The sequence below is a fragment of the Phytohabitans maris genome, from assembly GCF_031085175.1.
GTDB classification, from domain to species: Bacteria; Actinomycetota; Actinomycetes; order Mycobacteriales; family Micromonosporaceae; genus Phytohabitans; species Phytohabitans maris.
This window is the reverse complement of sequence record NZ_JAVHUY010000049.1, coordinates 1-56,149: the sequence shown is the minus strand read 5'-3', so window position 1 is coordinate 56,149 and position 56,149 is coordinate 1. Positions and strand designations below refer to the sequence as shown.

General features: G+C 71.0%; 56 protein-coding genes and 4 pseudogenes (1 of these 60 cut by a window edge). 37 read left to right on the top strand and 23 right to left on the bottom strand.

Annotated elements, in window-relative coordinates; genetic code table 11:
* The 7 genes from RB614_RS36400 to RB614_RS36370 form a co-directional block, all read left to right on the top strand.
* Positions 1-424, top strand: the final stretch of a protein-coding gene (locus tag RB614_RS36400; protein WP_308717248.1) for a hydantoinase/oxoprolinase family protein. 1,628 nt of this gene lie to the left of the window's left edge; the window shows 424 of its 2,052 coding nt (coding positions 1,629-2,052); the start codon falls outside the window, past its left edge; the stop codon is at positions 422-424.
* 18 nt (positions 425-442) lie between these two features.
* Positions 443-2,623, top strand: a complete 2,181-nt coding sequence (locus RB614_RS36395) for a hydantoinase B/oxoprolinase family protein (RefSeq protein WP_308717247.1) — start codon at positions 443-445, stop codon at positions 2,621-2,623.
* Complete coding sequence (locus RB614_RS36390) at positions 2,620-3,876, top strand: CaiB/BaiF CoA transferase family protein (RefSeq protein WP_308717246.1); 1,257 nt, start codon at positions 2,620-2,622, stop codon at positions 3,874-3,876. The genes RB614_RS36395 and RB614_RS36390 overlap by 4 nt, the downstream gene beginning before the upstream one ends.
* A complete protein-coding gene (locus RB614_RS36385; RefSeq protein ID WP_308717245.1) occupies positions 3,877-4,671 on the top strand; it encodes an enoyl-CoA hydratase/isomerase family protein in 795 nt (264 codons plus the stop codon). It begins immediately after the preceding gene.
* Entirely contained in the window at positions 4,668-5,612 is a 945-nt protein-coding gene (locus RB614_RS36380; protein ID WP_308717244.1) for a hydroxymethylglutaryl-CoA lyase, read from the top strand. The genes RB614_RS36385 and RB614_RS36380 overlap by 4 nt, the downstream gene beginning before the upstream one ends.
* Before the next feature lie 173 nt (positions 5,613-5,785).
* Positions 5,786-6,028 carry a hypothetical protein gene (locus RB614_RS36375; RefSeq protein WP_308717243.1) on the top strand — a complete coding sequence of 81 codons (243 nt, stop codon included), beginning with the start codon at positions 5,786-5,788 and terminating at the stop codon, positions 6,026-6,028.
* Positions 6,029-6,356: 328 nt separating this feature from the next.
* A complete protein-coding gene (locus RB614_RS36370; protein ID WP_308717242.1) occupies positions 6,357-6,578 on the top strand; it encodes a recombinase family protein in 222 nt (73 codons plus the stop codon).
* 132 nt (positions 6,579-6,710) lie between these two features.
* On the opposite strand, the gene RB614_RS36365 is transcribed toward RB614_RS36370, so the two are convergent.
* Complete coding sequence (locus tag RB614_RS36365; RefSeq protein ID WP_308717241.1) at positions 6,711-7,313, bottom strand: TetR/AcrR family transcriptional regulator; 603 nt, start codon at positions 7,311-7,313, stop codon at positions 6,711-6,713.
* 127 nt (positions 7,314-7,440) lie between these two features.
* On the opposite strand from RB614_RS36365, the gene RB614_RS36360 reads away from it, so the two are divergent.
* Complete coding sequence (locus RB614_RS36360; RefSeq protein WP_308717240.1) at positions 7,441-8,217, top strand: SDR family NAD(P)-dependent oxidoreductase; 777 nt, start codon at positions 7,441-7,443, stop codon at positions 8,215-8,217.
* 58 nt (positions 8,218-8,275) lie between these two features.
* On the opposite strand, the gene RB614_RS36355 is transcribed toward RB614_RS36360, so the two are convergent.
* Together RB614_RS36355 and RB614_RS36350 are read right to left on the bottom strand one after the other, a co-directional pair.
* The gene (locus RB614_RS36355) at positions 8,276-8,491 is read right to left on the bottom strand and encodes a hypothetical protein (protein ID WP_308717239.1); all 216 of its coding nucleotides are present in this window, start codon (positions 8,489-8,491) and stop codon (positions 8,276-8,278) included.
* 88 nt (positions 8,492-8,579) lie between these two features.
* Positions 8,580-9,155 (bottom strand): MarR family winged helix-turn-helix transcriptional regulator, encoded by a 576-nt coding sequence (locus RB614_RS36350; RefSeq protein WP_308717238.1) that lies wholly within the window; start codon positions 9,153-9,155, stop codon positions 8,580-8,582.
* Positions 9,156-9,290: 135 nt separating this feature from the next.
* Here RB614_RS36350 and RB614_RS36345 point away from each other — a divergent pair, with 135 nt between their 5' ends.
* Together RB614_RS36345 and RB614_RS36340 are read left to right on the top strand one after the other, a co-directional pair.
* Positions 9,291-10,223, top strand: coding sequence for an NADP-dependent oxidoreductase (locus RB614_RS36345; protein WP_308717237.1), 933 nt, complete (start codon positions 9,291-9,293; stop codon positions 10,221-10,223).
* Between the two features lie 101 nt (positions 10,224-10,324).
* Positions 10,325-10,453 (top strand): hypothetical protein, encoded by a 129-nt coding sequence (locus tag RB614_RS36340; RefSeq protein ID WP_308717236.1) that lies wholly within the window; start codon positions 10,325-10,327, stop codon positions 10,451-10,453.
* Between the two features lie 4 nt (positions 10,454-10,457).
* Here RB614_RS36340 and RB614_RS36335 read toward each other — a convergent pair whose 3' ends face one another.
* The 12 genes from RB614_RS36335 to RB614_RS36280 all read right to left on the bottom strand — a co-directional run bounded on the left by RB614_RS36335 (position 10,458) and on the right by RB614_RS36280 (position 23,266).
* Complete coding sequence (locus tag RB614_RS36335) at positions 10,458-10,910, bottom strand: hypothetical protein (RefSeq protein WP_308717235.1); 453 nt, start codon at positions 10,908-10,910, stop codon at positions 10,458-10,460.
* A gap of 245 nt (positions 10,911-11,155) precedes the next feature.
* Positions 11,156-12,253, bottom strand: coding sequence for an FAD-dependent monooxygenase (locus RB614_RS36330; RefSeq protein ID WP_308717234.1), 1,098 nt, complete (start codon positions 12,251-12,253; stop codon positions 11,156-11,158).
* 209 nt (positions 12,254-12,462) lie between these two features.
* Positions 12,463-13,083: a DUF1989 domain-containing protein gene (locus RB614_RS36325; RefSeq protein WP_308717233.1), complete on the bottom strand. Its 621-nt coding sequence runs from the start codon at positions 13,081-13,083 to the stop codon at positions 12,463-12,465.
* Positions 13,080-14,636, bottom strand: coding sequence for a hydantoinase B/oxoprolinase family protein (locus tag RB614_RS36320; protein ID WP_308717232.1), 1,557 nt, complete (start codon positions 14,634-14,636; stop codon positions 13,080-13,082). Before RB614_RS36320 ends, RB614_RS36325 begins: the two co-directional genes overlap by 4 nt.
* 8 nt (positions 14,637-14,644) lie before the next feature.
* Positions 14,645-15,547 (bottom strand): U32 family peptidase, encoded by a 903-nt coding sequence (locus RB614_RS36315; protein WP_308717231.1) that lies wholly within the window; start codon positions 15,545-15,547, stop codon positions 14,645-14,647.
* Positions 15,544-17,607, bottom strand: a complete 2,064-nt coding sequence (locus RB614_RS36310) for a hydantoinase/oxoprolinase family protein (protein WP_308717230.1) — start codon at positions 17,605-17,607, stop codon at positions 15,544-15,546. Before RB614_RS36310 ends, RB614_RS36315 begins: the two co-directional genes overlap by 4 nt.
* Before the next feature lie 57 nt (positions 17,608-17,664).
* Positions 17,665-18,645, bottom strand: a complete 981-nt coding sequence (locus RB614_RS36305; RefSeq protein ID WP_308717229.1) for a hypothetical protein — start codon at positions 18,643-18,645, stop codon at positions 17,665-17,667.
* Positions 18,642-19,466 (bottom strand): hypothetical protein, encoded by an 825-nt coding sequence (locus RB614_RS36300; protein WP_308717228.1) that lies wholly within the window; start codon positions 19,464-19,466, stop codon positions 18,642-18,644. The genes RB614_RS36305 and RB614_RS36300 overlap by 4 nt, the downstream gene beginning before the upstream one ends.
* The gene (locus tag RB614_RS36295) at positions 19,459-20,745 is read right to left on the bottom strand and encodes a winged helix-turn-helix domain-containing protein (RefSeq protein ID WP_308717227.1); all 1,287 of its coding nucleotides are present in this window, start codon (positions 20,743-20,745) and stop codon (positions 19,459-19,461) included. The genes RB614_RS36300 and RB614_RS36295 overlap by 8 nt, the downstream gene beginning before the upstream one ends.
* A gap of 3 nt (positions 20,746-20,748) precedes the next feature.
* Positions 20,749-21,519, bottom strand: a complete 771-nt coding sequence (locus RB614_RS36290) for an amino acid ABC transporter ATP-binding protein (protein ID WP_308717226.1) — start codon at positions 21,517-21,519, stop codon at positions 20,749-20,751.
* The gene (locus RB614_RS36285; RefSeq protein WP_308717225.1) at positions 21,498-22,418 is read right to left on the bottom strand and encodes an amino acid ABC transporter permease; all 921 of its coding nucleotides are present in this window, start codon (positions 22,416-22,418) and stop codon (positions 21,498-21,500) included. Before RB614_RS36285 ends, RB614_RS36290 begins: the two co-directional genes overlap by 22 nt.
* On the bottom strand, positions 22,418-23,266 hold the full coding sequence (locus tag RB614_RS36280) for an ABC transporter substrate-binding protein (protein WP_308717224.1): 849 nt from the start codon (positions 23,264-23,266) through the stop codon (positions 22,418-22,420). Before RB614_RS36280 ends, RB614_RS36285 begins: the two co-directional genes overlap by 1 nt.
* A gap of 210 nt (positions 23,267-23,476) precedes the next feature.
* On the opposite strand from RB614_RS36280, the gene RB614_RS36275 reads away from it, so the two are divergent.
* The 13 genes from RB614_RS36275 (at position 23,477) to RB614_RS36215 (ending at position 36,416) form a co-directional block, all read left to right on the top strand.
* Positions 23,477-24,616 carry a pyridoxal phosphate-dependent aminotransferase gene (locus RB614_RS36275; RefSeq protein ID WP_308717223.1) on the top strand — a complete coding sequence of 380 codons (1,140 nt, stop codon included), beginning with the start codon at positions 23,477-23,479 and terminating at the stop codon, positions 24,614-24,616.
* 501 nt (positions 24,617-25,117) lie between these two features.
* Complete coding sequence (locus RB614_RS36270; protein WP_308717222.1) at positions 25,118-26,662, top strand: anchored repeat ABC transporter, substrate-binding protein; 1,545 nt, start codon at positions 25,118-25,120, stop codon at positions 26,660-26,662.
* Complete coding sequence (locus RB614_RS36265; protein WP_428983177.1) at positions 26,659-27,561, top strand: choice-of-anchor M domain-containing protein; 903 nt, start codon at positions 26,659-26,661, stop codon at positions 27,559-27,561. The genes RB614_RS36270 and RB614_RS36265 overlap by 4 nt, the downstream gene beginning before the upstream one ends.
* Complete coding sequence (locus tag RB614_RS36260) at positions 27,558-28,322, top strand: anchored repeat-type ABC transporter ATP-binding subunit (RefSeq protein WP_308717220.1); 765 nt, start codon at positions 27,558-27,560, stop codon at positions 28,320-28,322. Before RB614_RS36265 ends, RB614_RS36260 begins: the two co-directional genes overlap by 4 nt.
* Positions 28,322-29,170: an anchored repeat-type ABC transporter permease subunit gene (locus RB614_RS36255; protein WP_308717219.1), complete on the top strand. Its 849-nt coding sequence runs from the start codon at positions 28,322-28,324 to the stop codon at positions 29,168-29,170. Before RB614_RS36260 ends, RB614_RS36255 begins: the two co-directional genes overlap by 1 nt.
* Before the next feature lie 63 nt (positions 29,171-29,233).
* Positions 29,234-29,734 carry a winged helix-turn-helix domain-containing protein gene (locus RB614_RS36250; RefSeq protein WP_308717218.1) on the top strand — a complete coding sequence of 167 codons (501 nt, stop codon included), beginning with the start codon at positions 29,234-29,236 and terminating at the stop codon, positions 29,732-29,734.
* 132 nt (positions 29,735-29,866) lie between these two features.
* Positions 29,867-31,306, top strand: coding sequence for a choice-of-anchor M domain-containing protein (locus tag RB614_RS36245; RefSeq protein ID WP_308717217.1), 1,440 nt, complete (start codon positions 29,867-29,869; stop codon positions 31,304-31,306).
* 20 nt (positions 31,307-31,326) lie between these two features.
* On the top strand, positions 31,327-32,412 hold the full coding sequence (locus RB614_RS36240; protein ID WP_308717260.1) for a WxL protein peptidoglycan domain-containing protein: 1,086 nt from the start codon (positions 31,327-31,329) through the stop codon (positions 32,410-32,412).
* A gap of 5 nt (positions 32,413-32,417) precedes the next feature.
* On the top strand, positions 32,418-33,953 hold the full coding sequence (locus RB614_RS36235) for a TIGR03773 family transporter-associated surface protein (protein WP_308717216.1): 1,536 nt from the start codon (positions 32,418-32,420) through the stop codon (positions 33,951-33,953).
* 106 nt (positions 33,954-34,059) lie between these two features.
* Positions 34,060-34,713 (top strand): choice-of-anchor M domain-containing protein, encoded by a 654-nt coding sequence (locus RB614_RS36230; RefSeq protein ID WP_308717215.1) that lies wholly within the window; start codon positions 34,060-34,062, stop codon positions 34,711-34,713.
* Between the two features lie 11 nt (positions 34,714-34,724).
* The gene (locus tag RB614_RS36225; protein WP_308717214.1) at positions 34,725-35,372 is read left to right on the top strand and encodes a choice-of-anchor M domain-containing protein; all 648 of its coding nucleotides are present in this window, start codon (positions 34,725-34,727) and stop codon (positions 35,370-35,372) included.
* A 59-nt stretch (positions 35,373-35,431) separates the two neighbouring features.
* Complete coding sequence (locus RB614_RS36220; RefSeq protein WP_428983176.1) at positions 35,432-35,905, top strand: Fur family transcriptional regulator; 474 nt, start codon at positions 35,432-35,434, stop codon at positions 35,903-35,905.
* A 97-nt stretch (positions 35,906-36,002) separates the two neighbouring features.
* Positions 36,003-36,416: a Fur family transcriptional regulator gene (locus RB614_RS36215; RefSeq protein ID WP_308717259.1), complete on the top strand. Its 414-nt coding sequence runs from the start codon at positions 36,003-36,005 to the stop codon at positions 36,414-36,416.
* 29 nt (positions 36,417-36,445) lie between these two features.
* On the opposite strand, the gene RB614_RS36210 is transcribed toward RB614_RS36215, so the two are convergent.
* Entirely contained in the window at positions 36,446-37,687 is a 1,242-nt protein-coding gene (locus RB614_RS36210) for a CobW family GTP-binding protein (protein WP_308717212.1), read from the bottom strand.
* A 117-nt stretch (positions 37,688-37,804) separates the two neighbouring features.
* Here RB614_RS36210 and RB614_RS36205 point away from each other — a divergent pair, with 117 nt between their 5' ends.
* Positions 37,805-38,938 carry a hypothetical protein gene (locus tag RB614_RS36205; RefSeq protein WP_308717211.1) on the top strand — a complete coding sequence of 378 codons (1,134 nt, stop codon included), beginning with the start codon at positions 37,805-37,807 and terminating at the stop codon, positions 38,936-38,938.
* Here RB614_RS36205 and RB614_RS36200 read toward each other — a convergent pair.
* Positions 38,921-39,706: a class I SAM-dependent methyltransferase gene (locus tag RB614_RS36200; protein WP_308717210.1), complete on the bottom strand. Its 786-nt coding sequence runs from the start codon at positions 39,704-39,706 to the stop codon at positions 38,921-38,923. The two genes, RB614_RS36205 and RB614_RS36200, sit on opposite strands and share 18 nt — an antisense overlap.
* 313 nt (positions 39,707-40,019) lie before the next feature.
* On the opposite strand from RB614_RS36200, the gene RB614_RS36195 reads away from it, so the two are divergent.
* The 4 genes from RB614_RS36195 (at position 40,020) to RB614_RS36180 (ending at position 44,973) form a co-directional block, all read left to right on the top strand.
* A complete protein-coding gene (locus tag RB614_RS36195) occupies positions 40,020-40,853 on the top strand; it encodes a class I SAM-dependent methyltransferase (protein WP_428983181.1) in 834 nt (277 codons plus the stop codon).
* Positions 40,854-41,197: 344 nt separating this feature from the next.
* The gene (locus tag RB614_RS36190; RefSeq protein ID WP_308717208.1) at positions 41,198-41,440 is read left to right on the top strand and encodes a DUF3040 domain-containing protein; all 243 of its coding nucleotides are present in this window, start codon (positions 41,198-41,200) and stop codon (positions 41,438-41,440) included.
* A gap of 91 nt (positions 41,441-41,531) precedes the next feature.
* A complete protein-coding gene (locus tag RB614_RS36185; RefSeq protein ID WP_308717207.1) occupies positions 41,532-44,594 on the top strand; it encodes a choice-of-anchor M domain-containing protein in 3,063 nt (1,020 codons plus the stop codon).
* Between the two features lie 175 nt (positions 44,595-44,769).
* The gene (locus tag RB614_RS36180; protein WP_308717206.1) at positions 44,770-44,973 is read left to right on the top strand and encodes a hypothetical protein; all 204 of its coding nucleotides are present in this window, start codon (positions 44,770-44,772) and stop codon (positions 44,971-44,973) included.
* A 16-nt stretch (positions 44,974-44,989) separates the two neighbouring features.
* Here RB614_RS36180 and RB614_RS36175 read toward each other — a convergent pair whose 3' ends face one another.
* Positions 44,990-45,247 (bottom strand): type B 50S ribosomal protein L31, encoded by a 258-nt coding sequence (locus RB614_RS36175; RefSeq protein ID WP_308717205.1) that lies wholly within the window; start codon positions 45,245-45,247, stop codon positions 44,990-44,992.
* Between the two features lie 121 nt (positions 45,248-45,368).
* On the opposite strand from RB614_RS36175, the gene rpmB reads away from it, so the two are divergent.
* The 7 genes and pseudogenes from rpmB (at position 45,369) to RB614_RS36140 (ending at position 47,858) form a co-directional block, all read left to right on the top strand.
* The gene (rpmB, locus tag RB614_RS36170) at positions 45,369-45,602 is read left to right on the top strand and encodes a 50S ribosomal protein L28 (RefSeq protein ID WP_308717204.1); all 234 of its coding nucleotides are present in this window, start codon (positions 45,369-45,371) and stop codon (positions 45,600-45,602) included.
* Positions 45,602-45,769, top strand: a complete 168-nt coding sequence (gene rpmG, locus RB614_RS36165) for a 50S ribosomal protein L33 (protein WP_308717203.1) — start codon at positions 45,602-45,604, stop codon at positions 45,767-45,769. The genes rpmB and rpmG overlap by 1 nt, the downstream gene beginning before the upstream one ends.
* Positions 45,769-46,074, top strand: a complete 306-nt coding sequence (gene rpsN / locus RB614_RS36160; protein WP_308717202.1) for a 30S ribosomal protein S14 — start codon at positions 45,769-45,771, stop codon at positions 46,072-46,074. The genes rpmG and rpsN overlap by 1 nt, the downstream gene beginning before the upstream one ends.
* Positions 46,075-46,124: 50 nt before the next feature.
* Complete coding sequence (gene rpmF, locus RB614_RS36155) at positions 46,125-46,304, top strand: 50S ribosomal protein L32 (protein ID WP_308717201.1); 180 nt, start codon at positions 46,125-46,127, stop codon at positions 46,302-46,304.
* Positions 46,301-46,801, top strand: a pseudogene (locus tag RB614_RS36150) (GTP-binding protein); the annotation flags it as partial. The gene rpmF and the pseudogene RB614_RS36150, both read left to right, overlap by 4 nt.
* Before the next feature lie 71 nt (positions 46,802-46,872).
* Positions 46,873-47,085: a hypothetical protein gene (locus RB614_RS36145; protein ID WP_308717200.1), complete on the top strand. Its 213-nt coding sequence runs from the start codon at positions 46,873-46,875 to the stop codon at positions 47,083-47,085.
* 53 nt (positions 47,086-47,138) lie between these two features.
* On the top strand, positions 47,139-47,858 hold the full coding sequence (locus RB614_RS36140) for a class I SAM-dependent methyltransferase (protein ID WP_308717199.1): 720 nt from the start codon (positions 47,139-47,141) through the stop codon (positions 47,856-47,858).
* A gap of 43 nt (positions 47,859-47,901) precedes the next feature.
* On the opposite strand, the pseudogene RB614_RS44465 reads toward RB614_RS36140, so the two are convergent.
* Positions 47,902-48,119: pseudogene (locus tag RB614_RS44465) on the bottom strand (cobalt ABC transporter); the annotation flags it as partial.
* Positions 48,120-48,395: 276 nt separating this feature from the next.
* On the opposite strand from RB614_RS44465, the gene RB614_RS36135 reads away from it, so the two are divergent.
* Positions 48,396-50,234: an ABC transporter ATP-binding protein gene (locus tag RB614_RS36135; protein ID WP_308717198.1), complete on the top strand. Its 1,839-nt coding sequence runs from the start codon at positions 48,396-48,398 to the stop codon at positions 50,232-50,234.
* Positions 50,231-51,973, top strand: a complete 1,743-nt coding sequence (locus RB614_RS36130) for an ABC transporter ATP-binding protein (protein WP_308717197.1) — start codon at positions 50,231-50,233, stop codon at positions 51,971-51,973. The genes RB614_RS36135 and RB614_RS36130 overlap by 4 nt, the downstream gene beginning before the upstream one ends.
* 169 nt (positions 51,974-52,142) lie before the next feature.
* On the opposite strand, the gene RB614_RS36125 is transcribed toward RB614_RS36130, so the two are convergent.
* The 4 genes and pseudogenes from RB614_RS36125 to RB614_RS44455 form a co-directional block, all read right to left on the bottom strand.
* Entirely contained in the window at positions 52,143-53,546 is a 1,404-nt protein-coding gene (locus RB614_RS36125; protein ID WP_308717196.1) for a S28 family serine protease, read from the bottom strand.
* A 436-nt stretch (positions 53,547-53,982) separates the two neighbouring features.
* A complete protein-coding gene (locus tag RB614_RS36120) occupies positions 53,983-54,168 on the bottom strand; it encodes a hypothetical protein (RefSeq protein ID WP_308717195.1) in 186 nt (61 codons plus the stop codon).
* Positions 54,169-54,396: 228 nt separating this feature from the next.
* Positions 54,397-54,933, bottom strand: a pseudogene (locus tag RB614_RS44460) (transposase); the annotation flags it as partial.
* 144 nt (positions 54,934-55,077) lie between these two features.
* A pseudogene (locus tag RB614_RS44455) lies at positions 55,078-56,073 on the bottom strand (transposase); the annotation flags it as partial.
* Positions 56,074-56,149: the final 76 nt, after the last annotated feature.

Sequence of the window (56,149 nt, the reverse complement as noted above, 5' to 3'; positions counted from 1 at the left end):
CGCCGGCCAGATCTTCGAGGTCACCACCCGGCTCTCCGGTGACAGCTTCGGCGAGGACGACAAGGACGACCTTCGGCGCCGCTTCATCGCCGACTACGAGGCGGAGTTCGGTTCCGGCACAGCCTGGACCGAGGCGGAGATCCTCCTGGTCAACAGCCGGGTTCGCGGCATCGGCCGGACCGACTCGCAGCACATCCTGGATGACGCCGACGTCGAGGAACACCGTGTCGACACCAGGCGGATCGTGGACCCGGCCACCGCGGAGCCGCTGACCGTGGAGGTACACCGTGGATTCCGCGCGGTCGGCAAGGCGAAGGGTCCCTGCCTGCTCGAAGAGCCCGACACGACCGTCTTCGTTCCCGCCCGAGCGACCGTCGAGGTGGTCGACGGCGGTCACTTCCTCATCCGCCTCGACAACGCCTGACCGCCCGAAGGAGAGATCATGGCATCGACCAGCATTCCCACCGGATACGACCCGGTGACCCTCGAGGTCGTGCGCATGCGCCTCGACTCCATCGTCGAGGAGATGGGGATCGCCATGATCCGGTCCTCCGGATCACCGGTCATCACCGAGGCCGGAGACCTCAACACCGCCCTCTTCGACGCCGAGGGCCGGATCTGGTCGTACTCCGACTACGTCCAGTTCCACATCGGTTCCGGCAGCGTGGCCGTCCAGAACCTGATCAAAGCCGTCGCGGGGGAGCCGCTGCACCCCGGCGACGCCTTCATCAGCAACGACCCGCACACCGCCGGTGCCAGCCACCCACCGGACACCAACGTCATCTCCCCGATCTTCTACGGCGACGAGCTGATCGGCTGGGCCCAGTCCCAGGCCCACCTCGTCGACGTCGGCGGCATGACGCCCGGCGGGTTCGCGCCGTCGGCACTGGACTGCTACGCCGAGGCGCTGCGCCTGCCCCCCGGTGTGAAGATCTTCGACCGGGGCCAGCCCGTGGAGTCGGTGCGCCGGCTGCTGCTCAACAACGTGCGCGTGCCGGTCCTGTACTGGAACGACGTGCGCAGCCTGGTCGCCAGCAACAACACCGGGATCAAGCGGCTGCTGGCCACGGTGGAGGAGTTCGGCCTCGACCGGTTCCGGGAGTACACCCGGCTGAGCTTCGAGCTGGCCGAGCAGGTGGTGCGCGAACGCATCCGGCGGCTGCCCGACGGCGTCTACACCGACGACGAGTGGACCGAACACAACGGGCACGACGACGACCTGTTCCGCGTCCACTGCACGATGACGAAGCGGGACGACCACATCACCCTCGACTTCCGCGGCTCCAGCCCGCAGACCGGCGGCTTCGTCAACTGCAGCTACGGCGCGCTGGTCGGCAGCATCGCCACCGCCGTCGTGCCGATCATCGCCTGGGACGTCCCCTTCAACGAAGGCGTGATGACCGCCTTCGAGGTCTTGGTCGACGACGACTCGATCGTCAACCCGTCCCCGCCGGCCCCGATCAGCAACGGCCACCTCACGACCGGAGCGCGGGTCAGCCGCCTGGTGACCAAGCTGTTCAACCAGGCGTGCCAGCACAGCGGCGACCCGCGGATGCGCCAGCGCGGCCAGGGCGTCTGGGCCGACAGCTGGACCGGCGGCATCTCGGCCGGCAACACCGACTCCGGCGACTTCTTCGTGCTGTTCAACATGGACGGTGGCGGCATCGGCGCCGGTGCCCAGCCGGAGCGGGACGGCCTCGACTGCGCCGGCATGATGACCCAGGTCAACAACGCCCTGCCGGACGTCGAGATGAACGAGATGCTCTACCCGGTGCTCTACCTCTGGAAGCGCCTCAACCTGGCCAGCCCCGGACACGGCGCGTTCCGGGGCGGGTTGGGTCTCGACTTCGCCTGGACCTTGCACGGCGCCGAAACCGTCACCCAGACGGTCTTCGCCCCGAGCGCCCAGGTGCCGCCGGACGGATTCGGCGGCGGGCTGCCCGCCGGCGGCTCCGGGCACGAGATCTGGCGGGAGACCAACGTCGCCCAACTGCTGGACCAGGCCGTCGTGCCAAGCCCCGGGGACATCAGGTCGGCAAGCCAGGAACTGCTGGCGATCAACCAGTCGGGCGTGACGGTCCGGGCCGGCGACGTCTTCGTCCAGTGGATCGCCGGCGGCGGCGGATACGGCGATCCACTCCTGCGCGACCCCGCCCGCGTCGCCGCCGACCTCGACGACGCCTACATCACCGCCGCGGTGGCCCGGGACGTCTACGGGGTGGTCATCGTCGACGGCGAGGTCGACCAGGAGCACACCGCCGCCCGCCGGGCCGAACTGCGAGCGGACCGGCTCGGCGGCGTCCAGCCGAGCGTGCCCATCCGCCCGGAAGCGATCGGCACCTCGGCGTCGGCGCCGCGCCGTGACACCGATGGGTGGTGGTACTGCCCGGCCAGCGGATCGCGCATCAGCGAGGCGGAAGACTGGCGTACCGACGCGGTCAAGCGGACGACCGGCGCAGCCGCGCGGCTGGCCGAGCTCGGCGTCCGGGTCCGCGACCGGCGCGCCGCTCCCGCCGTCCTGATCGACGAATACTATGGCCCCACCTGCGGAACCTTGCTCGAGACGCGGATCCGCGTCGCCGCCGAGCAGCCACCGCCGTCCGCAGAAGGAGTACTCGCATGACATCCCCGCTCGCCGGCCTGGACAGCCTGCTGGCCGGACGGAACGCGCCGGGCGCGCTCGCGGGCGTCGTCGTCCTCGACATCTCCCGCGTGGTCGCCGGCCCCTTCTGCTCCCAGATCCTGGCCGACCTCGGCGCCACCGTCGTCAAGATCGAACACCCCAAGGACCCGGACTACGCCCGCGGCTTCCCCCCGTTCTTCGGCGGCGACGAGCACAGCGGCTTCAGCGCGTTCTTCGCCCAGTTCAACCGCAACAAGCTCGGGCTCACGCTCGACCTGTCCCAGGAGTCGGGCAAGGAGGTGCTGCGCAAGCTGGTCACGCGGGCGCACGTCCTGGTCGAGAACTTCCGCCCCGGCACGATGGACAAGCTCGGCGTTGGCGCGGCGGCACTACACAAGATCAACCCGGCGCTCGTCTACACGGCGCTGTCCGGGTTCGGGCAGACCGGGCCGTACCGGCGCAGGCCGGCCTACGACAACTCCGCGCAGGCCACCGGCGGCCTGTGGTCCATGAACGGCTACCCCGACCGGCCACCGATCCGGGTCGGGACCATCATCGGCGATCTCGCCGCGACCATGTACGGCGTCATCGGTACGCTCGCGGCGCTCCGCCACGCGGAGGCGACCGGGCAAGGGCAGCTCGTCGATGTCTCGCAGCAGGACTCCGTGCTGAGCCTCACCGAGAACGCCGTCGTCTCGTACACCGTGGAGGGCAGGGTGCCGGCGCCGCTGGGCAACGAGCACCCGTTCGTCAAGCCCTACGAGCTGTACGCGTGCAAGGACGGCTTCGTCTTCTTCGGCGGCTACACCGACAAGTTCTGGCGCCTGACCTGCGAAATGTTCGGGCAGCCGGAGGTGGCCGACGATCCCGAGGCCGACACCATGGCGAAGCGGTTCAAGCCCGACGTCTACGAACGGAAGATCAAGCCCCAGCTGCTGGCCTGGTTCGCAGACCGGACCAAGGCCGAGCTGGAGGCGCTCGCCGGCGACCAGGTCCCGCTGTCGGCGATCAAGACCATGGACGAGGTCGTAAACGACCCGCAGATCGCCGCTCGCGACATGATCGTCGACGTCGAGTACCCCGACTTCGGTCCGCTGCGGATGTTCGGGCAACCGATCAAGCTGGGCCTCACCCCCACCCAGCCCCGGGGCCTCGCACCGCGCGTCGGCGAGCACACCGACGTGCTGCTCCGGGCGCTGGCCGACCTGACCGACGAGTCCATCGCCGAACTCCGCGTGGCCGGAGTCGTCTGAATGACCATCACCCTCGAACGTCAGGATGCGGTCGCGGTCGTCACCATCGACCGGCCGGAGAAGCTCAACTCCCTCACCCTGGCGATGTACCGGCAGCTGGGCGAGGCCCTGATCGAGGTCCACGCCGACCCCGCGATCGCCGTCGCGGTGCTGACCGGGCGCGGCGAACGGGCGTTCTGCGTCGGCGCCGACCTGACCGAGTCGATCCCGGCACTGGCCGAGGGACGCTTCGACATCTCGGAGTGGGACGACGCCCACCAGAAGCATGTGCGGCAGCGCAAACCGGTCATCGCCGCGGTCAACGGCCTCTGCCTCGGCGGCGGGTTCGAGATCATGCTCTCGACCGACATCCGCATTGCCAGCGCGACCGCCGAGTTCGGGCTGCCCGAGGTCGGCATCGGGGTCGTTCCTGCCGGCGGCACGCTGGTCCGGTTGACCCGCCAGATCCCGTACGCCTGGGCGATGCAGCTGATGCTCGGCGGCGACCGCGTCGGCGCGGAGACGGCCCTGCGGTTCGGCCTGCTCAACGACGTCGTCGCCCCGGACGCGCTGCTCGACACGGCGATGACATGGGCGGCGCGGCTGGCGCGAAACAGCGGCACGGCGATGGCCGTCGTCAAGGAAGCCGTCCAGTACCTGTCCGACCTCCCCAGCGACCAGGCGTTCCGATACGAGGCCCTGCTGGGGCAGAAGGCGTTCACCTCCGCCGACGCGCGCGAAGGCATGGCGGCCTTCTACGCCGGCCGCCGCCCGAACTTTCCGTCCCGTACACCTGCGGGTCCAGGCTCGTCATGAACCTGCCCAGCGTGGTCGCGGAGCCCGGCATGCCCGATGCCGTCCGCATCTACGAGGTCGGCCCGCGCGACGGGCTGCAGGCCGAGAAGCGCCTCGTCGCCACCGATGTGAAGACCGAGTTCATCCGGCGCCTGCTGGCGGCGGGCCTGCGGACCATCGAGCTGACCAGCTTCGTCTCACCGCGATGGGTACCGCAGCTGGCCGACGCCGCGGATGTCGTCGCCGGCGTCGACCTGGACGCGGCCCGGCACCCGGTCCTCGTGCCCAACGAGCGAGGGCTCGACCGTGCCCTGGCCAGCAATGTCCGAGAGATCGGCGTCTTCGCCAGCGCCACCGAATCCTTCGCCAGAAACAACCTCAACCGCTCGGTCGACGAAGCGCTAACCATGTTCGAGCCGGTCGTGCGCCGCGCCCGCGACGCGGGCCTCGCGGTCCGGGCCTACATCTCGATGTGCTTCGGCGACCCCTGGGAGGGACCGGTCGCGCCGGCCGAGGTCGTCCACGTCGCCGAACGGCTCATCGACATGGGCGCGACGAGCCTGTCCCTCGGCGACACGATCGGCGTCGGCACTCCCGGCCACGTGCTCGCGCTCGTCGAACACCTGGAAACGGCGGGCATCCCGCGTGGCGTCCTAGCCATGCACTTCCACGACACCTACGGCCAGGCGTTGGCCAACGTGCACGCCGCGCTGACCGCGGGGATAACGGAGTTCGACGCCTCGGCCGGCGGCATCGGCGGCTGCCCCTACGCGAAGAGCGCCACCGGTAACCTCGCCACCGAAGACCTGGTCTGGATGCTCACCGGCCTGGGATACCACACCGGCGTCAACCTTGAGCAACTCGTCCAGGCCAGCGTCTGGATGGCAAACCACCTGGGACGGCCGAGTCCTTCCCGCGTGGTGCGCGCCATGGCCCCGACCGACGACCGAGGCCAGGCCTGACGCCCACCGACCACGGCTAGCGCTGTGTTTCCGCATGGCCACCAGCCTCCGCTTGGACGCTCGGCCTGGAGACGAATCGGGCAGGATCTGAGAGGGCAGCAGGTGGGAGATCGGCCACCGAACCGGCCATCGCTCTGCGCCCGCCAGGTGGCGGGACTCGGTAGTCTCGGCCCGTGCAGATGCAGCTCGGCCAGGGCGATGACTCTACCGGGGTCATCCGTACCGAACCTGTGCTGGTTTCTCGATCGACGATCGTGACGATGGTTGAGGCCGGCGACTGGGCGGTGGAGCTTCCGCAGCCTCTCGTCCTGCACGGTGGCGAGTGCGTCTGGGTCGAGGGCGCGGTGGTGCGCGTCCGGCAGCCGGACGGAAAGGTGATCTCCTACCAGGGAGATGGCGTCTGGCTCTGCCGGTAGCCGTCTCCTCTGCGGCGCGATACGGCATGGACAGTTCCGGCCACGCCGCGAGCGTATCCACCAAGGCCGGTTCAGCCTCACTGCTCCGCCGCAAGTCGAGAGCGAGTGCGGTGATGGTGCGTTGATAGGTGGACGTCGCTAACCCGTGGCTGGCGCGACGGCCCGGTCCACGGTGAGCTGACCAGTACCGAATTACCTGAGCGCCGACACGCGGGAAGTCTTCGATTGGCTGAGCGACCGCCTGCTGTACGGCGTGGGTCCGCCGTAGGGTCCGGGATGGTCGGCCAGCCGCTGACCGTTTCATTCGTATCCGAACAGTGGTCCATCCGTGGCTGCTCGGTTTGTGCCGCTAGGCCTCCAGCGGGCCGGAGCGGCGGGCCGCAGACCGTGCGCGCCGAGCACCGAGCCGCTCGACACTGCCACGCTCGTCGGGCGGATGCTCGTGCACATGCTGGGCGTGTTCGCCGAGTTCGAACGCGGCGTGATCGTCGACCGGGTCGTCAGCGGCATGGAGAAGAAGGCATCCAGGGGCCAATGGGCGTGCAGGTGACCAAGCGGCTGCCGGGCTGCGTCCGGTGCTGCTCCAGCTCGGCTCTTCGGCGAGGCCGCGCGGCACAGCGGTTCGGTTTCTGAGCCGCAACTGATCGCGGGCCGACATATCGTGCACGGTGTCGGCCCCTGGCTATCGGTCGCGGGGGCTCACGCCGTGTAGGAGGGTCTCGACAACGCGGCCGGCGAGGATGTCGGGGTCGGTCTGTTCGCCGTCGCCGTGCAGTGCCTCGCCGATCAGGGCGTAGTACACCCGTCGGGTCCATTCCAAATCGGCGCCGGCCGCCAGCAGGCCGAGGTCGCGGGCGCGGGCGAACAGTTCGAGGCAGCGGCGCGCGATGTCCTGCTGGCCCTCGGCGGCCGCCGAGCCGGCCTTGGCGGGCAGGTCGAGCGCGAACCGCCAGCTGATCTTGGTGCGCAGTACCCGGGCGGTGATCTCGTGGAGCGCGACCAGTGGGGGCGCGGTCTCCGGCCGTCCCTGGTCGATGGCGGCGCGCAGGTGGGCTACGGCGGCGTCGGCCAGCGCGTCGATGAGTGCCTGCCGGCTGGCGAACCGCCGGTGGATCGTCGTGCGGGCGACCCCGGCCGCCTCGGCGACCTGCTCCATCGAGGCTGCGGGGTTGGTGGAGAGCACCCGTTCGGCCGCTTCCAGGATGGCGCGCATGCTCCGCTCGGCATCCGCGCGCAGCGGCCGCCCCGCCTGCGGCGCGGCGTCCGCTCTCGATTCTCCGATCACGACCAAACGGTACGCCGCTGTGGCGCACACCAAGGTATCCGCTACACCACTGTTGCAGTTTCATCTGGAAAGGCTACGATCGTGTAGCGCAAACGTATCGTGATACATCGGAAAAGGGGAGCCCCTCATGACCGCCCTCATCACCGGAGCGTCGAGCGGCCTCGGCGCCGAGTTCGCCCGCCAGCTCGCCGCGCGTGGAGACGACCTCGTCCTGGTCGCCCGCTCCGCCGACCGCCTTGACGCCCTCGCCGCCCAGCTGCGCCAAGCCCACGGCGTCCGGGTCGACGTGTTCGCCCGGGACCTTTCCGAGCCGCGGGCCCCGGACCGGATCGTGGCCGACCTGGCCGGTATCGGGATCGCGATCGACCTGCTGGTCAATAGCGCCGGCTTCGGCACCGCCGGGCGCTTCGAGGAGATCCCCGCCGGGCGGGACACCGCCCAGCTCATGGTCAACGTGGTGTCGCTGGTCGGACTCACCCGCGCGTTGGTGCCGGCCATGCTGGCCCGGGGCGGCGGCGGGGTGATCAACGTAGGATCGACGGCCGGGTTCCAGCCGTCGCCGTACTTCGCCACCTACGCGGCGGGCAAGACGTTCGTGCTCAACTTCAGCCTCGCGCTGCGCGGCGAGTACCGTGGTCGTGGCCTGCGGGTGCTGGCCCTGTGTCCCGGGCCGACCCGGACGGCGTTCTTCGACACGGCGGGGGAGCGGGCCGCGATCGGCGGGCGGATGATGCCGGCGGACGTGGTCGTGCGCAAGGCGTTGCGCGCCTTCGACCGGGACAAGGCCTATGTCGTGCCCGGCCTGGGCAACGCGGCCAGCGCCCACCTCACGCCGCGCCGCCCGCGCCGTCTGGTCACCGCGATCGCCAAGCGGGTCACCCGAGGGGTGCTGGAACCAGCCTGAGCCGGGACCGCGGGGCACCAAGCGCCGGCCGTGGCGATCACCCGCCGCTGGCCGGTGCTCACGAGGCCCTGCGGACCGCGTCGACGCCGTCGACCACCTCGGGGCGGGCGACCAACCCGGGGATGCTCACGCCGCGGTGCACCGCCTCGTGCGCTGCGCGCAGGTCGCCGTGGCCGCCGGTCTGCGAGATGACCGAGCGGGAGGGGAGGATCGCCGGACCCCGCAACAGTCCACTCTGGACAGCGTGGGCGTACGCGCGGCGATGGCCGAGCACGCGTCAAGGCGACTCGGGGGCCACCAAGGATGTACTGCCTGCCGCCTTCACCGGCTACGTCCCGACCACCCTGCGAACCGCGCTGACCTTACTCGGACGCCTCACCGCCGCCTGCCGTATCGGTTGTGGCCGTGGCTCGCGGCGGTGAATCGGACCTGGGGCTGCGTTTGCGAGGGGCCGCCGAGCGTGGCGGCTGGGCCCGCATATGGTCGCGGACGCGGGTCATGATGTCGCCGAGATGGTGCAGGTCGTCGTCGGACATGGGTTCGAGTAGGAGGCGGCGTACCACTTTGATGTGCCCGGGCAGGATGCGGTTGACGAGGGCCAGGCCCTTCTCGCTGATGGTGACGAGGGTGGCGCGTTCGTCCTCGGGGTTCGGGCCGCGGGTGATGAGGCCGGCCCTTTCCAGTAGGCCGGCCTGGTAGGTCAGGCCGCTGCGGCTGTAGACGACGCCATCGGCGAGCTGCGTCATGGTCAGCCGGCCGTTCGCGGCAGCGAGGCTGGTGAGGATCTGAAACTGCACGGAGCTGAGGTCACCTTCGGCGCGCAGCTGCTGTTCCACCTGGTGCTGGAGCAGGCTGACGGCTTCCATGAGCGTGAAGTAGGCGCCGAGCTGCTGAGGATTGGGCGCTTCGTCACCGATATCGAGCAGGGGACCAGTCACCTCACGCATCGTATCCGCTTCGAATCCGAAGCATTGTGGTGATGCTCACCCGGGGCCGGGGGTGTGCTTCGAAATCGAAGCAGTTACCGTCTCGGTAGTGCTTCGACTTCGAAGCAACAGAGGTGAGGGGGCATAGTGAAAGCAGTGCGCTACCACTCGTACGGCGGCAGTGACGTCCTGGTGTCCGAGGAGGTGGACCGGCCGGCGGCCGGTGCCGGGCAGGTGGTGCTGCGGGTGGCTGGCACGTCGTTCAATATGTTGGACGTCGCGATCCGCGCGGGCATCCTGCGGCAGACGCTCTCGCTGACCTTTCCGCACATACCCAACTGCGACGTGGCCGGCGTCGTCACCGAGGTCGGCGACGGCCCGATCGGGTGGGCCGTCGGAGACGCGGTGGTGGGGTTCCTGCCGGCGGCCGCGGACGGTGCTGCCGCCGAGTACGTAGCCGCACCCGCAGACGTGCTGGCTGTCGCTCCCCGCACGGTCGGGCTGGCTGACGCGGCGGCACTGCCGCTGGTAGGGCTGACCGCGTGGCAGGCGCTGTTCGAGCACGCCGACCTGAAGTCGGGCCAGCGCATCCTGATCAACGGCGCGGGTGGCGGGGTCGGCGGGTACGCCACTCAGCTCGCCAAGCGTGCTGGCGCCGACGTCACCGCGACCGTCAGCCCGCGCAGCCGCGACCGCGTCCGTTTCCGCGGCGCGGACCGGATCGTCGACTACACCAGCACGCCGCTGCCGGAGGCGCTGGCCGGGCAGCGGTTCGACGTGGTACTCCACCTGGTCCGCGACAGCCCGGAGCAGGCCGCGCGGCTGGTGGACCTGGTCGCTGACGGCGGCGTCCTGGTCAGCACCACCACACCGGGCCCGGACGACGCCGGGCGGGGTGTGCGAACGCGGCACGTCCTCGTGCGCAACGATGCCGCCCAGCTCGCCGAGCTCGTCGCCCGGGTCGACGCCGGCGACCTGACGATCGATGTGGCCGAGCGGCGGCCGCTGGCCGACCTGGCGGCCGTCCATGACCGGGCCGTCGCCGGAGAGCTTCCGGGCAAGACCATCCTATTTCCCTGACCGCCGGCCGCGGGACAGCTCGGCCGGGCGCCGGCGCGGAAACGTCTGCGGCGGCCCGACCTGCGTCAGCGGCTCGCGGATGCGCTGGGCGGCGCGGTCGCGTGGAAGGCGTCGATGTAGCCGACCTCGCGGGCCACCTCCCGCACCGGCACGCCGGCGGCGAGGCGGGGGAGGGAGGCGTTCTCGACGAGGTCGACCGGATCTACGACGACGCCGGCCTCGGCTGGTAGGACGCTACCGGGGGCGGTACAGGTTGACCGGCGCGGTCGGCGCGCAACCCCAGAGCGTGTTGCTGCCCGCCCGGAAGACGCAGGCGTCGATCTTGACGCGGGTGATGCCGCCCCGGTAGGCGCTGCCGTCGAGGGTGAAGCCGTACCCCCGGCGGCCGTTGTTGACGCTGCGGGTCTGGCGGTCGACGCGCTTCGTACCGCCCCACGCCTCGAAGATGACCTGGCTGTAGTAGTTGGCGTTGAGGTGGTCGTCGACGGTGCCGTTGACCTGCACCGATCGGTTGAGCCAGGTGATCTGCCCCCAGCCGGAGCCGAGGCCGACACTCGTCGCGCTGCCCACGTAGCCGGTGTCGAAGGAGCGGGTGGCGGCGTGTGCCGGGCCGGCCCCGGCCACCAGGGCCGCCACCGCCGTGCCGGTGACGACCGCCATCCTGCCAAGTGCCTTGCGTGTGGGCATTCGCGCTGACTCCTTCTGTCTCATGTGTACGTGCGGCGAATGATCAGCGTACGGTCCGATTTGTAGCGAGGCTGTCGGGTGAACAACCGACACGGGCGGAGTCAGTCGAGCCGGCACCACGACCGGCTCGGGCTCCGGCGGCGGCGCGACCCGGCCGCGCGGCATGAGGTCGACCGCCCGAGCGCCGGCCGATCCCGGGGAACGCGGGTCGGGGATGCCGGCCCGATCGTCCCCGCCGGGCGCGTTCAGGGGTGGGCGGGGAGGCGCTGGTGGCGGCCGGCCGGGTCGGGGAAGGAGCCGTCGCCGAAGAGTACGCGGGACGCGGCGGCCCGGCCCGGCGGTGTGCGGAGCAGGCCGCAGGCGACGCTGGCCGCGGCGGGCACCCGCACCAGGGAGTACGCGCGGCGCAGCAGGAGCCGGCCGCGGAAGCGGGCCCGGAGCGCGGCGCCGTCGTACCGGCCGAGCGTCGCGGGGTCGCCGGTGCGGAGGTAGTCGCCGGTGACCGCGGCGGCCAGCTCTGACATGCGCAGGCTCGGGTCGAGCCCGCCGGCCGTCAGCGGCGACACCGCGCCGGCCGCGTCGCCGACGAGGAGCCCCTGCGGGCAGGCCAGCCGGCGGAGCACGCCGCCGACCGGGATCACCCCGCCGCGGCGGCGCACCGGACCCGCCGGCACCGGCAGGTCCGGAAACCGGGCGGCGAACGCGCGCAGCAGCCGGGGGAGCGGGCCGGCGAGGTGCTCCGGGTCTCCGGCGAGGCCGACGTGGGCGTGGCGGCCGTCGTCGACGACCCAGGCGAGGTATCCGGGCGCCAGGCGCGGGTCCAGTACACAGTGGAACGTCGGCGGTGCGCCGGAGCCCGCTACCGGGTACACGTCTTCGATGCCGACGATGAAGGCGCGGTTGACGTCGAGCCCGAGGCGCCGGGCGACCGTCGACCGCGCGCCGTCGGCGCCGACGGTGAAGCGGGCGGCGAGACCGGTCACCGGGTAGGGCACGCCGAGCCGGATCCGGGCGCCGGCCCGCCGGGCGCGGGACAGCGCCTCGGCGTAAACGCCCGGCATGTCGGCGACCCGGAACTCGTCGCGGGAGCTGACCAGCTCGACCGGGGAGCGCAGCGACGGCGGGTGGAGCAGGACGCGGCGCACCGGCGGGCCGAGGTGCGGCTCCAGCAGCGCGAAGTCGTCCAGGGTACGGCGGACGAAGATGCCGGTCGTGCGGATGCCGGTCGCCAGGCTGCCGCGCCGCTCGCAGACAACGACGTCGAACCCCTGCCGGGCGAGCAGGTACGCGGTGTGGAGGCCGGCGAGACCCGCGCCGACGACGAGCACGTCCACGGTCTCCATGCGCCGACCGTATCGGCGCCGGTACCGCGGCATCGCCGTGCACACGACATCTCCACCAGACCTCCACGTCCCGTTCGCGGGCGGCAGCTCTGGCCAGGGGGTCGGCGGGATGGCGTTGCGGGTTTCCGCGCTGGCGCGGTCGTCTGCGGTGTCGCCTTGGGCATCCGCGCGTCCGCACCCGCTCTGCGGGCCGCCGGCCGGCCGGTGCCTCACTCCACGATGACGGCCATCTCGGTGACGTGGAACGCGTTGCAGGGGTTGTGTTCCTCGGGGCAGTTGGAGAGTCCGACGTACAGGTCGGCCAGGATTTCGAGGGTGATTTTGTCGCCCGGCCTGGTGGTCGGTTCGACGATTTCCATGCGGCCGTCCGGGTGATGCAGGATGTTCATGAACAGCGAGATGCACTGGTCGGGATTGATCTTCGTGACGTCCAGGCCCAGCTCGCGCCAGTCGCCTTCGAGGTTGTCCAGGCAGCCCCAGGTCTCCAGTACGCCGTAGCGGATCGCGTTGGAGTATTGGGTGCAGTATCCGCCGGTCATGTTGTGGATGCCGTTGTCGTCGTGGACGACCCGCATCATCGGCCTGCACCGGTCACTGTAGATGGTGTATCCCTCTTTGAGGTCCCACTTGCCGGAGCTGACCCGGGTGAACATGGCGGAGAGCCGCTCGTCCGGATCCTCGACCATGGCCGCGATGAAGTCCATCACCTGCTGTCCCTTGATGTCGACGATCGTCAGCCGCTGGCCGGCTCGCATCTTCAGTGCCAGGCGGCCCTTCGGGTCGAGGACCGTGGTGCCCGGGGCGGCCCAGTCGGTCGTCAGGTCGGTCATCGCGTGGTCTCCTCAGAGCTGGTGCCGTAGCCACCGCCGCCGGGGGTGCGGAGCAGGATGCGGGAGCCGGGCCGCAGGGCGGTACGGCCTTTCGGGTCGGCCACGTCGACGCCGTCGATGAGGAGCCGTCCCGGGGCGCCGTCGGCCCCGCCGGCGAGGCCGGGTGCGGGATGGTCGATGCGCTCGGTCAGGAAGATGACGTCCAGCGGGTCGTCGTGCCGGGAGCGGATCACCACTTCCTGGCCTTCGCCGCCGGCCCACCGACCGGCACCGCCCGAACCGCGCACGATCCGTTTGCTTTCCACCAGTACCGGTGTCTGGCTCTCGATGACCTCGACCGGTGTGTTGGACACGTTGCTGGGGGTGCTGAGCGTGGGGTAGCCGGCCTGGCCCCGGGAGGCGCCCTGCCCGCCGTTGAAGCAGAGCAGGGAGGCGAACGGACCGTTCGCGCCCTCCCCGCGCAGGCCGATCACCCAGAACGGGGTTCCGGCGGCCGCGGCCACCCGCTCCGGCAGCGGCCCGAGCAGCGCGCGGGACAGTACCGCCGGGATGGCGTGCGCCGGGAAGTTCGCGCTCACCGCCGCCGCCCTGGTGGGGTTGAGCAGGGAGCCGTGCGGCACCCGGATGGTGATCGGGCGGCGGGCGCCTTCGTTGTTGGGTACGTCCGGGGCGAGCAGGCAGGCGAGCCCATACCGGGTGTAGCCGAGGGTGGGTGAGGCCGAGTTGATCCCGAAGCGGCTCTGCGGCGAGGTGCCGGTGTAGTCGACCACGATCTCGTCGCCGGTCACCTCGACGGTCACCATGATCGTCTTGGGTTCCTCGAAGCCGTCCAGGTCGATCTCGGCCGGGTACCGGCCGTCGGGGATGCGGCTGATCGACTCGCGTACGGCCCGCTCGGTGGCCGCGCAGATGTGCTCCGCCGCCTCGGCCAGGTCCAGGGCGGGGTCGTCGTCGAGCATCTGCGTGAGCCGCCGGACGCCGAGGGCGTTCGCCGCGACGAGCGCGTCCACGTCGCCGAGGACCTGGATCGGAACCCGGACGTTACGGGCCAGGATCGTGCGGATCGGCTGGTTCGGTACGCCCCGCTCGACCAGCTTCACCGGTGGCAGGCAGAAGCCTTCCTCGTAGAGGTCCTGGGCGAAGGCGCCCTCGGAGGCGCCGCCGATGTCGGACAGGTGGCAGATGCTGGCGACGTACGCGATGATCCTGCCGTCCCGGAAGACCGGTGTCACCGCGGTGAGATCGGGCAGGTGCGTGTTGCCGAACCATGGGTCGTTGGTGGCGAGTACGTCCCCGGGGCGCAGGTTTTCGACTCCGATGTGGGCGACCATGGCCGTGGCGGTGTCGGCGACCGTGCCGGTGAAGACCGGCACGGACCGGCCGTACTCGACCAACAGTTGGCCATCCGCGGTCAGCACCGCGCAGGCCAGGTCGTTGGACTCGCGCACCACCGAGCTGAACGCGGTGCGCAGCAGGACCGCGGCCATCTCGTCGGCGACCGAGATCAGGCGTTGCCACACGATCTGCAGGGTGGCGGCATCCCAGGTGGTCATCATTGCTCCTAGAACTCGGCTCGGTCGGACGCGACGGCCGCCGGAAACATCCGTCGCAGCAGCTGGTCGTCGAGCAGGATCTGGTGGGCGATCGCGTCGATCTGCCGGGCGGAGGGTGCCTCGTCGGAGAAGTCCTGCGCGGCGTTGCCGGACTTCAGGTAGACGGGAGCGGCGACCCGGACGATCTCGGGCACGTCGTAGCCGCGCACGAACCCGCCGGTGCTGCGCGGGTTGTCGGTGTGTACGTCGAGGGCGGCCGGGGTGGCGGCCCGGATCGCGGCCAGCATCCGCACGTCCAGGTCCCGCTGCACGTTGACCGAGTCGGCCCCGGCCTCGGCCAGCAGCCGCACGTGGGCCGGGTTCGCCGCGCCCATGTTGGACGACGCCTTGAGTCGCGTACCGGCCGGCAGCAGCCCGCTGGCGCGTAGCCGGGCGAGGACGGTGAGCAGCCCTTCGTCGAAGACGAGGAAGCCGCGGATCCCGAGGTCGCTGGCGTGTGCGACGTCGTCGACGGCCTGGGCGAGCTGGTCGGTGCCGCGCAGCCGGTAGGCGCTGGCCGCGGCGACCACGCCGCTGGCGAGCTTCTGCCCGCCGATGTCGAACAGTCCGCGCGGGCCGACCGCCATCCGCAGTTGCACGCCGAGGCCGGCGCAGGTCTGTACCAGATCGGTGAGCTGTGCGTCCAGGTAGCGCATGGTGCCGACGGTGTTGGTCGCCTGGTGGAGGCGGAGGCCGAAGCCGCCGAGGCGGTCGGCGAGCGCTGCCACCGAGGCGGCGTCCAGGGCGCCGGCGACCTCCCACTTGTACATCCCGCCGTCGGCGAACCGGGCGGTGCTCGCCACCGGGTCGCCCGGGTCGGCGCCGGGGAGGCCGACCCGGGTCAGCCATTGCCGGGCACGGTCGAGCGTCACGACGCCTCCCCGAGGTCGATCTCCACGTGCAGGTTGCCGTCCTCGTCGAGTTCGGCGCGGTCGCCGGGACCGATCACGGCCGTGCTCTCCGGCAGTTGGAAGATGGCTGGGCCGTCGACCGGGACACCCGGCCGCAGCGAGCGCATGCGCAGCACCGGCGCGGTGGTCACGCCGGTCTCCGGGAACCACACCTCGCGGGTGCGCGCTTCGCCGGGCGCGGTGTCCGGCTCGGCGGCGGTGCGGATCAGGTCCGGCCGGGCGAACCGGCCGTAGACCCGTACGCGCCATGTGACGACCTCGGCCGGGGTGCTCTCCTGCGGGCGTACGGCGTAGATCCGCTCGTACTCGGCCGCGAACCGCTCGCGATACCGCTCGGGGCCGTCCGCCTCCTCGATCGGCACCTCGATCTCGAATCCCTGGCCGACGTAGCGCATGTCGACGAACCGTTCCACCCGCTCGACCGGTTCGGCGAGCTCGCCGACGGCTTGCGCCACCAGCGCGTCGAACGTCGCCCGCGCCGCTTCGGCGGACCAGTGGGCCAGCCCGGCGAGCAGGGTGCGGGAGGTCTCCACCATCGGCGCGGCCACGAGCAGGCCGGTGGCCGACAGCACCCCGGCGGCGCTGGGGATGACGACCCGGCGCAGGCCGAGCGTGCGGGCCACCCGGGCGGCGTGCACGGGTGCTGCACCGCCGAAGGCGAGCATGGTGAACGCCCGCGGGTCGTGTCCCCGTTCGGTCGCGTGCACGCGCATCGCGAGCGCCATGTGCTCGTCGACGACGCGTGCCACGCCGGCCGCGGCGGCGAGCGGGTCGTCGCCGAACGCGCGGCCCAGGTGTTCGACCATGGCCCGGCGGGCGGCCTCGACGTCCAGGGGCATCCGGCCGCCGAGGAAGTAGTCCGGGTCGAGGTAGCCCAGCACGATGTCGGCGTCGGTGACCGTGGGCAGCTCACCGCCGAGCCCGTAGCCGGCCGGTCCGGGGCGGGAGCCGGCGCTGTGCGGGCCGACCTTGAGCAGTCCGAGCGGGTCGAGTGCGGCGATCGAGCCGCCGCCGGCGCCGATCTCCAGCATGTCGACGACGGGCATGGTGACCGGCAGGCCGCTTCCCGGCTTGAGCCGGTGCACCCGGCCGACTTCGAATCCATTGTGGATGGTCGGCTCGCCGCCTTCGACGATGCAGATCTTCGCGGTGGTCCCGCCCATGTCGAAGGCGATGAGCCGGTCGAGGCCGAGGCGGCGTCCGAGGTGCGCGGCGCCGATCGCGCCGGCGGCCGGGCCGGACTCCAGCAGCCGCAGCGGGTACTCGCGGGCGCCGGCGGTGGCGATGACACCACCGTTGGACTGCATCAGGGTGAGCGGCTGGTCGATGCCGGCGCGGGTGATGGCCTGCTCTATCTGGGCGAAGTGCTCGCCGGCGACCGGGCGGACGTACGCGTTCGCGAGGGTGGTCACCGTCCGCTCGTACTCGCGGATCACCGGTACCAGGTGGCCGGAGAGCGTCACCGGCACGCCCGGCAGGTGCTCGGCGAGCACCTTGGCGACCATCTCCTCGTGGACCGGGTTGGCGTACGAGTGGAGCAGGCAGACCGCCACCGACTCGATACCTTGTTCAGCCAGGTGGGCCGCGACCTGGGCGACCTCGGCGGTGTCGAGTGGGATGTGCACGGTGCCGTCGGCCAGCAGCCGTTCGGTGACCTCGAAGCGGCTCCGCGGCGGCACGAGCGGGTCGGGCATCCGCAACCGCTGGTCGTACAGGTCGTACCGCCACTCCCGTCCAATGTCGACGGTGTCCGCGAAGCCGCGGGTGGTGATCAGCGCGGTCGCCGCCCCACGCCGTTCGATCAACGCGTTGGTGACCAGCGTGGTCGCGCCGGCGACCGCGCCGTCGATGTCGGCGGGGGCCGCCCCGGCGGCGTCGAGTACCTGCCGGACACCTTGCTCGACGGCGCGGCTGAAGTCGTCGTAGGTGGTCAGGCACTTGCCCAGCCAGGCCCGGCCGGACCGCTCGTCGAGCAGCACCAGATCGGTGAAGGTACCGCCGATGTCGAAGCTCACTCGCATGCGTCAGGGGTTCCTCTGCGTTCGTAGGGGCGGACGGTCAGGGGCGGAGCGGCGGTCTCACGGCGGCACCACCAAGGGATAGGCCACGACCGGCAGGATCAGGCCGACCTGGCCCCACCACTGCGCCCGGGCGACCGGGGCCAGACCGGCGCCGGAGCGCCGGACCAGCAGCAGCGCGCGGTCGTAGGCGAGCCCGGCCGCGAGGCCCAGCAGCACGCCACCGGCGAGCAGCGGGCCGGCCGAGCCGGAGGGCAGGCCGAGGCCGAAGGTCAGGGCTCCGGCGACCGCCGGGACGGCCACCGGCATCCGGGTCAGCACCAGCCGGGCCAGGCCGGCGGAGAGCATCACCGCCCCGGCGGTGAGCCCGGCGACCAGCTCGGCGCCGCCGGCCCGCTGCGCGACCAGCCCCGGCAGGGTCGAGGTGAACAGGCCGAGCACACCGTTGGCCGAGAAGGCCAGCAGCGCCGGCGCGGCGGCGATGCGGGCGCGCGCGGGCCGGGAGGACACCACGGTCCCGGCCTCACGCGGCGCGGCGATCGCCGCGGCGAGCAGGGCGGCGGCGCCGAGGCCGAAGACCGCGGGCCGGGGCAGGCCGACCGCGGCCAGCGTGCCGGCCAGTACCGCCCCGCACCCGACCCCGCCGAAGATCGCGGCTGTGGCCCGGGCCGGGCCGCGTCGACGCGCGGCGAGCCGGCTGGTCACGACCGCGGTCAGGACGCCCAGCGCGGCACCGGTCACCACCCGCCCTACCAGCAGCCAGCCGGCACCGCCCGGCGTCGGGGCCACGACGAGCAGCAGCCCACCGGCGGCGTCGGCCAGCAGCAGCGCCGGCAGCAGCCAGCGGGCCGAGGTGTACCGGGCCAGCCTCGGGCGGGTGAGCGCGCCGATCGCGGTGACGGACGCGGCGGAGTGCGCCACGAACAGGCCGACCGTGGTCCACCGCGACCCGCTGGCCTCCGCGACCCGGTGATAGTAGGGGCTGGGAAAGCTGGAGAACGCGGACGCCACCGTGAGCGCCAGACCGCCGGCCCGGTTCATCGGGTGGCTTCCAGCAGCACGGCGAGCAGCGCCACGTCGGTGACCGCGCACCCGGCGACGTCCAGCAGGAGCCGGCCGGCGGGCACGGGTTCGAGCCCGGCCAGGAGCCTCGGCACGGCGGGTGCGCGGCCGTGGTCGCGTAACACCGGCACCTCCGGATCGCGCCGCCACGTCGCGTCGCCGTCGAGGCTCACCGCGATCCCGCCGGCGGCCAGATCGTTCAGGTCGGCCACCGGCGCGGTCGCTCCGGTGGCGGAGAAGACCAGGTCCGAGCCGGCCACCGTGGCCGGGTCGGTCGTGGCGTCGATCCCTTCCGCCGCCAATGCCCTCGTCGAGTCCGTGGAGCGCACCAGGACGCGGACGTCGCCGAGCGCGAACGCGGTTCGGGCGGCCCGCAGCACGGCCCGGTTGGTCGGGCCGAAGCCGATCAGGGTGACCCGGCGCGGGCCGCCGCCGGGCCTGGCCGCGCGCGCCACCGCCACGGCGGTGGCCGCGGTGCGCAGCCGGGTCGCCGCCATCCCGGACATCAGCGCTACCGGCTCACCGGTGCGGGCGTCGCTGCCGACGACCGTCGCGGTGGAGCGGCCCGGCCGGCCGGCGCCGCCGGGCACGTAGGACGCCCACTTCGTGGCGGCCAGGCCGAGCCGTGGCACGATCCCGGACAGGGAGAGCAGGAATCCGGGGCCGGCCAGCGGCAGCGTCTGCTTGGCCGTCTGGCTGGCGTCGCCGCGGCCCAGATCGGCCAGGCAGCGGGCCACCTCGTCGAGCAGGTCGGTCCCGTCGACGAGCGCGGACACGTCGTGGTCGGTGAACTCACGCATCGCCGTCCGGCCGTCCGGCCAGGGCCAGCGAGACAACACCGGCGACGGTACGCAGGTAGGCGGCCCGGGCGGGGTTGAACGCCCGTGCGGTCCGGCTCACGAACGCCAGGTCGCCCCAGACCCGCCCGGCGACCGTGATGGGAAACAGCAGGCAGGCGTGCAGGTCTTCGGTCGAGGCCATCCGGGCGGTCACCGGAAACCGCCGGGCGAGACGGCTCATGTCGTGCAGTTGTACGGACTCGCCGCTGCGATAGACCTGCGAGCCCATGAAGCCGGCGCTCACCGGGTGCCCGGTCGCGATCGACTGGCGCCAGCGGGCCGACATCCCGGCGGAGGCGACCAGCCTGGACACGGCGGCGGCGGCGTCGAGCCGGAAGACGGTGGCCGCGTCGCTGAAGCCGCGGGCCACCGCCCACTGCACGACGCTCTCCGCCACGCTCGTCACATCCGGCGCGGCCAGCAGTGTGTCGACCAGCGCGCCGAGCGCGTCGGCGTGCGCGTTGAGCAGGCTGACCGACTGGCGCAGGCGTTCGTCGCTGCGGTCGTCGCCGAGCTCGGCCACCGGCTGCAGGAACTGGTACCCGGTCCCGCGCACCGACCCGATCCAGGTCGGCTCGGTCGGGGTGTCGCCGAGCTTGCGGCGCAGCCTGCCCACGTGGATGCGCAGCGTGTTGGCGCCGTCGCCGTGCCGCCATCCCCAGACCCGCTGCACGATGTCCTGCTGTGGCATCACCTGCAGCGCGTGGCTCATCAGGAAGGCGAGCAGGTCGAACTCGTTCTGGCTGAGCGCCACCGGCTCGTCGTCCAGCAGGCAGCGCCGGGCGCGCAGGTCCAGCCGCATCCGGCCGCTGTGCAGCCAGCGCACGCTCACCTCGTCGTCCGCGCCGGAGCCGCGGCACAGTGCGGTCAGCCGGGCGGCCATCTCGCGGGCGGTGGCCTGCCGCTCGATCACCAGGCTGGCGCCGCGGTCGAGCAGGGCCAGTCCCTCGTCGTAGCTCAGGTCGGTGGCGACCAGGGCGATCGGGAACGAGCCGGCCAGCCGCAGCTCCCGGACCGCCTGGTGGACCCAGGTGAACGTGTTGCCGCCGACCAGCACGAGCCGGGTGTCGCGGACCGATGCCGCGTGAACGGCGCTGGTGACCTGGTGGCAGACCACGGTCGGCCAGCGGTCGCGGCCGGCGCGGGCGGTCAGCGTGGCCGCGGCGGAGCCCGGTTCGGCGCAGAGTACGGCCGGCGTCAGGACCGCGAGGTCGCGAGGTTTGAGGACGGCGTCGAGCACGGGTCACAGCACCTTCGACAGGAACGACCGGGTGCGCTCGTGCGCCGGCCGTCCCAGGACGTCGGCCGGCGTGCCCCGCTCCACGATCTGGCCGTCGGACATGAACGCGACCTGCGAGGCCACCTCCCGGGCGAATCCCATCTCGTGGGTCACCACGATCATCGTCATGCCCTGCGCCGCGAGGTCCCGCATCACGTCGAGGACCTCCCCGACCAGTTCCGGGTCGAGCGCGGACGTCGGCTCGTCGAACAGCATGAGCTGTGGGCGCATGGCCAGCCCGCGGGCGATGGCCACGCGTTGCTGCTGCCCGCCGGACAGGTGCCGGGGATAGGCGTCCGCCTTCGCGGCCAGGCCGACCCGGTCGAGCAGGTCGAGCGCGGTGGCGGTGGCGGTGGCCTTGGAGTGCCGGTGCACGCGCATCGGCGCCTCTCGCACGTTCTCCAGGGCGGTCAGGTGCGGAAACAGGTGGAAATGCTGGAACACCATGCCGATCCGGGCGCGCTGTGCGCGGATCTGGCGCTCCGGCAGCTCGTACAGCTTCCCGTCACGCTCGGTGTAGCCGACGAGGTCTCCGTCGACGACGACCCGGCCGCTGTCCGGTGTCTCCAGGTGGTTGACGCAGCGCAGCAGCGTGGACTTGCCGCTGCCGGAGGCACCGATCAGGCACATCACCTCACCCGGCTGGACGTCCAGGTCGACGCCGCGCAGCACCTCGTGGGAACCGAAGCGCTTGCGGATGCCCCGCAGTCGCACTAGCGGTTGCCGGTCAGCCATCGCGCCCACCTCCTGTCGCGACTCAGGCCGTGGCCGGTGGGCCGGAAGCCGACTCCGAGCCGGCGCTCCAGCCGGGACTCGAGCATCGTCAGCGCGGTGACGACGACGAGGTACCAGATGCAGACCACGAGCAGGATCGGGATGGTCTCGTACGTGCGGCCGTAGATGAGCTGGCCGGAGTAGAGCAGCTCCGGCAGGGCGATGACCGACACCACGGACGAGTACTTGAGCAGGCCGATCGCCTCGTTGGAGGCGGGCGGGACGATGACCCGCAGCGCCTGCGGCAGCACGATCCGGCGAAACGTGACGAGGCGGCTCATGCCCAGCGCGTTCGCCGCCTCGGTCTGTCCCTTGTCGACCGAGATGATGCCGGAACGGATGATCTCACCGAGGTAGGCGGCCTCGTTGAGCGCCAGCCCGAGGATCGCGGCGGTCCACGGGGTGATCAGGTCGTTGGTCTCCGCCGACCACAGCGTGGGTCCGGACGGGACGCCGAGCCGTACCTGCGGGACCAGGATCGCCAGGTTGTACCAGAGGATCAGCTGCACCAGGATCGGCGTCCCGCGGAACAGCCACACGTACGCCCCGGCCATGCCCCGAAGCAGCCTGCTGTCGGACAGCCGCATCGTGGCCAGGACCAGGCCGAGCACCGTGGCGATGGCCATGCTCACCGCGGTCAGCTTGAGCGTGGTGAGCAGGCCGTCGAGGATCCGCCGGTCGAAGAGGTATCCCGCGACGATGCCCCACTGGTAGTTCGGGTTGGTCAGAAACGAGACCGCTACCGACACCACGATGACGGCGGCGGCTACCCAGCCGGCCCAGCGCCACGGGTGCCGGCGGCGGACGATCACCATGCTGTGTTCGTCGTCCTGCCGGGTCTTCGGGAGGACGCTCGTCATCAGAAGGGCGACCCGTTGACGATCGGGGCTTGCAGGCCACGGTCCGGGATGCCCCAGTCGGCCAGTATCTTGGCGTAGCCGCCGTCGGCGATGACCTCCTTGAACGCGGTCTCGAACTGGCTGGTCAGCTCGCTGGACTTCGGAAACGCGGCGGCGAAGTAGCCCTCGTTGAGGTACGCGCCCGACGTCTTCACCTTGCCCTCGTTGCGGGACAGGATGTACGCGTTCGCCGCCGAGTCGTTCGGCGCGACGTCGATCCGGCTGGACATCAACGCCAGTACGGTGGCGTCCAGGTCGGCGAACTCCTTGACGTCGACCGCGGGCTTGCCCGCCGTCTTGCACTTCGTCGATGCCTCGGCGAGCAGATCCGCTTCGAGGGCACCGCTCGGAATGCCGACCTTGACGCCGCACAGATCGTCCATCGAAGCGATGTCCGCGTATCCGACGCGGGTGAGGAAGTCATTCTTCGCGGCCAGGTAGTCGACGAAATCGACGGTCTTCTGCCGCTCTTTCGTATCGAACATTCCGGTCAGGGCGAGGTCGAATCGCCCAGAGGTGAGCCCGGGGATGATGGTGTCGAATCCGGCACTCTGGAAAACGACCTCGCGGCCCAGCTTCGCGGACAGAGCAGCCGCCAGATCGACGTTCAGCCCTTTCCACGTCTTGCCGTCGTCGTCCAGGAAGTTGTACGGCAGCAATGTGGGATCGGCGGCCGCGACCAGCGCGTCAGCGCCGGAACTGCTGGACGCGGCGGGCTCTTGCGAACCAGCGGAGCATGAGGTGACCGCCGCCACGGCCACGGCTATGACGACACCGGCCAGCGGGCCGGGCAAGCGACGTGCGCGCATATGGGAACTCCGTCTCAGAGCCAGGAGGAGGGCGTCCGGCGAACAGCAGACGTTCGTTTCTTTGCCAACTCATTACGGCGGCGTGGGCCGCACGTTTCATCGGCTGTGAAATGACATACTGCCGACAGGTTCCGCTCCCTAAACTCAAACCCGACGCCTGAAGCACCGGGCTCACCGACACACAGGCGACACATAGCCGAAAGGGAGACAGTGCAGAGCGGAACCGAGACGGATACGGCGACGGCCGCGGTCACCCGGATGATGGCGGGCCCGGTAAGGGCCGGCGAGGTGGACCTGAGCGTCGGCGAGCCGGATCAGCCGCTGCCCGCCGTGCTGGTCGAGACCGCGGTACGCAGCCTCCGGGACGGCCGCACCGGGTACACGCCGAAGCTGGGCCTGCCCGACCTGCGCGACCTGGTGGCCGCTGACCTCGACGGGCGGCGGCCGCCCAGCGACGACGTGGTCGTCACCGTCGGCGGCACCGGAGCGGTCGCCGTGGCGCTCGCCGCCGTCTGCGTGCCCGGCGGAGCCGTCTTGGTTCCGGACCCGGCCTGGCCGAACTACCGGGTGCTGGCCGAGCGGCTCGGCGTCGCGGTCCTCAGCTACCCGCAGGGAGAGTCCGGGGACGCCTTTCTCGACCTGGAGACGATCGAGGCCGGCCTGCGCGCCGGCGCCCGGCTCGTGGTGGTCAACTCACCGTCGAACCCGACCGGCGCGGTGGCGTCGGCCGCCGTCCTGCGCCGCCTGGTCGACCTGGTCCGCGCCCACGACGCGTTCATCCTCTCCGACGAGGCGTACGAGTCGATCGTCTTCGCCGGCGGCCGCGCCCCGACACCCCGGGCGGCGGGCGGTGCCGACCTCACCTTCACCGCGCGCACCTTCTCCAAGACGTACTCGATGACCGGCCTGCGGGTCGGCGCGCTGATCTCGCCCCCCTCGTTTCGCGTCGCGGTCGCCGCGCTGCACGGCACCACCGCCGGCTGCGCGCCGATCACCGCCCAACTGACCGCCATCGAGGCGCTGCGGTCGCTGCCGGACCGCGGCGCCGAGCTCTCCGTGATCTACCGCGCGCGGTTCGGCGCGGCGCTGCGGATCCTCGGGCCGTGGGCACCACCGGTCCCCGCCGCCGCACTCGGCGGCTTCTACCTCTGGCTGGACGCCCGGCCGACCGGCCGGACCAGCGCCGAGGTATGCGCCGCGCTTCGCGCCCGCGGCGTCGTCGCATCGAGCGGTCAGGTCTACACCCCCACCGACGGCTTCGTCCGGCTCGCCCTCACCGCACCCGACGCCCAACTCGTGAACGCGATCACCGTCGTGCGCCAGGAACTGGACCGTCTCACCGGACGTTGACCGGCCAGGGCCGGGCGCGGAAGGTCCGATTAGGACGGTGCGGCGTCCAACCGATCCGCCAAACCCGTCCGCGTCACTGAGCTGCTGGCCGCGCGAACGGCTGTGCACCCCCGTCGCGGGAAACGCCTGATGCGGTCCGAGCCGACGCTCCGAGCACCATATCGGTGGGGTGCCCGGTAGCGCCGGTCGGGTCCACGTCACCGGAGGTATGGCATCCCGCGAACCTCGCAACGGTAATCGTTTCCATCTTGCTTGGCAATCCCCTGGTCGGGCAATGACGACCACCGCCCGGCGGGCGCCGGGTCGCGGCGACGCGCCTTGATCCGCCGGTAGCGGTGTGCGCCGTGACCGGTGACCCCGTCCCGCTTTTCGCTGCCTGCGTCACAGATTCATGTGCGGGTCTTTGCTGTCGCCGGACAACTGGTTATGCTCTCGAAAACCGTTTTCATTGCTGATAGTGCCTGGCGTGGTTGCGGCGGGCTGTGGGGAGGAGATCAGCGGATGAGGGCGCCGTGGTCGGCCATGGCCGTCGTGGCGGTGGTTGCCCTGTCCGGGTGTACGGCGCCGGTGGCGTTGAGTGACTCGGACGGGCGGGTGCAGGTGGTGACCACCACGGGGATCCTGGCCGACCTGGTGCGCAACGTCGGCGGCAATCGGGTGGTGGTCGACTCGATCGTGCCGGACAACGCCGACGCGCACGCCTACGAGCCGACGCTGCGAGATGTGCGCAACGTGGTCTACGCGGACGTGGCGTTCAGCAACTACCTGCTGCTGGAGGCGCAGAACGTCATCAAGGCCCTGGACGCCAACCTGCGCGGCGGCGTGCCGAACATCTCGCTCGCCGAGGGCGCCACCAAGTACGCCGCCGAGGTCATTCCCTTGGTGGAGGACGCCTCGCTCGACACGGTCTGGCTGGGCATGCGGGTGCGGGGCACCGGCCGCCAGTACGGAGCCAACCGTTCGTCCGACGTGCTGCTGTCCGCCACGGACGTGTCCGGGCCGGGCCATCTGGTGGCGTACCTGACGGAGTCGTTCGGCGACCCCGACTTCTACGTCAACTCGACGGACGGGTTCGACCCCGCCGATGGGTACAAGGACGACACGGCCGTCCTGCCGCCGGACGCGCACACGCACATGAGCTGGGCGTTCACCGAGCCTGGGGTCTACCGGCTGACGATGGAGGCCCGGCTCGCCGTCGCACAGGGAGAGAAGCCGGTGGAGTTGGGGCGGCAGACGTTCACGTTCGCGGTCGGGGTCGACCCGCACTCGGTCGGCGGGGCGGTGCTGAGCGCCGGTCACGCGGACATCGCGGTCGACGTGGACCAGCGGCGGCTGTACCTGTACGCCGACCCGCACGGCGGCGGCGAGGTCCATCAGGAGGTGTACGACCCGGCCAGCACGGTGATCGAGGTGCCGACCAAGGCGCTCAAGCAGGTGCCGTCCGGCCGGGGGTACCGGTTTCTGGGGCGGCCGGGTGACAAGGTGTACCAGCTGCCGCAGGCGGTGCTCGGCCGGCACGTGCACGGCGAGATCGACCCGCACCTGTGGCAGGACGTCGGCAACGCGCAGTCCTATGTGGAGCTGATCCGGGACACGCTGATCGGGGTGGATCCGGCCGGGGCGATGGAGTACCGGCGCAACGCGGACGCCTACCTGGCTGAGCTGACCACATTGGACACCTATGTGGCGGAGACGATCGCGTCGATCCCGCCGGCGAGCCGGTACCTGGTGACCACGCACGACGCGTTCGGCTACCTGGCGCACGCGTACGGCATCCCGGTAGCCGGCTTCGTCACGCCCAACCCGGCCGTCGAGCCGAGCCTGGCCGACCGGGTCAAGCTCACCGAGACGATCCGCAACCTGCGGGTACGGGCCGTCTTCCTCGAACCCAACCTGCGCGCTCGATCGTCCACGTTGGTCGAGGTGGCCAAGGAGCAGGGCGTGCGGGTCTGCCCGATCTACGGCGACGCGTTCGACCAGGACGTCGACACCTACGTACGGATGATGCGCTTCAACGCCGACTCGCTTAAGGAATGTCTCAGTTGACGAACTCGATAGTGGCCGTCCTGACCGCGGCGACGCTGGCTGTCGCGCCGACCCCGGCGCCGGACGGGCTGACCCAGACCCTCGACCCCAATCAGTCGGTGGCCTCCGGCCGGGCCGTGCTGGAGAAGGGACACGTGGACCTCGGCCCGCGCTACCGCGACGGCGACTGGACCATCCAGATCCACGACGACACGGCGGTACCGCCGGTGTGGCGCAAGCTGTCCGATGTGGTGCTTCGGGTGCGGGACGCGGCGGTCGAGCGGGTGCCGGACGATCCGGCGTACGCGTTCGTCGGCCAGCCGCCGGGTACGCCGGTACATGTGGTGCCGCAGACGCAGAACCAGGACGTGGTGTGGGTCGGCTGGAACACCCAGGATCCGGGCGTCATGGCGGCCATCTCCCGGGGCGTGACGATGAACCTGCTCGGCGTGCAGGGTCCGGGCGGTGTGGTCGTCTACCTGCAGTCGGGCAACCTCGGCGCGCCGCAGGTGCTGTGGGACTCGACGAAGCCGTTCCCGCAGCCGTTGTGGGTGGAGACGAACACGCACACCCACGCCAACTGGATTTTCGCCAAGCCGGGTGTGTACCTGGTCGCCGTCGAGTTCACCGCCGAACTGCTGGACGGCAAGCAGGTGACCGGGCGGGAGACGCTGCGGATCGCGGTCGGCGACAGCACGCCGGTCGATGACGCGTTCACCGCCGTGTACACCGGAAGCCTGCCCGGCACCGGCGCGACGCCGAGCCCGGCCGCGGTGGCCGAGCCCGACGACGGCGGCTCGCCTCTTCTCGTCGGTGTGCTGGTGGGTGCCGGTGCTGTGCTCGTGGTGGCGCTGATCTGGGTCCTGGTGCGCGGCGCGCGGATCCGGCGCCGTGCTCTGGATCAGGAGGAGAGCGCGTGAGTGTGCTGTCGGTGGCGGACCTGCACGTCGACCTCGGCGGGCGGCCGGTGCTGCGCGACGTGCGGATGAGCGTCGAGGTTGGGCAACTGGTGGGGCTGCTCGGCCCGAACGGTGCCGGCAAGACCACCCTGCTGCGGTGCGTGCTCGGCCTGGTCCGGGCCAAGGTTGGCACGATCTCGGTCGGCGGCACCGCCACGGTCGGGTACGTGCCGCAGCGGCACGAGTTCACCTGGGACTTCCCGATCAGCGTGGAGCAGGCCGTCCTCAGTGGACGTACCGGCCGGATCGGGCTGCTGCGCCGGCCCGGTGTGGCCGACTGGCGGGCGGTCGGGGAGGCACTGGAGCGGGTACGCCTGGCCGACCTGCGCCGCCGCCCGGTCGGCGAGCTCTCCGGCGGGCAGCGCCAACGGGTCCTGGTCGCCCGGGCCTTGGCGCTGCGCCCGGAGGTGCTGCTGCTGGACGAGCCGTACGCCGGGCTGGACATGCCGACCCAGGAGCTGCTCGGCGACCTGTTCGCGACCCTCGCCCGGGAGCGGGCGGTGCTGATGGCCACCCACGACCTCGCGGCGGCGGTGCACGACTGCGACCGGCTGATCCTGCTCAACCGCACCGTCATCGCCGACGGCCCGCCCGGCGAGCTGCGGGACCGTCGGGTGTGGATGGAGACGTTCGAGGTGGGTGAGCGCAGCCATCTGTTCACCGCGCTGGGGCTGAGTGCGGAGTCGGCCGCGGCCGGCGAGCCGGAGACGGTGGGTGCCTGATGTCGCCCGCGGACTTCGTCGCCGACCTGTTCAACCCGGACCTGGCGTTCCTGGGCAAGGCGCTGCTGATCGCGGTGATGTCGGCGACCGTGTGCGGTGTGGTCGGCTGCTACGTGGTGCTGCGCGGCATGGCGTTCATCGGGGACGCGGTCGCCCACGCGGTCTTTCCCGGCCTGGCGGTCGCGTTCGTCGTCTCCGGCAACCTGGTGCTCGGCGGTACGGTCGCCGGCGTGCTGACCGCCGTGCTGGTGGCGGTCTTCGCGCAGCAGCGGCGGCTGAAGGAGGACTCGGTCATCGGCGTGTTCTTCGTGGCCGCGTTCGCCCTCGGCATCGTGGTCATCTCCCGGGCGCCCGGGTACGCCGGCTCGTTGCAGCAGTTCCTGTTCGGCTCGATCACCGGTATCCCGGACGAGGACGTGTACGTGGTCGGTGGGACCGGCCTGGTGATCCTGCTGGCGATCCTGTTGCTGCACAAGGAGTTCGTGGCGGTGTCGCTGGACCGGGAGTCGGCCCGGGCGATGGGGCTTGCGGTGTTCCGGCTCGACCTGGTGCTGTACGTGCTGGTCACGCTCGCCGTCGTCATCTCGGTGCGGACCATCGGCAACGTGCTGGTGCTGGCCCTGCTGGTCACGCCGGCCGCCACGGCCCGGCTGCTGACCGACCGGCTCGCCGTGATGATGGTCCTCGCCCCGGCGATCGGCGGCCTCGGCGCGCTGGTCGGCCTCTACGTCTCCTGGTCCTGGGACCTGCCGGTCGGCGGCACCATCGTGCTCGTGCTCACCGCCGCCTTCCTCGCCGCCTGGCTCGCGGCACCGCGGCACGGACTGCTCGCCCGCTACGTCTTCTAGCCGATCACGCACCTCGCTCGAAGGAGGCACGATGCGAAGACTGACCAAACCGGGTGGGCGGCGATGGTTCGGCTGAACGTGGATCGTCGCGGCCGTGTCGCCGGCGCCACCACCCGCGCCGACCGTGTCCGGGTCGTCGTGCGCCGCGGCGTCCGCGGTGGTGGCATCCACGTCACGCTCGCCGGACTGGCCGGCCCGGCCAGTGTTCCTCGGCTGATGCAAGCGCTGCGCTCGCTGTCGACGGCTCATACCGGTGCCGTCGCCGGCGACGCCCTGCGGCTCTTTCCCGGGTCGCGGGTGGTGAAGCGGGGCGAGGAGGCTCTTGGCCTGACCCGGCGTGAGTTCGACCTGTTGCTGTTCTTCGTCGAGCATCCGCGACGCGTCTTCACCCGCGCCCAGTTGCTGTCCTTTGTCTGGGGGCATGAGTACGCGAGCCAACGCACCGTCGATGTCCATATCAGACGGTTGCGGGTCAAGACGGGTCAGCCGGTCGTCGCGACGGTGTACCGGGTCGGCTATCGGCTGCACGACGAAACGGTCGCGATCGTGATTCGTGAAACCTGACCTCGACAGCCCATCTGAGCCCGTGTTACGTTCCCACACGTCTAACGAGATTGGAATTCATTTCCAATAACTGGCTTGGGGGAGGATTTGAGAACCCGAACAAGACCGATACACCGGCCGCTGGCGGTGGCGGTGGCGGCCGCGACGGTCGTGGCGGCGTCCCTGATCGCGCCGTCCGCGGCGCTGGCGGCGGAGCAGGTGGTGCTCTCCAAGGGGCACACGGACGCGATCGACGTGCACTACGAGAGCGGCGCGCTGGTGTTGAAGGTGCACGACGACACGGTGTCGCCGTCGGTGACCCGAGACCCGGCGGACGTCACATTCCACGCGCTGCCGGGATCGCAGACGACGGTGCCGGACGTGCCCAGCTACGCGTTCCTCGGCACGCCGGGCACACCGGTGTGGATCCTGCCGCAGATCCAGGACCCGGACCTGCTGTGGCCGGGCTGGGAGACGCTGAACCTGCCGACCGGCACCTTCGCCGGCGGGAACATCAACCTGAGCCTGGTCGGTGTCGACGGGCCGGGCCGGGTCTCGGTGTTCGTCAACGACGCCTTCGGCCAGGCGCGGGTGGTCTTCCGCAGCGACGACGGCCTGCCGGACGTGACCGTGGTCGGTGACCACGTGCACGCCCACGCCAACTGGGCTTTCAGCGCGACCGGCCGGTACACGCTGAAGTTTCAGGCGACCGCGACGCTGACCGACGGCACGCCGGTGTCCAGCCCGGTGACCGACTACACGTTCGTGGTCGGCGAGCTCACCGAGCCGGACCCGGACCCGGAGGTGGCGCTGGACATCTACGGGCTCGAGGACAGCTACACGCCCGGCCAGCAGGTCAACCTGGTGGCGTTGCAGACCCCGGAGACGGAACTGGACCACTACCACTGGTTCAGCAAGTGCCCGGGCGCGGCCGACTTCGCGGTGGTCCCGGGGGAGGCCACCTTCGCGTACTCGTTCACCGCGACCGAGGCATTGGACGGCTGCCAGTACAAGGCGGTGCTCTACGACGAGGACCACAACCCGGTCGCCGAGGCCGCGCCGGTCACCCTCGTCGTGGAGGGCGGCGGCGAGCCGGGTGACCCGGCTGGCAGCCAGTCGATCGTCGCGACGGTCCGGGAGGCGGACGGCGCGCTGGTGCTCAGCGTCGACCCGGACGACCGCACCGTCGCGCTGCCGGCCACGACCCTCGGCGCCGCGGGTGACCGGTTGGAGGCGGCCGGGGCGCTGCGCCCGGTGACCGTCACCGACACCCGCGCCGCCAAGCCGGGCTGGAACGCCTCCGGGCAGGTCTCCGCCTTCACCGCCGAGGGCGGCGGCAGCTTCGGCGGCAAGTACCTGGGCTGGACGCCGCAAGTCGTCAACCAGGCCGCCGGGCAGGGCGTGGTGGCCGGTCCGGTCGCGCCTTCGGGGTTTACCTCCGGTAACGGTATCGCCGGTGGTGCGGTGCTCGGCTCGGCTCCGGCCGGCAGTGGTCGCGGCACCGCCCAGCTCGGTGCGGAGCTGCGGCTGGAGCTGCCGACCGAGACCGGGGCCGGCACGTACACGGCGACGTTGACGCTGACCGCGATCTAGCCGTGCGCGTACTGATCACGATGGTGGCCGTCCTGGCTGGCGTACTGCCGGCCGGGGCGGCCGCCGCCGCTCCCGCACCCACCCCGGCACCCTCGACCCCGGCGCCGGCGGCCGGGGCCGAGGCGCTCACCTGGGGCGTGGCACCCTCCAGCCGAAAGGGGCCGGATGGGCGGGCGGCCTTCACGTACAAGCTGGACCCGGGCGCCGAGCTGACCGACTACGCCGGCGTCTCCAACTACTCCGGTTCGCCGATCACCGTCGACCTGTACGCCAGCGACGCGTTCACCACGGCGAGTGGGGGCTTCGACCTGCTGCCGGCCGCGCGGAAGCCGACCGATGTCGGCACGTGGGTGGCGTTCGAGCCGCGGTACCGGCGGCTGGTGATCCCGTCCAAGTCCAGAGTGGACGTACCGTTCCAGGTGACCGTGCCGCGCAACGCCACACCCGGCGACCACGCCGGTGGGATCGTCGCGTCGATCGCCGAGCCCGGCACCGACGCGGGCGGCAACCGGGTGCGGGTCGACCGGCGGGTCGGCTCCCGGATCTACCTGCGAGTGACCGGCGAGCTCGCGCCCGCGTTCACCGTGGAGCGGCTCGACACCGGCTACGACGGCACCCTCAACCCGTTCGCCGGCGGCACCGTGACGGCCACCTACCGGGTGCGCAACACCGGCAACGTCCGGCTCACCGGCACGCCCCGCGTGGAGGTCGCCGGCCCGTTCGGCCTCGGCCGCCGTGGAGTCGATGCGGCCGCCCTGCCCGAGATCCTGCCCGGCGGCGAGCAGACCGTGACCACCACCGTCCGGCGCGTCCCCCCGCTGTTTCGCCTCGGCGTGGACCTTCACCTGACCCCGGTACCCGTGAACGCCAGCGCTCCGGTCTCCGACATCACCGGCCGGACGTCCGTGTGGGCGTGGCCATGGCCGCAGGCCGTGCTGCTGCTTGCGCTGGCCGCCGCGGTGTGGCTGGTGCGCTACCGGCGACGCGCCCGCGCCCGCGCGCTGGCCGCCGCTCGTGAGCAGGGCCGCGCCGAAGCGGCGGCAACCGCCTCGGAGGCGGACCTGGAACTGTCCGAAGCCAACACCACCCAACCACGAGGGACCTGACCGGAATGAAACGCACCGCGAGCCTGCTGGCCGCCGTCGCGCTGGCGATCACCGCCGCGCCGGCCGCGGCACACGCCGAGCCACGGACACTGCCGGTGGCCGGCGCCGACCTGGTCTCGATCCGCCTCGACGGCGACGCGTTGTCGCTGCGGGTCCGGGACGCCGCGCAAGCCCGCCGTGGTGAGGCGGGCCACGACCCGGCGGAGGTCGCCCTCGGCCCCGACGGTGGAGCGGCCGGTGCCATCCCCGGCCGGGCTGGGTTCGAGTTCCTCGGCAAGGCCGGCACACCCCTATGGGTACTGGCCGGTGCGGGCGGCGGTTTCCCGTTCTGGGACACCACCGCGATCCCGCGCGGCAAGCTCGCCGGCGACGCCGTCACGCTTCGACTGAGCGATGTGGAGGGTCCGGGGCGGTTCCACGCGTACACCGTCTCCTCCTTCGGCGCACCCACACCGCTGCTCGGCAGCGGCGACGGCGGCCCGCGCGCGATGACGCTGCCGGTCGGTGCCCGCACCGGCGCCGCGCTGTGGGCGTTCGACACCCCGGGCAGCTACCGGGTCACGCTCGAAGCCGCCGCCGGCCCGCTCACCACCGAGGCGACGTACCAGATCGAGGTACCGCAGATTTCGCCGGAACCGGCACCGGCGCTCGCGGCGCCGGCGCGGCCCGTGCCTCAGGCCCCGGCCACGTCAGTGCCATCGGAGCGGCTCGAAGCGCCGAAGGTACCCGCCGTGCCGAAGATCGCCGCCCAGGCCGCCGCCGCACCGGCCACCGGACGCAAGGTCATCGCCGACGGTCACATCGACATGGGCCCGCAGCTGGACGGAAGCACCTGGCGGATCCGGATCCGCGACGACAGTGGCAGTCCACCGGTCTGGCGGGAGCTGTCCGATGTGGTCGTCCACGCCGTCGACAAGGCCAAAATCAAAGTGCCGTCCGGCAGCGACTACGCCTTCCTCGGCCCGGCCGGCTCCGACGTGTGGCTGCTGCCCCAGGCCCAGCAGTCCGGCATCGTCTGGCCCGGCTGGAACACCCAGGACCCCTCGGTGGTCAACGGCACCCAGGGCAACGTCACCTGGCGACTGACCGATGTGGACGGGCCGGGCGAGTTCAAGCTCTTCCTGACCGGCTCGTTCGGCAAACCGGACGTGCTCTTCGACACCGCCAAGAGCCTGCCCCAGCAGATGAGCATCCCGCCGAACACGCACGCCCACGGCAACTGGGCCTTCACCAAACCCGGCGTCTACCACCTCGGCGTACAGATGACCGGCACCACCAAGGCCGGCGCGACCGTCACCGACTCCCGCACCCTCAACATCGCCGTCGGCCCCGTCGACCCCAACACCGCGTTCCCCAGCGGGGGCGGCTCCAACGGCAATGGGTCCAACGGAGGGGGCTCGAACGGCGGCGGTTCCAACGGCGGCAACCTGCCCCGCACCGGAGTCGGGTGGGTGATCCCCGCTGCGGCAGGGGGCCTGCTGCTTCTGATCGTCGGCGCCGTACTCGTCGTGGCCACGCGCCGCCGCATCCGGTCCGCCTGACGCGGGCGGCATTTTCTTAACCGCGGGGCCATCACTTCACTATCGACAACGGTTACCATTATCGATAGTGCGGTCCACAGGGGACCGTCGGGGAGGAGTCAGTTTCGTGCGTACCCCATTGCGTCTGCTGGTCGCGTCCGGGGCACTTGTCGGTGCCCTGGTCGCGACGGCCGCACCGGCCCAGGCGTCCGGTCAGGTCGTGATCGACGAAGGGCACGTCGACGTGATCGGCGTCGCCTACGAGGACGGCGAGCTCAACCTGCACATCCACGACGAAAGCGTCGAGCCCGGCGTGGAGCGCGAGCCCGGCGAGGTCAAGTTCCAGGTCAAGCCCGAGGCCGAGACCACCGTGCCGGCCAACCCGGCCTACAGCTTCCTCGGCAACGCCGGCGACCCGGTGTGGATCCTGCCGCAGGTGCAGAACCCGGACCTGGTCTGGGCCGGTTTCGGCACCGAGGAGATCGAGCTCGGCGTGTTCCAGAACGACCAGGTGAAGGTCACCTTCTGGGTCGCCGCCGGCCCTGGCGACCTGGCCATCTACACCGAGAACTCCTTTGGTCTCCCGTCCAGCATCCTCGTCGATACCGGTGACGGCCTGCCCGACACCGTGACCCTGTCCGCCGGCGACCACACGCACGCCAACTGGGCGTTCGACGCCCCGGGCCACTACTGGCTGGTGGTCACCGCCACCGGCAAGCTCGCCGGCAGCGGCCAGACCGTGGTCGACGCGGGTCTGTACCACTTCCAGGTCCTCAGCTAGGAGGCGCCACCATGCGGATCAGAACCAAGATCCTCGCCCCGCTGGTCGTGGCCGGCACCCTGGCCAGCGTCGCCGTCGCGGCGCCGGCCCAGGCGGTCCCGATCACGCTCACCAGCGGCCACGTCGACGTCCTCGACCTCGACTACAACAGCGGCGCCCTCGTGCTGCGCGTCCTGGACGGCACCGGCGGCACCAACGTCGAGCGCAACCCGGCCGACGTCATCTTCCGGGTGCCGCTGGCCGCCAAGACCACCAGTGTCCCCGGGGGGTCGGAGTGGGCGTTCCTCGGCACCGGCGGCACCGCCTGGATCCTGCCGCAGGACAACGTCTCCGGCCTGTTGTGGGCGGGCTGGAACGCCGACGAGGTGGCTGACGGCGTCTTCGTCAACGACGAGATGACCATCAACCTGACCGCGGTGAGCGGTCCGGCCGGCTTCAGCATCTACACCGCGAGTGGTGGCACGCCCACCGTGCTGTTCGACAGCGGCAACGGGCTGCCCGACGCGCAGACGGTGCCGCTCGAACATACCCACGTCAACTGGGGCTTCGACGCCGCCGGTACCTACACCGTGACCTTCAACGTCACGGGCAACAAGGTTGGCGGCGGCACTGTCAGTTCCGGCTCCAAGCAGTTCACCTTCGAGGTCCTCAACGCCTGAACCGGCTCCTCCCGAAACGGGTCCCCGCCGCCCTCCCGTTCGCGGCGGGGACCCTCGCGTTGGCGCAGACTATAATGACAACCGTTTCCGAAACTTGGCGGTTGGTGGGAGGGTCCGCGGTGGCTGAGGAGGCGCACGGTCTGGGTCGCCATACCCGGCAGCGGCTGCAGGTCACGGCGCTGCTGGAAGAGACCGACGAGTTTCGCAGCGCCCAGCGTCTGCACGAGATGCTGCGGGCGCGCGGCGTCCCGGTCGGGCTCACCACGGTGTACCGCACACTACAGATCCTGAGCGACGCCGGCGAGGTCGACGTCATTCGGCTACCCAGCGGCGAGCACCTCTACCGGCGCTGTGGCGCCGGACGCCACCACCACCTGGTCTGCCGCCACTGCGCCCGTACAGTGGAGATTCCCGGCCCTGGCGTGGAGCAGTGGGCGCGGCGGATCGCCCGACAGCATGGATACGTCGACGTCGCCCAAACCCTCGAGCTCTTCGGCACCTGCGCCGACTGCGCCGCCCAGGGGAGGACCTGAACGGGGTGCCGGCTGTAAGCGGCCATGGAGCCCAGCTCATATGCGATAGCATGCATACTCGTGATGCGGTCGACGAGTCGATGGAGTTGAAGACGTGGTGACCCAATCCATCCCCAACGTGACCCGCCACACCCGCCAGCGGGCCGAGCTCCTCGCTCTGCTGCAGGAGACCGACAGCTTCCAGACCGCCCAGGACCTCCACCAGACCCTGCGGCAGCGGGGCGCCAAGGTGGGGCTCACGACCGTCTACCGCGCCCTGCAGTTGCTGGTCGACGCCGATGAGGTCGACACGACGCGCTCCGCCGGCGGAGAGCAGTTGTTTCGGCGGTGCGGCCGTGGTCACCACCATCACCTTGTCTGCCGTCAGTGCGGGACGACGGTCGAAGTGCGCGGACCGGCGGTCGAGCGCTGGGCCGACAAGATGGCCAGCGAGCACGGCTTTACCGACGTGGCACACACGCTGGAGATCTTCGGCACCTGCGCGGACTGCTCCCGCAACGCCCGTTCCTGAAGGTCAGAGGCCCACGCGGGCCGCGGGCGTCACAGGGCTCCGCCCGCTGGCATGGGAAGGGCGTCGGCGAGGGTGAAGCGGCCGGCGAAGGGATCGGTGTAGGTGCGCCAGGCGGCCGGGCCGTCCGCGAGCTCGGCGTCGGTGAGCAGGCAACGGGTCAGCGCGCGGTGCAGCGCGGCGGGGTCCAGGTCGACGCCGATGAAGACCAGGTAGTGGTGCCGGTCGTCGTAGTACGGGTGCCACTCGACCGAAGCGGCCAGCCGGCGACGGTCGGAGAAGTGGTGCCGTTGCTCCTCGGGCGTGGCCGCCTGCCACCGTCCGAGGGCGCCGAGAGTGAGCCTGCCGCCGGCGAACTCCCAGGTGACCACGATGTGGGGTTGGCTGGCGAGCCAAAGGTGGCCGCGAGAACGGAGCACGCCGGTGTTGATCGCGTCGAGCGTTTCGTGGAGCCGCTGGGGGTGAAACGGGCGGCATGCCCGGAAGACCGCGGAGACGACGTCGTACGAGGGGGTGGGGTCGTGCACACCGAGTGCGAACCCTTCGACGCCGCGGGCGAGCGTGCCAGGGGTATCCGGGCGGTGCCGGCCGGAGTCGAGCAGTCGCGTGGCGAGGCCGGTGGCGTCGATCAGGTCGTCGGCCAGGCGCAGATGTGCCGCCCACGGCGCCAGGTGGTGTAGCAGGGCGTGTACCTGCGCGGTGTCGAACGGACCGCCGGCGCACGAGCCCCAGAGCACGAGCGTGTCGGCATACTCGATCTGCCGCACGGCGACCTCGGCAAGTGCCCGGTGGTCGTCGCGGCCGGCCGGGATGCCGAGCCTGACCAGGTCATCGCCGGTGTTCAGCGCGTCGAGCAGGAAATCGCCGTGGACCACCGTGACGTACGAATCCACGCGGACCAGGTCGCTGAGCGGGACACCGTCGACGACGCAACCGGTGCAGGCGGCGGCGACCGATTCGGGCTCGACGACGGCGGGCGGCAGGAGCACGACCTGCCGGTACGGACGCGTGCGGGCCAGCCGCGCCACCGTGGGCAGGATCTCGTCCCGCAGGGTGCGGGACATGTCGCCGTGGAGCAGAGCACCGCGCCGCTCGGCTGTCGCGCCGGTGCCGGAACACATGACCCGACACGTGTATCCGTCGCCGGTGCCGGTCAGGTCGTAGCGGACCAGCAGCAGGGACGGGTCGGCGGCCAGCAGCGCTCGCGCGACCGCGTATGTGGCGCCTGGCCACAACCCGGACAGCACCGTCACGACCGGCGCAGCTGTCGCCATCGTCTCAGCCTTCCTTATTGGAAACGGTTGTCATTATAGTCGAAGTGGATCGCGGCCTGGCAAGGGGCGCGGTCCCGCCGGGCGTCGGTCGAGGCCACGGCGGCTACCGTTGCCTGTGTGGCGGACGGGCGGCGGGCACCGGTGTCCGGGCTGTTTCGGGGCCGGTCCGGGCTTTCGGTCCACGGCGTGCTCGCGCTGGCGGCCGCGCTGGTGGCGGCCTGGGTGCTGCTGGCGCAGGCGCCCGACCCGTCGCGGCGGGTTCGGCCGCTCCCGCCCACCGCGGAGGCGGTCTGGCCGCATGCCCGGCGCGCGGATGTGCCGGGCGTGCTGTCCGGCGGCGGGACCTTCCGGCCGACCTTCTTCCTGGACGAGCGGGCGTCGGTCGGCGCCGCCTCCGATCCGGACGCCGGTGAGGTGCGCCTGGTGCTGCGGGCGGCCGGCGGCACGGTCCGCGTGCTGCGCCGGCTTCCGGCGACGGCCGCGCCGCAGTACGCCGGCTTCGTCCGCGCCGGCGGGCAACTGGTGTGGGCGGAGTCGGTCGCCGGCCCGGACGGTTCGACGCGGACCGAACTGTGGCGGGCCGAGCTGGCCGGCGGGGCGCCGCGGAGGATCACCGCCGACACCGGCCGGGTGCGGTTCTTCGGCTCCGAGCACGACGTGGTCGTCGCCTCCGGCCGGGTGTACTGGACTTCGGTCGCGCCCGGCGGACGCGACGCCACGCAGGTGCGGTCGGTGCCGCTCGGTGGCGGCCGGGTCGAGGTACGCACCGAGCCGGGCGCGTGGGTGCTGTCGCGATGGCCGTGGCTGGCCAGCGCCGGCAGTAGCGGGCGCGCGCGGTTGCGGAGCCTGGCCACGTCAAGGGTGGTCACTGTGGACGCCGGCGGGGACATGCTGGATCGGTGTGGGCCGACCTGGTGCCGGGTGTTCGTGCTCACCGGGGGCGGGGTACGCAGTGAGCTGATGCGGCCCGATGGCTCGGACCGGCAGCGGGTGGCCGACGACGCCACGACCACCCCGATCGTCGACGTGGCGGTGCTCGACCGCTTCGAAGTGCTGTGTAGCGGCACGAGTGCTCTCGCCGCCGCGATCGGCGGGCGCCGGCTGCTCGTCTACGACCTCGTGGCTGACCGGTTGGTCAGGGTGGCGGATGCCGCCGTCGGGGTCTTCTACCGGGGCGGTGTGCTGTGGTGGTCCACCGGCACGGGTCCGCGCACCGCCTGGCACGCCCTCGACCTACGCACCGTCCGTTAGCCGAAACAGGTTGAGGCGGTAGGTGCGTACGACCCGGCGGAACAGCGCCCGCATCACCACCGACAGCGCGCGAAATCGCAACGGCATCCGGGCGCGCAGCTCCGGCTGTGGCTCGGCGAAGGTGCGCGATTCCAGCAGCCGGGCACCGAGGTGCTCCAGTTCGCTCGGGTCCTCGCATATCCAGGTCATCCGGGTGCCCATGTCGCGCATGACGTCGTTGCGGTTTACCCCGTTCGCCATCACCTGGCCGCCGGTGTCCAGCGCAAGCAGCGCGCCGGGGAAGTTGGCGGCGAGGAGCCGAAACACTTCGTTCACTTGGTCGGGCGTGAAGTAGAGCAGGACCGCCTCGGCCACGAACAGGTATGGTCCGGGGCTGGCCTGGACGGGGGGCACCCAGGACGGGTCGAGCACCGAGCCGGGCAGCATGCGTCGCCGGTCGGTGTCGGTGAAGAACCGGCGGCGTAGCTCGATCACGTCTGGCAGGTCGAGGTCGATCCAGGTGACTGTGCTGTTGTCCAGGCGTTCGAACCGGGTGTTGAGTCCAGTGCCGATCTCCACGACGGTGCCGCCGGGGTGTTCGGCCAGGAATTGCTTCACCCACACGTCGAACATGGCGGTGCGCAGCACAGCTCCCCGGGCGCCACCCTTGAACGCCTTCATCCGGGTGAAGTCGTAGTCGATCGACTCGATGATCTCGACCGCCCGTGGGTCGCTCAACAGCGGCGTGCGTTTGCCGGTCTCCACGGCCCGTCCGTACAGGGGAATCATCAACGTCTGCTGCACAGGCCCCAGCTGGACCTTGGCTCTACTGTTCTCTGTCATCCTTGCCGCCCCAAGGTTTGGCTCCATCGTGGGCAGTGGCCAGTGCGGTGCGCCGGTCGCCGTAGTAGGGATCCCGGTCCAGGACGCCGGGTGTGAGGTCCACGGTCAGGTGGGCGGCCCGCGGCGCGGGCCGGTGCGACAGTACGCCGAGCCGCGCGAGGTGGAAGCCGCACAGGTCGGCCAGGGCGCGTCCCGCGTCGACGACTGTCACTCACCCCCTCATCTTGTTGGAAACGGTTTTCGTTGTAAAGTACTGCTCATGTTAACCGATAGCATCGTCGAAGCGTTCGACGAGGCGGCCCACACCTACGACCAGGTGGGTGTCTCCTTCTTTGGCCCGTTCGGTGCCGAGCTCGTCCGCCGGGCCGGCGTGAAACAGGCGGAGCGGGTGCTCGACGTCGGCTGCGGCCGTGGCGCCGTGTTGTTTCCCGCGGCGCGGGCGGTCGGCCCGGAAGGGCACGTGACCGGCACCGACGCGGCGACGACCATGGTCGACCTCACCGGGGCCGAGGCCGCGCGGCGCGGGCTGCGGCATGTCGCGGTCGCTGTCGGTGACGCGCAGGAGCCGGCCTTTCCCGCCGGGAGCTTCGACGTGGTCACCGCGGGCTTGGTGGTGTTCATGCTCCCTGACCCACATGCGGCGCTTCGTGCGTACGCACGGGTCCTGCGTCCTGGTGGCCGGCTGGCTCTGAGTTGCTTCGCCAGCCAGGATCCCGCCTTCGGTCGGGCCATGCGCGCGCTGGCCGGGCATCTGCCCGCGGGCGCTGAACCGCCACCGACGCCCGATCCGATGTTCGCTTCGGCGGAGGCGACCCTCGCGGCGGTCGCCGACGCCGGGTTCGGTGAGGTCACCAGCACGGAATTCAGCGCGGTGAGCCGGTTCAGAGACGCGGAACACTGGCTGGCCTGGTGCTGGTCGCACGGCGCGCGGGCGCTGCTGCGCCGGATACCGGTGGACCAGTTGCCCGCCGCCACCGCCGACGCGTCGGCCGCGATGTGGGGTGGCGGGGGCCGGGGTGGTGAGCTGTCGATGACCACGACCATCCGCGCGGTCGTGGCAACGGCCCCGGATCACCCGGACCGCGACGCCTGACCGCGGCATCGCCCCTTTGTGGACATCGACTCGCTGTCGCCCCCGTCGGCGGGTGAGGCATCCGGGAGCCAGGCTTGTCGCCGCTCGTGGTCACGCTCGGCGCGGTCCGTGGCTCCGGCGGGTCCCGGCCTGTCGTGGCGGACGATCTCACTATTGAAAGTGATTATCAGTACGTTGTAGGTTCGGGGTGGTTCGAGGGAACGGAGTGGGAGATGGCCTCCGGGGAGAGATCTGATGGCTGCGTGCGGCGACCTGCCGGGCCTGCGCGGGGTGTCCTCGTGGCCGGCGGGTGGACCGCTCCCACTGCGTCATGGCCGCTACGGCCGTCCCGGCCGGCGTCCCAGTTGGAACGGATCGCACGCGACCTCGCCCGCACCGATCCCGCGCTCGCGTGGCGGTTGCGGCACCACACCCTCGACCGGCCGCCACGAACGCCGGCCGTGGCCATTCTGGGCGTCTACCTGTTCGGCGGGGTGCTGCTCACCGCCGGCCTTGTGACGAGCAGCCTGCTGGCGGTCGCGGCGGGTGCGGTCAGCACGGCCGGCGCCGCTGCCGCCATCCGGCGGGTTCGTCGCGACCCGGCGTGAGACACCTGCCGGCGTCGCGTTGCCGGAACGCCGGACACCGTGACGGTCTTGCCTCTTCCCGTTCACCACGTCGATCTCGAAGGATCTTTCAGTGCCCGCTCAGCTCGGTATCGTGGCGTCACGTCGCCGCCTCGTCTTCTTCCTCGTGGCAGCCCTGCTCGGTGCGCTTGCCGCGTTCACCGTTGTCCCTACGGGCCCGGCGGCCGCGGCCGACGGTCCGGCGCCGCCGCCGCGATCGTTGAGTGTGATCGCCGATGTCCACACCGACGCCATCGCCACCTTCTGGGACGATGGGCAGCTGACGCTGGCCACCAAGGCGGACATCCCGCAGCCGCAGACCCGTTACGAGGCCGACGATGTGTGGTTTCACGTCGACGACGACTCCAGGATCGAGAGCTTTCCAGCCGGGTACGACTTCGTGGCACCGGCCGGCTCGACGGTGTGGCTGGCGCCCGAGGTCCAGCAGTCCAGCCAGATCTGGCCGGGGTTCTCTACCGAGTCTGTCCCTGCCGGCACCCTGGACGGCGACGACACCACGTTGACCCTGGTAGGCGTCGACGGGCCCGGCGAGGTCGAACTGTGGCAGAGCGGCTCCTTCGGCGCGTACACGCGACTGTGGTCCAGTGACGAGGCCGGGTACAGCAGTTTCACGCGCGAGCGGGTCCACATGCACGCCAACTGGGCCTTCACCGCCGCGGGCACCTATCACCTCACCGTCCGGGCTGATGCCGCGGTCGGCGGCGCCGCGGTCAGTGACACCGCTGTCTACACGTTCGTCGTCGGTGGCCTGCCCGCGGACGTCGACACCACGACCGGCCTCGAAGCCTCCGACACCAGCCTGGTGGCCGGAGACGCGGTCACCCTGACCGCGGGGGTGTCACCGGCCGGTGTCGCCGGCTTCGTCGAGTTCCGCGACGGCACTCACGTCCTCGGCCACACCGCGGTCGACGCAGGCCGCGCCGAGATGGCGGTGCCGGGCCTCGCCGTCGGCGCCCACGACGTCACGGCCGTCTTCGTGCCGGCTGTGGAGAACCTCGCCAACACCTCGACCTCGGCTCCGGTGACGATCACCGTCACCGACGGGTCCGGCGTGCCGTTCGGCATCGCCGGTGTGGAGCGGTCTTACGAGGTCGGCGATGTCCTGCGTGCCCGGGTGGCCGGGCACACGCTGGCCGAGGGCGAGAGCTACCAGTGGTCGATCCGGCCGGTCGGCACGGACACCGCCTACCTGTTCACCGGCACCGGCGGCGAGGCCGCCCAGGGGCGGGTCGAGCAACTGCTCGACGCCCGCCACGACGGGTACGAGATCCAGGCGCGACTGCGGCAGGGGTCCACTGTGGTGTCCGAGACTCCGTGGGTGGCGCTGTCGGTCGCCGATGCGGTCGAGCCGGTCTCCACCACGTTCCCGGCCGGGCCGCACTATCTCGGTGACGAGTTGGTCTTCCCGATCCAGGGCGGCGCCCTCGCCGAAGGCGATACGGTGACGTTGGTCTATCGCTTCAGCAGTCCCTGGTTCGACGTGCGGAACAGCTCGCGGGTGGGCGACACGATCGTGGCGAGGCCGCCGTACGCGATCGCGGAGGCGCAGTTTGCCGTCCAGGTCGTCCGTGACGGTGTGGTGCTGGCCCAGTCGGATCCGGTGGCGGGAAGCGTCTCCGCGCGTGAGGTTCTCGTTCAGGGCGTTCAGGGCGTCTACCGGGTGGGGCAGACCCTGAGCGCGACCACGACGGTGTATCCGCCGAGCGCGGAACTCACCTATCGGTGGAGCGTCCAGAACGCGGACAACTCGCGTACGACGCTGAAGGAGGGCACCACGCCGGACGCCCTAACGCTCGAGCTGCCGATGACGATGGAGCTGCACGACCGGCGGCTGTACTTCCACGCGGTGGCCTTCTACGCCGCCAGCGGCGGGACCCCTTCGGAGATCTGGGCCGGCTCGTGGAGCACGATCCTGAAGGTCTCCGACTCCGACCCGTCGCAGCAGCTGCTGTTCTTCGAAAACCTCAGCGACCACTACCACCAGGGCAACCAGATCGACCTGAACCTCGTGGCCGACCCGCCGCTGGCCGACAGCGACACGATCGCGTGGCAGTGGCAATGGCCCGGCACCGAGTGGGCACCGCTGCCGGGCGCCGCCGGCCTGTCCCACACGCTCACCGCCGAGCAGGCTTTGGACGGGGTTCAGGTACGCGCCACGCTGACCTTCTCGGACTCCGGCGACACCCTGGTCGCCGATCCGGTGACGATCCACGTCGACGACCACGGCGCCGCCGCCCGGCAGCAGCCGGCGGTCGGTGGGGCCACCGCGTACACCGAGGGCGACACCGTCACGCTCACCCGCCAGCTGCCCGAGAACGGTCCCACGGTCCTGACCGACCACCGGTGGGAGAAGAAGGCGGCCGGCACCGAGGACTGGTCGGTCGTCGACGGCGCGACCGGCACGCAGCTGACGTTCCCGGCGGCGCTCGCCGACGACGGCGCCCAGTACCGCGTCTCGATCCTCAAGCCCGGCGGCGGGGTGGCCTACGGCCCCTCCCCGGCGGTCGAGCTCCAGGTCGAGCAAGGATCGGGCGAGCCGGCAGACCCGGTTGCGACGACGGTGACCGCTGGGGCGGTGACGCAGGTCTACGGCAAGAAGGCCGCGCTGACCGTGGCGGTGTCGCCGGGCGCCACCGGGTCGGTCGAGCTCACGCTGCCGGGCACGAGCAGGAAACTCACCGGAACCCTGGTAGACGGGCAGGCGACGATCACGCTGCCCGCCAAGCTGCTCAAACCGGGGAAGCGCACCCTGTCGATCAGTTACCCGGGCGTCGCCGGCGAGTACCAGCCATCTACCGGGACGGCCGTGGTGACGGTGGTCAAGGCCACCCCGAAGGTGAAGGTGACCGCCGACCCGGCCAAGGTCCAGCCCGGCCAGACAGCGACGTTCACGGTGACGGTGAACGCCGCCGGCGTGACACCGACCGGCGTGGTCACCGTCACAGTCGCCGGCAAGACCAAGGCCGCCGTGCTGAACCAGCACGGCCAGGCCACCGTGAGGATCACACTGCCACCCCGCACACCGATCGGCGCGAAGGCGGTCACGGTGTCCTACCTGGGCGACCGGTACGTCGCCAAGGGCGAGACCGCCACCACGATCAGGGTCGTCCGCTGACCGACGCGACCAAGGGTGCGCTGACCCACGTGTACCTGGAACCTACCGACGTCGCCACCCCTCACCGTCACCGCCGTCGACCCGCTCAACGTCTTACTGGTCAGCGCGCGACATGAATCGACCGGCGCGGCTGGCGGCCAGGTCGCGGTAAAGCCCGGGTACGCGGTTCAGTGCGGTGTGGGTGCCGTGCTGGACCAGACGGCCCCCGGTCGAGGACCTCGACGATCCGGGCGAGTGTCGCGCGCTGCGGGCGCAACCCGGCGGCGAGTTCGGCGCCGGCGGATCCGACCGCGGTCAGGCGGGCCGCGACGACGAGGACGGCCTCGACCTGATCCTGGCCGGGCTCGGAGCGGAGCCGGCCCGGCCAGGGGTCGATTGACAGGGAGGCCGGTCGATCAGTCGGCCGGCCTCCGCCGGGCGTATTTGGCGCGGAACTTCTCGACCCGGCCGGCGGTGTCGAGCAGGCGCTGGCGGCCGGTCCAGAAGGGGTGGCTGGCCGCGGAGATGTCGACGTCGATGACCGGGTAGGTGTTGCCGTCGGTCCATTCGATCGTCTTGTCGCTGGTCGCGGTGGACCGGGTGAGGAATGCGAAGTCTGCGCTGCGGTCGCGGTAGACGACAGGGTGGTAGTCCGGGTGGATGCCGGGTTTCATGATGCTTGCTCCTGGTCGGTGTAGGTCGGTGGTCGGCGAGGGCACGCGGGATCGCGGTCGACGGGTTCGCACGCACGACCTCCAGCTTGTTGGAAACGAAAACCATTGTAAAGTGGCGGGCATGTCGAACATCTGTGACGTGACCGGCGCCAGGCCCAGCTTCGGCAACGCCGTGTCCCACTCCCAGCGCCGGACCCGCCGGCGGTGGGATCCGAACATCCAGCGCCGGCGCTACCGGCTGGCCGACGGCCGGACGATCCGGCTGCGGGTGAGTACCACCGGCATCAAGATCATCGACCGTGATGGCATCGACGCGGTGGTCGCCCGGCTGCGCGCCCGGGGAGTGAAGCTCTGATGGCCAGGAGCAACGAGATCCGCCCGGTCGTCAAGCTGCGCAGCACCGCCGGGACCGGTTACACGTACGTCACCCGCAAGAACCGCCGCAACAATCCCGACCGGCTCGTGCTGCGCAAGTACGACCCGGTCGTGCGCCGGCACGTCGAGTTCCGGGAGGAACGCTGATGGCCCGCCGCAGCCTGTCCGAACGCGACAAGCGCCGCGCGGTCCTGGTCGAGCGCTACGCCGATCGCCGCGCCGACCTCAAACGGCTGATCAGCGCACCCGGCACGGATCCGGACACCCGGGCCGACGCCGTGCGCCAGCTCGCCGCGCTTCCCCGCGACTCTTCGCCGGTCCGCCGCCGTAGCCGCGATCTGGTCGACGGCCGCCCCCGAGGCGTGCTGAGCCGTTTCGGCCTGTCCCGGGTCCGCTTCCGCGAGATGGCGCTGCGAGGCGAGCTGCCCGGCATCCGCAAAGCGTCATGGTGACCACCGACCACCGCCAGGGCCGTCGCGGCCCTTCATGACGAGGACGACTCATGGCAGTTCCCAAGCGGCGCAAGTCCCGCGCCAACACCCGCCACCGCCGCGCCCGCTGGAAGGCGAGCGCACCAACCCTTGTCACCTGCCCCTGCCCTCGCCAGGAGAAGGTGATCCCGCACCGGGCGTGCGTCCACTGTGGTCTCTACCGCGGTCGACAGGTCGTCGAGCCCCGATGAGCGCCACGACGGCGAAACTGCCGGTCACCGTGCTGTCCGGTTTCCTCGGCGCTGGCAAGACCACGCTGCTCAACCATGTTCTGGCCAACCGCGCTGGGCTGCGCGTCGCCGTCATCGTCAACGACATGAGCGAGATCAACGTCGACGCGCCCCATCTCATCACGCAGATCAACGCCGCGACCGTCTGGAGCAGCGCGGCCTGTCCGCGTACGACGGCGATGAGCGCACGGTCGCCGACCTGCTTCGATATGGCCGTCGCCGAGACCGCACCCGGCTGGGTCGCCGAGCTCAACGGTGAGCACATTCCCGAGACCATCGAGTACGGCATCGGCAGCCTGCTGTTTCGCGCGGCCGAACCGTTTCACCCGCAGCGGCTGTGGAGCCTGCTGGAGACCGCGATCGACGAGTACGGCGTACTGCGTTCCAAGGGCTTTCTGTGGCTGGCCACCCGCCCCGGCACGATGGCCTTGTGGTCGCAGGCCGGCCCGTACGGGCAGTGGACCGGGCGCACTACGACCGCATGAGCGCCGACAGCGGGCCCGACGTTAGGGCGACACACATCGTCTCCATGGGGCGCTTGCACCATGTCGACTACCTGCACGACGGGCACGCCCACCATGGCCACGGCGACCACTACGACGAGTGCACTGTGGAGGGTCTGCACGTCGGGGCCGAGGCGCACGAGCACAGCCACGCCGACGGCTGCGGGCATGAGGCGGGGGTCGACCACCGGTCGGCCCCGTCCGCTTCTTGCCGTCCACACCATGTGCCCGGAGCCTGATCATTGGATCGCTCGCTATGAAAACGAAAGTCATCTGCAATACTGTTCCGGTGTTGGCTGATCCGTACGCGCAATCCGGTGAGTTCGTCGACGTGCTCAGCCGGGAGGCGTGGCTGGCGCTGCGTCCACCGGTGGTGACGGCACTGAGTCGGGCCAGGCCCGAGCGGGGCCCGATCGCGGACATCGGAGCGGGCACCGGCCTGGGCACGATGGTGGTCGCCGCGACGCTGCCCACGGCCGAGGTGGTCGCGGTTGAGCCGTCGCCCATCCTGCGGGCCGCCCTGCTGACCCGGTTGGCGGGAGACGACCTGGCACGGCGAGTGACCGTGCAGGCCGCTGATATCGCCGGGATGGTCCTGCCCGACCGGCTGGGCGGCGTGCTGGCCGTCAACATGATCGGTCACCTCGCGCCCGACCAGCGCCGCGCGTTCTGGGCCGACCTGCGCCCCCGGCTCGCGCCGGACGCCCCGCTGATCGTCAACGTGCAGCCGCCGCCGACGCCGGTCACGGTCCCGGAAACCCCGTTCACCTCGGTACCGGTCGGCCGCCGTACGTACCAGGGCAGTGGCGCGGCCCGCCCGGCCGGCCCGGAGTCGGTCATCTGGACGATGCGCTACCGCGTGCTGGCCGAGGACGGCGCCGTGGAGCGTGACCTGGTCGTCGACTATCACTGGTACGTGTTGTCCGTCCGAGAGCTGCTCGACGAGCTGGGCGCCGCCGGGTACACGGCTGCGGTGATCGACATGGACGTCTTGGCGGCCACGCCAGCCTGAGCACCGTCGCCGGACGCATCCAAACCGGCGCTCGAAGTGAGCGGGGGATGAGCGTGAGCTGCCGGTGGGCGGCCAGGGCGACCAGGTCGTCATCGTGGCTGATCAGAGCACGACGGCGCCATCCGTGGCGAGCTGGCGGACTTGGTCGCGGATCGGGTGGAGGTGGCGGCGGTCGACGCCGGAGCTGGGCTCGTCGAAGATCACGATGGGTCGTTCGGATACCCGGACGGCCGCGATGACCAGGCGCTGCTGCTGGCCGCCGTGCGGTCGAGCTGCCGGTCTGCCTGTCGTTTCTTCGCCCGCCGGGTCTCGCCCCCACGCGGGGATCCGATGCCCGGAAGCCCGGCGCTGGCCCTCGGCGAGGGCTACAGGGCCGGTCTCGCCGTCGGATCTTCTCCTGGGCCGTGAGAGGGTAGCCTCAACCACGTTAATGAAAATCATTTCGTTCAACGGTACCTCCCGCATCAATGGGGGTAGGCATCCGGAATCAAGTTAGGCTAGCCTAACTTCGGCCTAGGGGGTGTGATGACCGCGACGGTGAGTACTGAGCCCGAGGTGGCGCCGACGGTGCGGGAGGAGGAGCCGCCACCGGCGGAGGAAGCCGCCAAGGCGGAGGCCCGCGCGTCGTCGCAGGCGCTGTCCGATCTGCTCGCGCCGGCGCGGCCGTCGATCACCGCTGGTGTGATTCTGCAGGTCTTCGGCTCGATCGCGACGATCGCTCCCTACGTCGCCATCGCCGAGTTGGGAAAGACCTTCCTCGCCGGCGGAGAGGTCGACCGGGCCCGGGTCTGGTGGATTTGCGCCGCCGTCGTCGTCGCGCTGCTGGCCCGCACGCTGCTGAGCGGCGCGGCGCTGTCGGTGACGCACTTCGCCGACGCCCGCCTTCAGGGCATCATCCGCACGCGCATCGTGGAGCGGCTGGGCCGGGTGCCGCTGGGCTGGTTCACCCAGAACTCGTCGGGGCTGGTGCGTAAGGCCACGCAGAACGACATCAACGACATCCACTACCTCGTCGCGCACGGTGCGGTGGAGACCACTGCGGCGATCACGGTGCCGCTGGCCGGGCTGGCGTACCTGTTCGTCCTGGACTGGCGGCTGGCGCTGGTCGGCATCGCGACCATTCCGTTCTACCTGGTCGCCTACGCGGTGATGGCGCGCGGGATGACCGCCAAGATGCTGGAGATGAACCAGGGGATCGCGCGGATCAGCGCCACGATCGTCGAGTTCGTCTCCGGCATCTCGGTGGTGAAGACTTTTGGGCAGGCCGGACGCGCGCACGCCGCCTACCGGACGGCAGCGACGCGATTCGGAGACGCCTACGGCGCGTGGGTGCGGCCCATGCTGCGCACCGACGCACTCGCGACGATCCCGATCTCCGCACCGGCCGTGCTGCTGGTGAATCTGGGGTTCGGCACCTGGTTCGTCCGCGAGGGGTGGGTGAGCGTCGTCGACGTGGTGACGGCCGCGCTGGTGGCGATGTCGCTGCCGGCAGCGATCATGACGGTGAGCTTCGGGATGCAGGCCCGCCGGGAGGCGGCCGCCGCGGCCAAGCGCATCACCGACCTGCTCGCCACACCCGTGTTGCCCGAGCCTGCCGATCCACGCGTGCCGACATCGGCCCAGGTGCGGTTCGACGGGGTCGGGTTCAGCTACGACGGGCAGCACAAGGTACTGCGGGATGTCAGTTTGACCCTGCCGGTCGGGACGGTCACCGCGCTGGTCGGCCCGTCCGGATCCGGGAAGTCGACCCTGGCGACGCTGGTGGCGCGGTTCCACGACGTCGACGAGGGCAGTGTGTCCCTCGGCGGCGTGGACGTGCGGAACATCGCCACCGACCAGCTCTATCGGCAGGTCGGTTTCGTCCTGCAGGACGTGCAGCTGTTGCACGCGACGATCGCCGACAACATCCGGCTGGCGCGCCCCGACGCGACCCTCGACCAGGTGCGGGACGCGGCGCGACTGGCGCAGATCGACGATCGTGTCCTGGCCCTGCCCCGCGGCTACGACTCCGTCGTCGGCGACGACGCGTTGCTGTCCGGCGGTGAGGCGCAGCGGGTGTCGATCGCCCGGGCGATCCTGGCCGACCCGCCGGTTCTGGTGCTCGACGAGGCAACCGCCTTCGCCGACCCGGAGTCCGAATCCCGCATCCAGACCGCACTCGCGCAGCTGGTCGGCGGCCGCACGCTGCTGGTGATCGCCCACCGGCTCGCCTCGATCGTCTCCGCCGACCAGATCGTCGTCCTCGACCGCGGCCGTATCGCCGAGACCGGTACACACGAGGAACTGGTCACCGCCGACGGGGTGTACGCGCGGATGTGGCGTGCCCATCAAGGACAAGCGGACTCGGCCGTGGCAGGAGAAGGAGAGACCCGATGATCCGCCAGCTGCGTCGCGTGCTCGGCCCCGAGCACCAGGGCCGGTACACCCGGTTCCTGGTGTGGGCGACCGTCTACGGCGTCCTGCAGGGGCTCGCGGTGAGCTTGCTCGTGCCGATCGCCCGCAGCCTCGCCGAGGGCGACTGGTCCGGTGCCTGGCGGTGGATCGGCGTCCTCGCGATCGCGGTGGTCTGTTGCGGCATCGCGCATTACATCCAGGCGATGCGCGCTTTCAACGTCGCGCTGGTCGTGCTGCGCACGATGCACCTGAACATCGGGGACCACCTCGTCACGTTGCCGATCGGCTGGTTCGCCGGGAAGACCGGCAGCGTCGCCCAGATCGCCTCCAAAGGCACGATGGCCGCCGGTGGCGCCGCCGCTCACCTGATGACTCCGGTCGTGATCGGCATCGCCGCTCCGGCTTCGGTGACCGTCTCGATGTTCTTTTTCGACTGGCGGATCGGCTTGGCGCTGCTCGTCGCCGCCCCGCTGATCGCGCTGGCGGCGCGCGCCGCGGCCGGGCTGATCGCCCGCAGCGAGCACGCCGCGCACGAGGCTGCCGCCGAGTCCAGCGAGCGGGTCATCGAGTTCGCCCGCTGCCAGCCGGTACTGCGCGCTTTCGGCCGCACCTCCGACGCCGGGTACCCGCCGCTGACCGAGGCGATCGCCACCCAGCAGAAGGTGGCGCGGCGCACGATGGTCGAGTCCGTCCTGGGACTCGCGTTGAACGGTGTGGCCATCCAACTCGTCTTCACCGCGCTCGTCGTCCTCGCCGCCGCCCTCGCGCTGGGCGGCGACCTGACCGGCATCGACCTGCTCGCCCTCCTCGGCGTCGCCACCCGGTTCGTCCAGCCGGTGTCGGAGATCGGCGAGTTCGGCGGCGCGCTGCGCCAGATCCGCGGCGAGCTGACCCGTATCCAGAACATCATGGACACCCGGCCGCTGCCCGAGCCGACGCGACCGGCGACGGTGACCGCACCCGGGCAGGTCGAGTTCGACCACGTCGGCTTCGGCTACGAACCCGGCACCCCCGTGCTCGACGACCTCACCTTCACCGTGCCGCCACACACCATGACCGCACTGGTCGGACCGTCCGGCTCCGGCAAGACGACGATCACCCGGCTGATCGCCCGGTTCTACGACGTCGACGCCGGCACCGTCCGGGTCGGTGGCATCGACGTGCGCGACCAGACGACCGAAGACCTCATGGCCCAGCTCGCCCTGGTCTTCCAGGACGTCTACCTGTTCGACGACACGCTGCGGGGAAACATTCGCCTCGGCCGCCCCGACGCCGCCGAGGCGGAGGTCGACGAGGCCGCACGCCTGGCCGGCGTCACCGAGATCGCCGACCGCCTGCCGAACGGCTGGGACACCCGGGTCGGCGAGGCAGGCACAGCCCTGTCCGGGGGCGAGCGTCAACGCGTCTCGGTCGCCCGCGCGATCCTCAAACGGGCACCGATCGTGCTGCTCGACGAGGCGACCGCGGCCCTCGACCCGGAGAACGAACGCTTCGTGCAGCGCTCCCTCCAGACGCTCCGCGAGCACGCCACCCTCGTGGTCATCGCGCACAAACTCAGCACCGTCGTCAACGCCGACCAGATCATCGTCCTCGACGAACACGGCCGCATCGCCGAGCGCGGCACCCACGACGATCTACTCGCCCGCGGTGGACGCTACGCGGCCTTCTGGCACGAGCGTTCCAGCACCCGCGGCTGGAGGCTGGAGGCAGCCCGGCCCTGAGCCGGCTCGTTCTGACCCGACCTGCCCGCCACCGGCTCCCAACCAGCAGATCGGCGCCGCGACGCGGGCCGCGAGCGTGGCGGAACCGATCGACTGGTTCATCCGCAAGCTCACCATAGGCAGATGCCTGGCGCGGACCGGGGCGGTGACGAGGCGCGGGTCTGTCCGGTCAGCGGCTGAAGCGCCGGTCGAGGGCTAGGTTGTGGTCGTCGAGTGAGGGGATGTAGGTCGCCGATCGAGCGGCCGAAGCCGGTTGGGTGGCGGCCGCCCAGCGCTGAACGGTTGCCGTCGCCGCGGCGGTTTGTGCCGGCGTGAGCTGGGCGATGTTCGCGCCGTGGTTGGCGCCCGCGGCGACGTAGCGGTACGAGTCGCGGGTGCCGGCTCCGAGGCGGAATGGTTCGGCGCCCCACGGGTCGTTCTGGCCGTAGACGAACAGCAGTTGCCGGCCGGCGAGCTTGACCCATGCGTCGATGTCGAACATCGCCAGTGGCTGGAAGCGGGGCACGATGTCGTCGGGGATGTATGACTGGGCGCGGTCCTGGCCGCGGTAGTGCTGCAGGCGGGCGAGGTGGGACAGTTTGATCTCCGGGTAGCCCAGCTGGTACGAGGCTTGGAAGTAGTAGGGGATGTACGGCTCCACGCCTTGGTCGGTGTTGGAGTTGACGCCGTAGACGAGGTCCAGCCATGCCCAGATGTCGTCGCTGGACGCGGTCCGGGCCGGCACGTCCTGGCACTCGCTCTCGCCGCTGTACTGCCAGAAGGCCCACGTCGTGCCGTTCACCATGAACTCGAAGGCGCGGTCGGCGCCGCCCACGACGTGGAAGGTGCGGGCATTCTGGGTGGCCCATGCCTGATAGCGGGCGACCAGCTCGGCGCGGCGGCGCAGCGCCTCGACCTGGATCGCGTCGAGGGCCGTGCGGCACCGCGCGGTGCCGACCGTGGTGAAGAACCGGTCGTAGGCGGTGTCCTCGCTGTTGACGACGTCCTGCGGCGCGACGTAAGCGACCGTGCCGTCGACGTCGGCGGGGTAGAAGCGGCGGTGGTACACCGAGGTCATGCCGCCCTTACTGGCCCCGGTCGAGAGCCATTTCCGTGCGTAGATGGGCTTGAGTGCGGAGACGATACGGTGATGGTCAGTGGCGGCCTGCCAGATCGTCAGCTTCGACCAGTCGGCTGGTGCCGGCCGTGACGGTGTGAAGTAGCGCTGCTCGACGGAGATCTGGTTGCCGTCGACCAGGCGGGTCGGCTCGGCGCGGAACGCGGTTGCCGGCACGTTGTAGCCGGTGGTGTGTAGCACCATGGGCCGGCCGGTGTCCCGGTGCAGGAGCGTGAAGCGCTGCTGGAACGTCCCGGCCGCCGGGCGGGTGTGGTCCACCGGCTGCGTGATGCTCAGCAGGAAGAACCGGTACGGTGCCGCGACCGGCTGTTCCGCGGTCACGGTCAGCCCGGGCACCGCTTTGAGCTGGTCGAGGATGTCGGGCTCGGCGGCCATCGCCGGACTCGCCACGCTGGACACACCGAACGTTCCCAGCAGAAGCATGATCGACAGCAGTATCCGTCGGGCGTTTCTCATGCAATGCCTCCCCATCGAAGAATGTCGCCGTGTCCATGATGGCGGTACGCGCCGCGAAGCGGCGAAGCGGCTGTGCGACGCGCGGCGAGCACCGCTGACACATTCAGCTTGGCGCTTCACGTGCGGCCTCGGGTTGGGGCGCCCTTCTGCTCTCTTGGATCGGTGACGTGGGCTGGCTTAGCTGGGCGACGCCGGGAACGAGTAGGTCGGTGGTGCTCACTGTGGCGGTGAGGGCCCCGAGCATGGCGGCTGCGGTGCGCGGCGGAGATGAGCGCGTTGCCGTGGGCTAGCGGGTTCGCGGGTAGCGGTGTGGGGACGAGGGCGCGTAGTGCGGGGCGGGAGAACGCTTCGACGGCGCCGCATAGTGCGGTCACGATGGCGAGCGTGGCGAGGGGGAGCCGGTCCAGGGATGGCAGCGTGGCGGCCTGCCTCGGGGTCAGCGCAGCCGGTCGCGCATCGTGCCGATGCCGCCGACGGTGCTCTCCAGGCGTCGCCCGGGGCGGTGACCAGCGACGGTCCGACCGGGCCGAACCCGGGGAACGCCGTCGGCCTCCGCCGCGACGCCGTGGCAGACCCACGGCTCCGGCCCGCCGAGGCGGAGGTGACCATCGATGTCGCTCATCGAGAGCCTGGCACACGCCGTCATGATGGGCTGTGATCGAAGCTCCCCTCAAGTCGTTCTAGGAAGGCGCTGAATATCGGCGTTCTTGAGGTTGGCGGTGGGGTGGGTGCCTGGGTTTGGCTGCCGGTGGGTTGGTTGGGTCGGGGGGGGGTGGTGGTGCGGGTGTGGGCGCTGCGGGGGTCGCTTGGTGGGCTCTGTGGTGGTGTCTTCGGGCCCGGTGGTGGCTGGTCAGCTGGTGGCGAGGGTCCATCCGTTGGTCCAGTGCAGGCCGCGGTTGATCAGGTTGCGGAGGTTGAGTGCGGCGGTGCGTTGTTTGAGCCAGGTGTGGTTGGCGTGGATGCCGTGGTAGCGCAGTTTGAGTCGGCGTCGGCCGCGGCTGGCTACTTGGGCGATGACGCGTTCGATGTTGGGTCGGTGTCGGCGGTAGCGGTCGCGGAGGGTGGGGTCGGTTCGCCAGTCGGCTCGGGCTTGGCGTAGTAGGGCGTCGTGTTCGTTGAGTACGATCTTGCGGCCGGTCTTGGATTTGGTGCACCGGGTCTGTAGTGGGCAGGTGCGGCACCGTGTGCCGAAGTCGGCGGTGCGGGTGGCCGGGCTGATCGGTCGGGTGTGTGCGGCTGGGCAGGTGACGGTCTGCTGGTCGGTGTTGACGGTGAAGTCGTCGATGGTGAAGCCGCCCCGGATCGGGGATTGCGATGGTTTGGGTTTGATGATCGCGGTGTGTCCGGCCTGGTCGAGGGCGTTGCGTAGGTCGCCGGTGCCGTAGGCGCAGTCGCCGTACCATTCCTGAGCGGTCTGGTCTGGGCGGCCGGTGGGCTGCTCGGGCCCGGTGTCGTCGTCGCCGACGCCGGCTGTGGTGTTGGGTTCGCTGTCGCTGTCGCTGTTGGGTTCGCTGTTGGTGTTGGTGGGGCCGTTGGCGAGGAATTGTTGCGCGACGGCGGCGTCGGCGTTGTCAGGTCCGCAGGCTTTGGTGAGTTGTTCGTCGGTGATGATGCCGGTGTCCGGCTCGGCGGCGATGTGGGCGCGGTAGCCGTCCCGGCGGGCCTGCGGCGACTTGCGGGTGTGTCGGGCCTGTGGGTCAACGGTGGAGATGACCCGGTCTTCGGCGACCTTGCGGGCGATCCGCCACCGCCCGTCAGTGCCATCGGAGCCGTCGGCCGGTTCCACGTCCTGCCCGGCCACCAACGCCAACAGCGCGACCGCCTGCTGCGCGGGCTCGTCGAGCTTCGCCTCGGCCAGCGCCGCGACCAGGTTGTTGGCGTCGTTGACCAGCGTCGAAACCAGGGCCTGTTTGGCATCCGGGTCGTCCCAGTCGATGTCCGGCTTTCCCGGCCGGCTGTAGTCGTGCCCGCCACACACGGCCGCGATCTGCTCCGCAGCGCCGGGCACCACCCGGGCCACCCGGCGGATCTGGGCGATCAGTTGGGTGATGGTGTCCTGGGTGGCGACCGCGTCGTCCAGGATCGTGGAATCGACCGCCCGCCGCCGCCGTCCGCGCAGAATCCCGGTCGCCTCGACCACCTGCCGGACCGCGTCGTTGACCCGGTACGGGCGATCCGAGTTCGCCAACCGGCGCCGCCAGTACGTCAACGTCGACGGGTGGAACCCCTTGTCGTCCAACGCCAGCCCGCAGGCGACCTTCCACCGCAGGTCACACCGGGCCGCCTCGGCAGCCTCCGCGTCGGAGTAGTCCAACAACGTCTGCAACGTCAAAATCGACGCCGCCACCGACCCCGGGATCGACCGCCGCCCCTTGGCCGATGGGAACAGATCCGCGAACAACTCGTCCGGGAACACCCGACCCCGACAGTCCGCCAGAAACGCGTACATGCTCCCGGCCGGAACCAGATGACCGACCAGAGCGGCCGCGTCCAACAGCCGCCGGTCAGCACGCTCTACACCCTGCACCCAAACATCTTCACATATCAATACAGACCAGGACGGAAGACATGCCCACCATTATTCAGTGGACTCCTAGCGACTT

What these genes read in the sequence shown, in the direction of transcription:
- RB614_RS36395 (WP_308717247.1), top strand. Translation starts at nt 443, where the DNA reads ATGGCATCGACCAGCATTCCCACCGGATACGACCCGGTGACCCTCGAG.
- RB614_RS36390 (WP_308717246.1), top strand. Translation starts at nt 2,620, where the DNA reads ATGACATCCCCGCTCGCCGGCCTGGACAGCCTGCTGGCCGGACGGAAC.
- RB614_RS36385 (WP_308717245.1), top strand. Translation starts at nt 3,877, where the DNA reads ATGACCATCACCCTCGAACGTCAGGATGCGGTCGCGGTCGTCACCATC.
- RB614_RS36380 (WP_308717244.1), top strand. Translation starts at nt 4,668, where the DNA reads ATGAACCTGCCCAGCGTGGTCGCGGAGCCCGGCATGCCCGATGCCGTC.
- RB614_RS36360 (WP_308717240.1), top strand. Translation starts at nt 7,441, where the DNA reads ATGACCGCCCTCATCACCGGAGCGTCGAGCGGCCTCGGCGCCGAGTTC.
- RB614_RS36335 (WP_308717235.1), bottom strand. Translation starts at nt 10,910, where the DNA reads ATGCCCACACGCAAGGCACTTGGCAGGATGGCGGTCGTCACCGGCACG.
- RB614_RS36330 (WP_308717234.1), bottom strand. Translation starts at nt 12,253, where the DNA reads ATGGAGACCGTGGACGTGCTCGTCGTCGGCGCGGGTCTCGCCGGCCTC.
- RB614_RS36325 (WP_308717233.1), bottom strand. Translation starts at nt 13,083, where the DNA reads ATGACCGACCTGACGACCGACTGGGCCGCCCCGGGCACCACGGTCCTC.
- RB614_RS36320 (WP_308717232.1), bottom strand. Translation starts at nt 14,636, where the DNA reads ATGACCACCTGGGATGCCGCCACCCTGCAGATCGTGTGGCAACGCCTG.
- RB614_RS36310 (WP_308717230.1), bottom strand. Translation starts at nt 17,607, where the DNA reads ATGCGAGTGAGCTTCGACATCGGCGGTACCTTCACCGATCTGGTGCTG.
- RB614_RS36305 (WP_308717229.1), bottom strand. Translation starts at nt 18,645, where the DNA reads ATGAACCGGGCCGGCGGTCTGGCGCTCACGGTGGCGTCCGCGTTCTCC.
- RB614_RS36300 (WP_308717228.1), bottom strand. Translation starts at nt 19,466, where the DNA reads ATGCGTGAGTTCACCGACCACGACGTGTCCGCGCTCGTCGACGGGACC.
- RB614_RS36290 (WP_308717226.1), bottom strand. Translation starts at nt 21,519, where the DNA reads ATGGCTGACCGGCAACCGCTAGTGCGACTGCGGGGCATCCGCAAGCGC.
- RB614_RS36285 (WP_308717225.1), bottom strand. Translation starts at nt 22,418, where the DNA reads ATGACGAGCGTCCTCCCGAAGACCCGGCAGGACGACGAACACAGCATG.
- RB614_RS36280 (WP_308717224.1), bottom strand. Translation starts at nt 23,266, where the DNA reads ATGCGCGCACGTCGCTTGCCCGGCCCGCTGGCCGGTGTCGTCATAGCC.
- RB614_RS36270 (WP_308717222.1), top strand. Translation starts at nt 25,118, where the DNA reads ATGAGGGCGCCGTGGTCGGCCATGGCCGTCGTGGCGGTGGTTGCCCTG.
- RB614_RS36255 (WP_308717219.1), top strand. Translation starts at nt 28,322, where the DNA reads ATGTCGCCCGCGGACTTCGTCGCCGACCTGTTCAACCCGGACCTGGCG.
- RB614_RS36250 (WP_308717218.1), top strand. Translation starts at nt 29,234, where the DNA reads ATGGTTCGGCTGAACGTGGATCGTCGCGGCCGTGTCGCCGGCGCCACC.
- RB614_RS36240 (WP_308717260.1), top strand. Translation starts at nt 31,327, where the DNA reads ATGGTGGCCGTCCTGGCTGGCGTACTGCCGGCCGGGGCGGCCGCCGCC.
- RB614_RS36235 (WP_308717216.1), top strand. Translation starts at nt 32,418, where the DNA reads ATGAAACGCACCGCGAGCCTGCTGGCCGCCGTCGCGCTGGCGATCACC.
- RB614_RS36225 (WP_308717214.1), top strand. Translation starts at nt 34,725, where the DNA reads ATGCGGATCAGAACCAAGATCCTCGCCCCGCTGGTCGTGGCCGGCACC.
- RB614_RS36210 (WP_308717212.1), bottom strand. Translation starts at nt 37,687, where the DNA reads ATGGCGACAGCTGCGCCGGTCGTGACGGTGCTGTCCGGGTTGTGGCCA.
- RB614_RS36200 (WP_308717210.1), bottom strand. Translation starts at nt 39,706, where the DNA reads ATGATTCCCCTGTACGGACGGGCCGTGGAGACCGGCAAACGCACGCCG.
- RB614_RS36195 (WP_428983181.1), top strand. Translation starts at nt 40,020, where the DNA reads ATGTTAACCGATAGCATCGTCGAAGCGTTCGACGAGGCGGCCCACACC.
- RB614_RS36175 (WP_308717205.1), bottom strand. Translation starts at nt 45,247, where the DNA reads ATGAAACCCGGCATCCACCCGGACTACCACCCTGTCGTCTACCGCGAC.
- rpmB (WP_308717204.1), top strand. Translation starts at nt 45,369, where the DNA reads ATGTCGAACATCTGTGACGTGACCGGCGCCAGGCCCAGCTTCGGCAAC.
- rpmG (WP_308717203.1), top strand. Translation starts at nt 45,602, where the DNA reads ATGGCCAGGAGCAACGAGATCCGCCCGGTCGTCAAGCTGCGCAGCACC.
- rpsN (WP_308717202.1), top strand. Translation starts at nt 45,769, where the DNA reads ATGGCCCGCCGCAGCCTGTCCGAACGCGACAAGCGCCGCGCGGTCCTG.
- rpmF (WP_308717201.1), top strand. Translation starts at nt 46,125, where the DNA reads ATGGCAGTTCCCAAGCGGCGCAAGTCCCGCGCCAACACCCGCCACCGC.
- RB614_RS36145 (WP_308717200.1), top strand. Translation starts at nt 46,873, where the DNA reads ATGGGGCGCTTGCACCATGTCGACTACCTGCACGACGGGCACGCCCAC.
- RB614_RS36130 (WP_308717197.1), top strand. Translation starts at nt 50,231, where the DNA reads ATGATCCGCCAGCTGCGTCGCGTGCTCGGCCCCGAGCACCAGGGCCGG.
- RB614_RS36125 (WP_308717196.1), bottom strand. Translation starts at nt 53,546, where the DNA reads ATGAGAAACGCCCGACGGATACTGCTGTCGATCATGCTTCTGCTGGGA.
- RB614_RS36120 (WP_308717195.1), bottom strand. Translation starts at nt 54,168, where the DNA reads ATGAGCGACATCGATGGTCACCTCCGCCTCGGCGGGCCGGAGCCGTGG.